Raw genomic sequence first — 55387 nt, forward strand, 5'->3', positions numbered from 1 at the left:
ACCCAGAGCACCCAGACGCGCGGCGTCGGCATCTGGCCGTCCGCCGGCCTCCTGCCGGTGGCCGGGCAGCCGGCGGCGTTCAAGCTGTGGGTGAAGTCCGAAGGCCACGACCAGCGGACCCGCCTGGAGGTCGTCGACCGCGACGGCACTCTGCACACGATCGAACCCGCCTTCATCACCGAACCGGGGTGGCAGCAGATCACGTACGACGTGCCGGACGGCATGGCGTACCCGGTGAGCCTGCACCGCGTTCGGATCGGTGTGCACCTTGAACTCGAGGTGCACACCGATCCGGCGTGGGATCCGTTGGCCCGCGGGCGGAGGGGTCACTTGGTGCTCGATGGCAAGGCGGCCCCGCCATGACCGCTGTGGCCGCCCTTCTCTTCGACCGTACCCCCGAGCTTTCCGCTCAGCTCCTGCATGAAGGCCAAGGACTTGGCTGACAGCGCCCATCGGTCACCGCTGAGATAAAGGCCGCCGTACATCCCGGCGTAGTCGAGCCACTCGCGCTGGCCTTCCCCGGTGGCGAAGTCGAGGAACACGTACGGGATCCCGTCGCTGGTGCACTCGCCCTGCCGGTAGTCCAGAGCCTTGAGAGTGATCGTGGGGGTGCAGCCGACGGCGGCGGCCAGTTGCTCGATGCTGTACGTGCGGGAAACCTTGGCCCCGGCGGCGGCACCCGCTGCCAGACCCGGACCTCCGCTCGCGTCACCGCTGCATCCGGTGAGCATGAGCGCCGAGGCAACGGCCAGTGACAGGACAGCGCCGGCGCGGCAACGCCTCCTGGCGATGCCGGTCGACCGCCCCGTGCCCGCCGGCACGGCATCTCGCACGTCTCGCGGGCGGGATGAGTCCAGCATGATCTTGCCCTTTCTCGCGCTGATGCGGCCCTGCGCGGAGCGACGAGGTGGGTGTGGCCCTTCGCCTGGCCACACCGCGCCCCGCTTCTGGCCGCCGATCGTTACCGAAGAGGATCAGCGGCAGCGTCTGCCGCTGTTGATGCAGTTGACGACCTGCCCCATCTGCTGCTCGTTCATGAGGTTGATGAAGTCGCTGTGGTCGGTGATCGGCTTGTGCAGCTCTTCCGGGAAGCCGTCGACGGCGAAGTTGGGACCTCGCGGCACGTTGTAGACGAGCCGGTGCTGCAGGGCCGGGATCGGCTGGAAGCCCTGCGGGCAGCTCCCGTCGGCCTGGGGGAACGTGACGTGGGTACGGTGGTTGGCACTGTCGATGTTCTGGCCGTCCCAGCAGCTCTGGAAGTCGAAGACCCGGACGAGCCTGCTGCCGCGCGGGCAGAGCGGGTACTTGTCCGTCAGCTGGCGATTCTCGAACCCGGTGCAGGTCCATCCGGCGTTGGGATCGGCTCCGCCGACCCGGGCGTTACCGGTGATGATGCGCAGGAACTGCGGAGCCGGCACCACCTTGGCGGTCGGGTTGCCCTTGAACGTGATCTGCACCTGAGCCGGGGTGAGGATCTTGCCGACGTTCAGGTCGAGACCGCCACCGCGCTGATTGGCGTCGAACTCCTCCTGGCCCAGTGCCCGCACTACGGGCCAGTAGTGCGTGGACTTGTCGCCGTTGCGGCAAGTGGTGCCGGCGGCGAGCAGGCTCTCGTTGGTGGACTGGTTGTTGGTGGACTCGTTGCCCACGTAGTCGTGCGTGTGCTGGGCGCCGTTGGACACGCCGGGCGCCACGATCACGTTGTCGGAGTTGAAGATTCGCCCCTCGTTGCGGCCACAGTCCACGCTGAAGGTGCCTCGGGAGCCGTTGCGCTGGGTGCGGGGGACGTTCACGTTCGGCCGTACCGAACGGATGTCGACGAAGTCCTCAGGAACGGGCCCTCTGGCCTGCCCGCCATCACCTCCGTTGTCCCCGTTGTCTCCGTTGCCGCCACCTCCCGGGTTGCGCACCTCACAGGTCGCCAGAGTGCGCAGGGCGGCCGGCACCCGGGCACCGGCTCGCTGGAAGGCGAGCGCGATGCGCTGAAGGGTGGCCGTCCGCTTGGCCTTCAGCGGTCCGAGGACGGCGTTGCGGACGAAGTTGGTGCCGGCCTGACCGTCCGCGTTCTTCAGTCGCCGGTTCGCCTCGGCGATCTGGGTCTCCAGCTGCCGCAGGTTACGCTGCACTTCTGCGCGGGCACGGGCGGGAATCTGACCCAGCCGGTCCGCCACGGTGGGGCAGTTGATCCCGCCGGGAGCGCCGGTCTGACCGCCGTCGTCCTGGCCGCCTCTGTCCTGGTCGGCGTTGCCTTGACCCTCGGCCTGCTGGTCGCCATCACCTTGGCCGCCGGGGTCCTGGCCGCTGTTGTCCTGCCCGTCGCCCTGCTGGTCACCGGTGCCCTGCTCGTCGCCTTGCTGGTCACCGGGGTCCTGGCCGTCGCCTTGCTGGTCACCCGTGCCCTGGCTGTCGCCTTGCTGGTCACCGGTGCCCTGCCCGGCGTCGCCCTGCTGGTCACCGGTGCCCTGGCCGGCGTCGCCTTGCTGATCACCCGTGCCCTGGCCGCCGTCGTCGTTCCCGGAGCCGTCGTCCTGCACGGTGCAGGTGGCCAGATCGTCCAGACCTTGCGGGGCTCGGGCGCCGGCGCGCTGGAAGGCGATCTCGATCCGTCGCAGCGCGGCCGCTCGTTTGTCCTTCAGCGGGCTGAGAATCGCGTTCCGCACGAAGTTGGACCCACCCTGTCCCGCAGAGCTCGCCAGCCGCCGGTTGGCGTCGGCGATCTGGGTCTCCAGCTGCTGCAGGTTTCGCTGAACCTCCGCCTGAGCCCGAGCGGGAGCATCATCCACCCGGTCGGCCACGGCGGGGCAGGAGATGGCCGGCGCGAAGGCCGCGCCGGATCTCGGATTCGCCGCCGCGCCCGTGGCGCCGACCGTCAGGCTGCCGGCTACGACGGTCAAGGCCGTGAGCATGCCTGCGGTCCGGCGGCGTAGCCGGGACCTATGTCGAACTGTCATCACAATCCCTCTCCGCCTGTAGCTGCGGCCCGTCTGCGCACGCATCAGGCCGCAGAAACAGAAAGGCTTGCGGCCGTCATTTGTCACGAGATACGCAGGGACGGCAGCTTTGGTTCGACCTCGCGTGCTTATGCTCCTCACCACGTAGCACCGAGGCGGGAGAGGCTCGCAGATGACATTCCCCGCCACAGCATTCGAAGAGGTGGCCGAGTACGAGCGGTACAGCCTCGACGACCTCACATCGGCGTGCGCGACCGGCTCAACCCCATCACCACCCGACGCCACCTGACCTACCTGGCCCGCGCCTTCCCTGCGGCTACGACCCGCGACATCGCTTTTTGGCGCATCGCCGGGACGGTCTCTCAGCTCCGGCTCATTCGCGCGCTCGCACTCGGGCTGACCGCCAATTTGGCGAAGATCGGTCTCGTCCGCGTAATGGAGCGCGACCGCGCCACCGCAGACGGTGGTTGGTGAATGCCCCGGTTACGTCGCAGTCGTAGCCCGCTTCCTTGAGCCGGGCTATCGCTTCGGGCGCGGTCGTCGATGCCTGGGCACCGATGGCGCTGACCACGCGGAGGAGATTCCTGCTGGCCCCGCCGGAGTACCACGCTGATCGGCTACATCTCCCATGGGGAGACACATATTCGCGATGTCCTGGCCGGCGTGCGCATGGACCGGTTGTTCGTGCCTGTGGTCGAGCAGGTCTTCACCGAGATCGACCGTAAGAACGAGGAGTTGCTCGCCGCCCGTGCGTCCGATGACCCCGAGGTGCGGGCGTCGGTACGGGGCAGGCGGCCCACCGGGCCGGTGACCGAACAGCGGATCCGGGCGACGCTTCGCACGGTGCTGGCCTCGGCGCAACGGGAGCACGTGGTCACTTGCAACGCCGCCGAGCTGGCGAAGCTGGGCTCTGGGTCGATGAGAGGCTGGCAGCCGAGCGGTCGGCTGAGGGTCGGCGTGGATCGACAGTGGGCGGATCTTCACCGCAGTGGACGGTAGTGAGTTGACGCCCGACTGGGTCGGCGAGCATTTCGAACGGTTGACGTTCGCGGCCGGTCTGCCGCCGATCCGGTCCCACGACCTCCGGCATGGCGCGGCGACGCTCAGCCTGGCGGCGGGGACGGACATGAATTATGTGTCCGCGATGCTGCGGCATTTGTCGATCGGGATCACGAGCGACAGTCCGTACCCGGGCCGAGCGGGCTGACATCGCGGCGCTGTAATCCGTGTAGCGGCCGATCTGCATGCCGCATTCGCTCCTCACCCCGCAGGCGAGCACGTATGAGCCGGTTCGCGGATGACAGCCGAGTCGAAAGGACAGGACGTCATGACCAGGGGAACCAAGCCCTTCGCCGGGTCGTTCAGATGGGCGAGTGCTCGATTCCTGCAAGGCGGGAGCTCGCTGTGAACTTTGTCCGGCTGTCCGATGCCGGTGGGGCGAGCGCGCCCTCCGTCAGCACGTTCCTCGCCACACCGCGAACGCAGCCCGGTGGTGTGCTGTCCGGCGAAGTGCGTCTGAGGGGCGGTGACGCCGGCGTCACGATCGACCGGATCTGCCTCGGCCTGGTCACCTCGCCATACGCGGCGCACGAAGCCAGCAGTCCCTACACAATCGAGGAAATCTCGCAGGCTCAGGTCTCGGGCCATGCCGTTCTCCGGCCAGGTGAGGAAAAGGTGATCGCCTTTCAGGCCGCGATCCCATGGCGGACTCCCATCAGCGAGATCGGCGGCCGGCATCTGCCGGGCATGGTGCTGGGCGTAAGAACCGAAGTCGCGATCGCCACGATCATGGGCAGGAGCGATCTCGACCTGGTCGCCGTCAAGCCGGCGCCTTCACAGTCACGGGTACTGCAGGCATTCGCGCGACTCGGCTTCCCCTTCAAGTCCGCGGTCCTGCAGTCGAGCTCAGGCAAGGACCCGAATCACGGACCACAGTTCCTCCAGAAGATCAAATTCCATCCTCCGAGCCATCACGCCGGAGTGGTGCACGAGGTCGGCGTGACGTTCGTGCCGAGTTCGTGCGACTTGGTGGTGGAGTTGCAGGCGGAGCGCTCCAGATGCCAACGCCCTCATACCGAACGTTTCCAGATGAGTCATGAGGAAGCGCTGCGTACCGATTGGCCCAGTGAGATCGACCGCTGGCTCGTGACTCGCCCGGGACGGGCCGGCAGGTAGACGCATCGCTTGGCGCGGCGCGAGCACCAGTTCTACGTTGCCGCCGCTCACCCGTAGTTCGATGACCAGCTCGGGCGCGCTGTGCGCGGCGCTGGTCAGGTCCAGCAGCACCTCGCACCACGCGATGCGTAGCGCCAGCCGGGCACCGGGATCAAGTCGGTGACGAGCGGCGCCAGGGCATCGAGGGTGCGGGCGGTCAGCGCCGCGTCCAACCGCTCGTCGAACTCGACCGGGTCGAGCCGGCCGTCGGCGACGGCGGCGCGCAGCAGCTCGGTGACCCGGTCGCGGTCCGCGTCGGACGCGCGCAGCGCACGCGGGGAAGTCTTCTCCAGACCCCGCACGGGGAACGCTTGCGTCATCAGGTTCTCCTTCCGCCGGCCCGGAGCGGTACCTCGGGCCGGCTATGCCCGATCTCGACCGGGGTGCCGGGCCGCCGTCAGCCGAGGCAGGCGCGGACGGCCGTGGCCAGGTTTGCCGCGCGCGGGTCGTCCGGCCGGTAATTCCAGAGGTTCGTGACGTAGGCGAAGCCGACACCGGCGTTAGGATCGGCGAAGCCGATCGAGCCGCCGGAGCCCGGGTGCCCGAACGACGCAGGCCCGGTCATCGGCATCGGCTGGCAGGCCCGCCAGAAGCCGAGCGACATCCAGAACGAGCGGTCGGCCGGAACGTTCAGGCCGGGCGGCAGCCCATGCATCCGCGTCGTGTCGGTCTGGACGTCCGTCATCCGCTCGACGGTCGCTGGGTTGAGCAGCCGTAGCCCATTCACGTTGCTGACCGTGGCGGCGTACATGCGCGCCACCGAACGGGCGTCGGCGAGCATGTTCGCGGCCGGGAACTCGGCCGCGCGCCAGGCACGCGTGAGGTGATAGCCGGGAGTGGTCAGGGCACCACCGAGCTCGCCGGCGCGGGCCTGCACCGAGCCCGGCGCCCACACGGCGTTCACCCAGGCGGTGACCGTGTCCGCGTCGAGGCCGGTGGTCGCGATCAGCCCGGCCAGCAGTTCCTCGTAGCTGAACGGGGCTGCCTCGTGCAGCCGGGCCACCCGCTTCTCCTGCTTCTCCGGCAGCCCGATCCAGGCGCTCAGCCCGAGCGGGGCGGCCACCTCCTCGGCGAAGAAGGTGCCAAGCGACTTGCCGGTGATCCGGCGAACGACCTCGCCGACCAGGAACCCGTAAGTGACGCTGTGGTAGACGTGCTCGGTGCCCGGCTGCCACAACGGCTTCTGCGCCTCGAGCTCGCGGATGACCGGGTGCCAGGCGCACGCCTGCTCGAACGTCAGCGGTCCGTCCACGATCGGCAGGCCGGCCTGGTGCGACAGTAACCAGCGCACCGGGATCTGCTCCTTGCCGGCGGCGGCGAACTCCGGCCAGTAGCGCGCCACCGGGGCGTCCAGGTCCAGCAGGCCGCGCTGGACCAGCAGGTGGGCGCAGATGGCGGTGGCGCCCTTCGTGGTGGAGGCGACCTGGACGATGGTGTTCCTGCGCCATGGCCGCCGCGCCTCGCGATCGGCCAGGCCGCCCCACAGGTTGACGACGGGGCGGCCGCCGACGTAGACGCTGCACGCCGCGCCGACCTCACCAGGATTCTGGAAGTTCTTGCGGAACGCGTCGGCGACCTTTCCCCAGCCGTGCTCGACGCCGCGCTCGCCGTCGTCCACGGAGGCGCTGGCGGGGCCGGTGAGGGCGGCGTGCGTGCCGACGAGCGCGCCGGCGCCCAGCACGCCCTTCAGCACGGTCCGGCGGCCGATGTTCCCCTGCTCGGGTGTTCCGCTGGGCATGATGTCATTCCTCTCGGTTGGTCCGAGATTTCGGGATCATTTGGTGTGACGGTGCAAGCGCCGGCTTCGCGGCTCTGGCGACTGAGCCGGCCACGTCCGGTTCGTGGTTACGCGTCCCAGGTGACCGGGAGGCTCTTGACGCCGTAGATGTCGGCGATCTCCGGGCGCAGGGCGACCTGTTCAGCCGGTACGGCCAGGCGAAGAGTCGGGAAGCGGTTGAGCAGGGCCGGGAAGGCCACGCGCATCTCGACGCGGGCGAGCTGCTGGCCCAGGCACTGGTGGATGCCGTGGCTGAAGGCCAGGTGGCCGCCGTCCTGCCGGTGGATGTCGAGGGTGTGGGGATCGGTGAAGCGGGCGGGGTCGCGGTTGGCGGTGTTGAGGGCCAGGACGACCGTCGAACCGGCGGTGATGGCATGGCCGCCCAGCTCGACGTCCTCCAGCGCGACCCGGAAGAACTGCTTGGCGACCGTCAGGTAACGCAGCAGTTCCTCCACCGCCTGGTCGGTGAGCGACAGGTCGGCGCGCAGCGCGGCCAGCTGGTCGGGGTTCTGCAGCAGGGCGAAGGTGCCCAGGGCGAGCATGTTGGCGGTGGTGTCGAAGCCGGCCGACAGCAGGATCAGGGCCATGCCCTGCAGCTCCTCGTCGGTGAGGTCGCTGTCGAGCAGGTCGCTGAGCACGTCGTCGGTGGGGTTGGCGCGCTTGGCGGCGACCAGCTCGGCGAGGTACTGCTGGACTGCGACGTAGGCGATGCCCACCTCCTCGTCGCTGGCCTCGCCGCCGAGGAACTTGTCGATGTTGTCCTGGAAGAAACCCCGGTCCTCGTACGGCACGCCGAGCAGCTCGCAGATCACGATGGCCGGGACCGGCTTGGCGAACGCCGTCACCAGGTCCACGGTCGGCCCGGCCTTCTCCATGGCGTCCAGGTGCTCGGCGGTGATCTGCTCGACCCGTTCGGTGAGTAGCCGCATCCGGCGGACGGTGAACTTGCCGACCAGCGGTTTGCGGTAGCGGCCGTGTTGCGGCTCGTCCATCAGCAGGAACTCGCCGGGCGGCGCCGGGGGCACCTCGATGTCGCCGTAGTCGATGACCGGGTGGTGGCGCATGAGCTCCCGGCGGGAGCTGAAGCGGGGGTCGGCCAGGATCGAGCGGGTCAGGTCGTAGCCGGTGACCACCCAGCCATGGTGGCCGTCGGGGAAGACGAAACGGCTGATCGGGCTCTGCTCGCGGGCGTCGACCAGCTCCTTGGGCGGGTCGAAGGGGCAGCCGGAGGGGCGGCTGGTGGGCATCGAGGGGAGGATGTGGGTCATGGTCTGTCCCTTTCAGGAGATCTTGCGGCGGTAGGTGCTCATAGCGAAGGCGTAGGCGACGACGAGGATGCCGACGCACCAGGCCAGCGCGACCCAGATGTCGTTGCCGACCGGCTGCCCGGCGAACAGGGCGCGGATGGCGTTGACGATGGAGGTGACCGGCTGGTTGTCGGCGAAGACGCGCAGGACCGTGGGCATGGTGTCGGTGGGCACGAAGGCCGAGCTGAGGAAGGGCAGGAAGATGAGCGGGTAGGAGAACGCGCTCGCGCCCTCCATGGTCTTGGCCGACAGGCCGGGGATGACGGCGATCCAGGTCAGCGCCAGGGTGAACAGGACCAGGATGCCGGCCACCGACAGCCAGGCCAGCACTCCGGCGCTGGAGCGGAAGCCCATCAGCAGGGCCACCAGCATGACGACCACGAGCGAGACCAGGTTGGCGACCAGTGAGGTCAGCACGTGCGCCCACAACACCGACGAGCGGGCGGTCGGCATCGACTGGAAGCGCTCGAAGATGCCGCCCTGCATGTCCATGAACAGCCGGTAGGCGGTGTAGGCGATGCCCGAGGCGACGGTGATGAGCAGGATGCCGGGCAGCATGTAGTTCACGTACGACGTGCCGGGCCCGATGCTGATGGCGCCCCCGAAGACGTAGACGAACATGAGCATCATGGCGACCGGCATGATGGCGGTGGTGATGATGGTGTCGGGGCTGCGGGTGATGTGGCGCAGGGACCGTCCGAGCAGGACGGTGGTGTCGCCGAAGAAGTGCTTGCTCATGGCGGGATTCCTCAGGCTTTCGTGCCGACGAGGGACAGGAACACGTCTTCGAGGGTGGGCTGCTTCTCGACGTACTCGACCTTGGCGGGCGGCAGCATCCGCTTGAGCTCGTCCAGGGTGTCGTTGACGATGATCCGGCCTTCGTGCAAGATCGCGATCCGGTCGGCGAGCTGCTCGGCCTCGTCCAGATACTGGGTGGTGAGCAGCACCGTGGTGCCGCCCTCGGCGAGCTCCTTGACGGCCTGCCAGACCTCGATGCGGGCCTGGGGGTCGAGGCCGGTGGTGGGCTCGTCCAGGAAGATGACGGGCGGGTCGCCGATCAGGCTCATCGCGATGTCGAGGCGGCGGCGCATGCCGCCGGAGTAGGTGGCCACCTTGCGGGAGCCGGCGTCGGTGAGCGAGAAGCGGGCGAGCAGGTCGTCGGCGACCTGGCCGGGGTTCCTGAGGTGGCGCAGGCGGGCGACCAGCACGAGGTTCTCGCGCCCGCTGAGGATCTCGTCCACGGCGGCGAACTGGCCGGTGAGGCTGATGGACTCGCGGACGTCGGCCGCCTGCGTGACCACGTCGAAGCCGTTGACGCGGGCGGTGCCGGCGTCGGGCTTGAGCAGCGTGCAAAGGATCTTCACTGCCGTGGTCTTGCCGGCTCCGTTGGAGCCGAGCAGGGCGAAGATGCTGCCGCGCGCGACCTCGAAGTTCACGCCGCGCAGCACGTGCAGGTCCTTGTAGGACTTCTCCAGGCCGTGCACCTGGATCGCCGCAGCTTGCTGGGTCGTCATCACTGTTTCCTGTCTTCCTGTGCGGCGCGCTCGACGGCGCTGGTGAAGCGGTTGCGCTCGCGGGTCCGGTACTGTCCGAGGGGGTAGTTGGCCATGAACGCCTCGACGAACTCCACGGGGTCGTTGCCGAAGATGTCGCGGATCGGGGTGCCGTCCGCCGCGCTCCGCTCGAACAGCTCGATGAGGTCTTCGTACATCGTCATCGCGCCGGCGCCGTCGGCCGGCCCGAAGTGCATCAGGTACCGCTCCAGCGCTTCGACCGCCGTGCGGTAGTTGTCGGGGAGCCCCTTGACGCGGGCCTTGTACTGCCGCCAGCGCTTCTTCTCCTCCAGGGGCCCGGTGACGAGCTCCAGGTACTGCAGGTACCGGCTCTTGGATTCGTCAGCCATGTCTACTTGTCTCCTTTGCGAAGTCGTTGGAGCTTTTCGGCCAGGAAGGCCCAGGTCTTCCAGAACTCGTCGAGGTCCTTGCGTCCCTGGGGACTGAGCGAGTACACCTTGCGCGGCGGTCCCTTCTCCGACGGCACCTTCCGCACGTCGACCAGTCCCCGCCGCTCGACGCGGACCAGGAGGGCGTAGACGGTGCCCTCGGCGATGTCGGCGAAGCCGTGGGCGCGCAGCCACGCCGTGATCTCGTAGCCGTGAGCGGGCCGGCCGGACAGGATCGCCAGAACGATGCCCTCCAGCGTCCCCTTGAGCATCTCCGTCAGTTGCCTGCTCATCACCGTCCTCCTTCTGCCGCTATTCGGTGTCGCTGAGTACTGATACAAAGTAACACCGACTACTGGTACCTAGCAACACCGAATAGTTGCGCCGCTTTCTCGCCCGTGACGCGCTCCGGTGCACCGCGGGCTGCCCCTTCCAGAGCGTCAAGATCCCGACGGGATGCGCCTGGTTCGCGTAGGGGTTGCGTCAGAGCGGCACCGTCGGGACGACCTCGCGCGAAGCTGGAAAGAGCACCGTCCCCCGATCACGCTAGCTTGGGGCTCATGACAACAAGTCCCAGGATCGGCCAGACCGTTTCTCTTCAGGGAACAGCCCTTCCGTGAAGTGATCGCCGGCCACACGACGCCCGCCACACCTTCGCCTTCCAGCTCTCCCAGGCCTCCGGCCACAACCGCGCCGAACTCGAACGCCGGCTCTGCCACGCCGATGACCGCTACCTGCGCCTGTACACCAACCCGCCCGGCGCCCCCGTGACCGCAGGGAGTGCGCGGCCTGCTCGCCCGGCTGCAGGAGGTCGCCGACGCGGTGCGGCAGCCGGGCGACTTCGAAGGGCGCATGCGGTGGGCAGCCACGCAGGTGATCGTGCGGGAGGCGTACCACCAGGCAGTGGGCGAGCAGGGGGAGGAGCAGCGCAGGCCCCGCCACGTTCGCCGAAGCGTGGAAGAGTCACCTGGCCGCGCTGTCGGCCCGAGATGCCGTGGAGTTGCCGGGTCGACCGATCGCTGCCGCCGGTCGACGCCCGGTTCAGCCGGGCGGTTCCGCCAGCGGCTCCGGCCGGGTCCAACCGGACCAGCCACGCTCGCGCATCAGGTCCAGCAGTCGCGGGTTGGACTCGGCGACAAGGGCGTCGACAAGGTCGAACGCCAGATCGTGGTGTGTCATCTCGCCGGAGGTGTATGCCTGCTCGGCCAGGCCGGCCAGGATGTCGGCGGCCTCCTCCAGCCGCGGGTCGTCGCCTGTGTCGCTTTCCAAGGTCTCCGACAGGATCCGATAGAGGCGAACGAGTTGCGGGTCATCAAGCTGCGCGAGTTTCCCGGGCATGACTTCGTGGATGTGATCGGGCCAGCGTGCCGCAAACAGGATCCACCCGTCCCGCTCATGCTCAACGCCCCGCTCTGACACCCCGATCTCGCGAAGTCGATCGAGAAAGGCCACCACGCTCGGCGGGAGCGCCAGACTGTCCCCGGAAGCGAGCTGCGCGATCTGCTTGCGGCTGGCCTCCAGCCGTTCAATCTCCTCGCGCAGGTGGCTGTCGATTCTTTGGGTCGCTTCGGTAAAGGCCGATGCGTCGGCTTCGAGCATCTGACCGATCTGAGACAGCGGCACGCCCGCGCCGGCGAGGGCGCGGATCTTGATGAGGGACACGACCGCTGTTGCGCCATACCGCCGGTAACCCGAGGCATCCCGCTCAGGCTCGGGAAGGAGTCCGATCTGGTGATAGTGCCGCACCGCCCGCACCGTGACGCCGGCATAAGCCGCCAGTTGACCAATCGTCAGCATGCTCTGATCCTGCTCTCAAACTCGCCCACGGTGGAGACGGTGAGGTGTAGACCTCTGGCTTCGCGCCGACGGCTATCAGGATTCTTCCGTGCGGGATTCCCCGTGATGGCGGCGTCTTCAGTTCCCCTCGTGGTCGAGAGCGGCGACCTCGCGTACGGCCTCGGCGATGGCGCGATAGTCCTTACGCAGGATCGAACCGTGGTTGCCGGCGACTTTAGCGCTGATGTGGATGTTCGGATTGCGGGCGGTCACCGCAGGGAGGCTGGCGCGTGTCTGTTCGTGCCCGCCCTGGCTTCCGAAGGACTCCCCAGAAGCGACCACGTAGCGCGCCGGGACGGCGATGCTGTCCAGCACGGGGCCCAGGTCACGCTCGCGGGCGATCTTGCCGACCTCGATGTTGCTGTCTGCCAGCTGGTCGGCGGTCATCCGTGGAGCCATACCGAACGGGCGCAGCAGCTGCATGGGCCACCAGATCCGCTTCCATAGCTTGCGCATCCCCGGTTCCATGGACTCGTCGAACCAGTCGTAGGGCTGCGCGCCCTCCACCAAGACCGCGCCCACGGTACGGGCCGGATTCCGGCTGGCCCAGTGCGCCGCGACAAACGCTCCATAGGACCAGCCCACCACCACCGCCCGGGCCACACCCCGGGCTGCGAGGACAGCATCGACATCTCGGATGTTCGTCTCGAACGAACAATCCGCCGAACGCTGCGACTTACCACGCCCCCGCATGTCGTAGGTGATATGCCGCCACTGCGTCCCCAAATCGGCAAGGACCCGCCGCCATTGCCACTGAACGGCGGCATGGCCGTTGAGGTAGATCACGGGGACACCGTCGCCGGCGGCGTCGGTGACGGCTAAGGCCGTATCGTCCACTGGGACCATGCCGGTCCAGGGGGATCGCTTGATGGTCACGGTCTCCCTTTCTCAGAGGTGGATTCCGAACGGGTGGCTGGTGCCGGTGGCCAGGTGCCGGACGGCGCCCTCGAACGAACAGTCCGCCGAACGCTTCGACTTGCCGCGGGCGCGCTCGTCATAGGTGATGTGCAGGTAGTCGCTGCCGAGGTCAGCGATGAGGCTCAGAAGACACGCACGTGGCCATCTCGAAGCCCATGCCGCGCAACACGCGCGGTTCCTGGTACGACTTCCCCAGGGCTGCACGTGGATCGCCCGCCCCTGGCCCCGATTGCTTGTGCGAGGGCTGCTCATGACAGTCAGCATGGAGGGCTGACGCAGCGTCAAGGTCAAGCCCCAGGGCAGATTCGATTCGCCTGTGTACGCCGATCGTCCGGAACCCGGCGCCGTCCTGCCAGGGGCGCACCGCCCCTATTACGATCATGAAGCTAGTCCGGGTTGCCCGCCTCCGGAGCTTGCGCAGCGCCGCCGAGCGAAAGGCGCTTGGCCACATCCAGCCGTACCTCGCCGTGGGGTTGGACGTGCTGCCAGAACAGCGGGGTCAGCCCGCGCCGGTCGGCGGGTTTGAGCAGCTCAGCACATTCAGGGTCGGCCAGGACGTCCTGCAGCATCAAAGTATTGATGCACACGAGCGCGGCCGGGAAAATGCGCAGGCACAACACGCTCATCTCCAGCTCTCACGCCGGTTGGTGGCGATGTCACCGCCCTTGCCGTAGAAGATCACCGAATCCGCTCCGTTGGAGGACTCCACCACGTTGAGCCCTTTCTGGATCTCCCGTTGGAGCTCGCGCAGGCGCAGATAGCGGGCCACGAAGATGGTCTTCTGCGCGCGGCCGACCTCCAGCATGGCCTGGTGGTGGGGAGGCGGATTCGGTGAACCGGCGCAGGATGGCCTCGGTGGACGCAGTGTTCTGCTTGATCGCGGTTGCGTATTTGATCATCTGGTGATAGTTCTGCTCGATCAGGTCCCAGCGGATCGGCCGGGTCATCGCCGGCGAGGCGGTCCGGGTTCCGGTCCGCCCAGGCCTTCCCAGGACCCCGCCGTAGAACCAGCCCACCACGATGGGCCGGTCCACGCCCCTCGCCTTGAGGACCGCGTCGAGGTCACGGAGGCAGCCGCCGGTGTCGGTCATGGCCGGCGCCGTGTCATCTTCGGGGTATGCGCCGAAGTTCATCGATGCCCTCGCCAGCGCTCGCCGCGCGGACGGGGGACTGGCGACTGCTGGTGAAGACGTCCACCGGGACGCGGCGGTGACGGGGGTGAAATGGAGGGTTCATGAGGCCCCAGAACGGGCTGGAGGCGCCGATCGCGACGGCCGAGACCTCGTCGGCTCCGCGGTGCATCAGTCGACTACCGCACGGGCCGATTCAGATTATCGAGGCGCCGGTGTTCTGGTCGCCAACATGTGGAGTCGCCGATCAAGAAGGAGAGAGTGTCACTTCTCGGCCGTGCCGGGTTCCCCGCTGATGGACTCCTGGTAGACCTCAGCGAAGGTGCGCGAGTCCTTGATCAGCCCGTCTGCGAAGGCGGCGACGTCGTCACCGATGAGCTCCAGGGCTCCTGTGCCGGCTGCGACACCCTCCTCGAAGAACTCGAGGAGGCCTGTGAGCAGGGACCCGTCGGCCAGGCCGATCGGGCCGACCTTGAAGTAGTACCTCTGGATCTCCTTGTAGACGATCTCGTAGTCGGGCGGAAGCGCCTTGACCCGGGCCATGTGCGCCCGCCACTGCTTCTTGCCTTCGATGATGTCTTGGATGCCCATGTCAGCCTCCCAGCCGGCCCAGTTGCTTCGCGACGTTCCTGTTCAACTGTCGGCGCCACCGATCACGGAAGGTGCGGGCGCCTTCCGCGCCGGCCAGCGCCGCGCAGAACCCCGCGATGTCGTCACCCAGCACGTCCTCGATGCTTTGCCCGTCGGCCGCCGTCTCCTCCAGCAGCCCCAGAGCGCCGTCGAGGATCGGCATCAGGTTGCGGCCCGTGAAGTCCCCGTAGAGGAAGAGGTGGCCGATGATCTGCTCCCACGCCGCCCGGTAGTCGTCCGGCAGCGTCGCCGCCCGAGCCTCGAACGCCTTCCATTCCCTGTTGAGATCGTTGCCTGTGACGGTGTCCCAGAACTTCATCTCTCGCTCTCCCTGAGCTTGTCGAGCCGTGAGGTGATGTAGTTCCACTTCGCCCAGAACGTCGCGAGCTCCGCGCGCCCCGCGTCATTGAGCGCGTAGAACTTGCGCGGCGGACCCTGCTCGGACGGTCGTCTCGTCACCTGGACGAGGCTCTTCTTCTCCAGGCGCAGCAAGATGGTGTAGACCGTCCCCTCGACGACGTCGGCGAAGCCGAGCTCGTTCAGCCGGCGCGTGATGGCGTACCCGTAGGTCTCCTCGCTGCCAATGATTTCGAGCACGCAGCCTTCGAGCGTGCCCTTCAGCATCTCCGTCAGGTCGTCCATCACAGGTCCTTCTTGGTCCACCCGGTACTCTGTGCCCCCGAGTTCCACTACACAGTATCACAGAGTAGCGAAGCGCGTCCCCCCATGAATGATCCGGATCTGGGCGTCTGGGGCGGTTGAATCGCTGCTCGCCCGGCGCTACCACTTCACCCGCTGAAGAAGGCCGGCGGGCGAACACCGCGCCAGGCAAGGCGTCGGGCGGTTCCCACACGAGGGCGTCATGCGAAATAGCCGCTGACGGCAGGCAGGGCCGACGCGACGATGACCAGAAGCGAGCCAACCGTCGCCAGGATGAGGCGCGCGGCTATCACACCCCGGAGCCAGGAAGGGTACGCCCCCGCAGCGGCATCGACGAATGCTTCGACGTCCAGGGCCGCGCAGGCTTACGAAGATGACCGCCTGGAAGATCCAGGACAGGATCCGGCCGGTGCCACTTCCGCTCAGGTTGAGCAAGGCGAGCGCCGCCAGGCACACCCCAAGGGACATCGCGAGGACGACGCTGGCCCGGCTTGCTCCGAAGTTGATCCGGTGCCGGGCCGATAGGGCGGCCGGTAGCCCCTGTCTGGCAACTTCGGCCTCGGCCGCCCTTTCCTGGGCAGGTGCCCCGCGAGACGTTGACCCAGGACCAGATCGTCCGAACAGCCGTCGAGCTGCTGGACAACGAGGGCATCGAGGGCCTGAGGCGGTCTACCAGGCAGCCGGCTTCACCGGACGTGACGCGGAGCAGGCCATGAAGACCGTCTTCACCTTCGTCCTGGGTAATGCCCTCGGCGTGGCCTCCGAAGCGGCATGGAGGGCACGTCTGCGCCGCACGGGCGGCGACGAGCACGAACAGATCCGCACCATGGTGGCGCAGGCGACCGAGATCGCGATGCGGTTCCCGCGGCTACGCGCCCACAATGCCGCACAGGAGGATGACAGTGCCTCTCCGGCCCCCGACCATGAGCTCGAGTTCGGGCTACGCACCATCCTGACCGGCCTCCAAGCCGAGCTCGGCACTCGGCCGTCGTGAACCGGGCGAACAGTCCCTGCCACGTCACCCGGCGATGACCCGCCTTCCGAGCTGCGGTCCGAATGGAAGATCACCCCGTCCACGTCGCCGCCCCGGGTGGCCGCCGCCATCTGCAGCGAGGCGCGGGTCAATGCGCCATCGTGGTGCCCGGACATGGCGTAGCCGAGCGGCCGGCGCGAGAACACCAGGGACACCCGCATCGTGCTCGGCGACATCACGATCATGCAGGTCCAGCAGGGAGCCGCGTCCGCGCAGGGGCGTGAGTGGGCCTGGTTCGTGCACGAGCGCAACATCGAGGTGCGGTCGATCCTGGACGGCCAGGGCATCGCCTACGCACGAATCAGGTTCGTCGCGACCGCGACCTCGGCGACCTCGCAGGTATTCCTGTCCAAGTCGGACAACGTGGGGGACTGGGCCGCATCAGCCGGTACGTGCCCGCGCCCAACCGGGCTCCCCGGACGCCCGCGCCTGCACCGCCGGTGACAGCAGATCGCCGGCGAGTTCGAGGACGCCATTGCGGTTCCTCCCTACGGGCGGGTCCTCCTCGTCAGGAAGCTCGGCTGAGCGAGGAGGTCGGTCAGAATCCCGAGCATGACGTCGGCTGCGGGGGCGCGCAACGGCGGGACCGCCACCGCGACGTACAGGCCGCGGGTCGGCAGGGGCGGGATGGTGGCTCGCAGGACCACGCCGGGCCGGATGGCCGAGTGGGCCAGAGTGGGCACGAGCATCACGCCCGCGCCCGCCGTGACGAGCGCCTGCTTGCTGTTCCAGTCGTCGCACCAGAAACCGATCCGCGGAGCAGCGCCGAGCGCCTCGAACAGAGGCGCTGTGGGGCCGAGACAGTCGGGGTGGCCGCCGTCGATCCAGGTCTCCTCTTTGAGATCCGACAGGCGCACCCGGCGCTGACGAGCCAGCCGGTGCCCGGCGGGCAGGGCGGCCCACAGCTCCTCGGTGAGCAAGGGAATCAACTCGACGCCGTCGACAGCATGCTGAGGCACGCTCGCGTCAGTCGCGTCCCGGTCTCGACTCAAGTGCCAGTCCGTGACGAGCGCGAGATCGATCCGGCCGTCCCCCACCGCTGTGAGGAGCGCCTCCTGATCCGTCTGCAGCAGGCTGAGTGACACACCGGGGTACGCGCTGGCGAAACGGCGGAACGCCTCGGGCACGAGCACGATGTTGGCACTCGTGAAGGCGGACAACCGCAGCTCGCCCGTCGCCAGCTGGGCGAAGGACGCCAGTCTGGCCTCCAGCGTTCGCAGGCGGGCCAGACTGTCGCGCGCCAGGTCGACCGCGACCTCTCCGGCGGGGGTCGGCCGTACTCCACGCGGCACCCGGGTGAACAGCCGCACTCCCACTCGTCTCTCCAAGCTCGCGATCCGACGGGAGACCGCGGGTTGGGTCATCGAGAGCGCCTCGGCGGCGCCGGAGAACGACCCATGGTCGGCAACCGCGACGAGCACCTGCAACGCCCACGTGTCCAACATGCGTCGAGCGTATAGCTGCCCCAACCAACCTGCAGTTGTCCTTATGCCTGCTGCCAGCCGACCCTGAAACGGTGACCCCCACTACCAGCACAGCGGCCCGCGAGACCGTACCTGCCGTCGCAGACCGACTGGCCTACCTGACCGAGTGGCTGCCGCCCGCACCGGCGCGCGTCCTCGACGCGGGCTGCGGGCGCGGCCACCTCGCGCTCGCGCTCGCCCGCGCCGGCTACGCGGTGGCCGCAGTCGACATCGACCCCGAAGCCGTCGCCGCGACAACCGCTCTCGGCGTCGCCGCGATCGAGTCCGACATCGCCGACTACGACGACCGCGCGTTCGACGCGATCGTGTTCTCCCTGTCGCTGCACCACACCGCCCGGCTGGCGGAAGCAGTCGAGCGGGCACGAGCGCTGCTGGCTCCGGGCGGAGTCCTGATCGTCGACGAGTTCGCCTGGGAACGCGCCGACCGCGCCACCGCGTCGTGGTTCTACGACATCGGCGCAGTACTGGCCGGGACCGGCCTGACCGCGTTGCCGGAGCACGGCGCCGCCGTGGAAGACCCCCACGCGGAATGGGTGAACCAGCATCGCGACGAGCACCAACTGCACTCAGGCGACACCATGGTGGACGCGATCCGTGCGGCCTTCGAGATCCGCGAGCTCGTACGCGTCCCCTACCTGCACCACTACCTTGCCGACAAGCTCGACGACGACACCGCCGGCCGGCTCTTCACCTCACTCCAGCAGATCGAGCAGCTCCGGATCACCCGCGGCGACCTGGCCGCCGTCGGACTTCGCCTGCTCGCCCACCCCGCGAACCGAGAGGACCGAGCATGACGAACATCGTGAACACCGAGCAGGCCGCCGCGTGGAACGGCTCAGAAGGCGCCCACTGGGCCAAGGACAACACAGCGGACAGCAGCTTCAACGTCGAACTCACCACCCCGCTGCTCACCGCCGCGAACATCCAGCCGGACGACCACGTTCTCGACATCGGCTGCGGTACTGGCGAGACCACCCGGCTCGCCGCCCGGCAGGCGCGGCACGGCCATGCCATGGGCATCGACCTGTCGGCCATCATGCTCCAGCAGGCCCGAACCGCCGCCGAGGCGGCGGGCATAGGCAACGTCGCCTTCGAAGAGGGCGACGCGCAGGTGCACCCCTTCGCCGCCGGTCAGTACCAGGTGGCGATCAGCCGGTTCGGCATCATGTTCTTCGCCGACCCCATCGCGGCATTCGCCAACATCGGCCGCGCCCTGCGGCCCGGCGGCCGCCTCGTCTTCATCTGCCCCCGGAACATGGCCGACAACGACTGGTACGTCGTGCCGCTCTCGGCGCTGCACCGGAGGCTGGGCACCGCACCCCTCCCAGAGTCGGGGATGTTCTCCCTCGCCGACCCCGCGCACACCACGAACGTGCTGACGAGGGCCGGTTTCTCCGAGGTGACGCTGCGACCGCTGGACGCGCCGATGGACTTCGGCACGGACGCCCAGGCCGCGGCCGAGAACTACCTCGGCAGCGGTCCGGTCCTGGCCGTGCTGGAACAGCCCGGCGGTCTGACGCGCGCCACCGCCCACGACATCCTCATCGATGCCCTGCGCCCGTACGAGGGCTCGAACGGCGTGCGCATCCCCGGCGCCCACTGGCTCGTCACCGTCCGCCGCTGACCACCGGCGGCACGCACCTTCTTCATGTGGCGACCACGTCGATGGACACTGCGATCACGCATGGTGTCTGGATGAAAGAAACGGGTCCATGGTCGTCCACGATCCCCCGGGTGAACGCCGGCCGGCTGTGAGCGATTCGCGCGGTTCCGCTGAGCGGACCGGTGGAGCTATCTGCGGTTCGGTCACTGTACGTCGATTGTGAGGGGGCAGTACGGATCCGATCGTGGTGGCCGCGGGTACCGCGCTGGTGACAGCGATGGCCACCGACGCCTGGCAGCCGGCGCGCGAGGGCGTGGTCGCGTTCTGGCGAAAAGCCCGCCCCGAGCAGGCCGATGTCGTTGAGGCGGCGCTGGTTCGGGACCGTCGTCGGGATGGTGCTCGATCACGGCGACACGGATCACCTCACCGTCGTGATCGGCCCCGATGAGTGAGAGCGGCACGAGGCGCAGGGGAGCGCTGCCGTGCAGTCCGATGGCGCGGCTGATGTTCGGCCACTGCGTGACGAGCCGTTCCACCTGCGGCGCCGACCCGGTGACCGTGGAGAAATCGGCCCGCTCGCCGCCGAGGCGCGCCAGGTTCCTCGAATCCGGCACTGCGGGCACCCGCCCTGCGCGGGTGGCGGTCGAGGTCTCCGGGTTCGCGACGATGCGTGGATCCATGTCACCTCCAGGGAGGGAGGAAGAGGACAGTGACGTCTCAAGCTATCTGTGCCGAGTCAGGCGACTTTCTTCCCACTCTGTCGGGTCTGTGCCCCGCACTGCCATGACGCGTGCGACTACCCCCTGCGGGGAGAGGTGGCTCAAGGAGCCGTGCCCGCGACGGCCAGAGGGACCCTGCCGGCGACGCTCCGCGAGTCCGTCAGATGCAACTGCCTGGACACACATGAACGGCCCAGCGGCATCAGGTGGGGATGTGGCCGCTGGTGGGTGGCCCGACTGACCCTCCAGGAGGATGGCACGTACAAATAGGCGGTGGAGCGCGATCAACGATTGCGCCTGGCCGCTTCCGCGCTCGAGGAAGCCCTGGCGGCGCAGAACAGCTGGGTCGAGAGCACGGCGGAGAAATGGCTGGGAGCGAACACGGCGATCTTCGGTCTTTTCTCGCTCGCCGGCATCGCGACCGCCAAGGACGCGCTGAACGGGCTCGGCAAAGCACAGAAGTGGCTGGTGGCGATCGCGTTGCTGACCGCCGTCGGAGCCGCCGCCGGCGCGGTGACGCTTGGCTACCGGGCCGCCTACGGATGGCCGCGCATGGTCTCCGTCGAGGGCGAAGACCTGCTGAAGTGGTACGCCGAGACTCGCAGCTACGCCCCCCGCGCCATACCGTTCCTGCACCGGGCGCTGTTTCTCTCGTTCGCCTCATTAGGGGCGTTGACCGTCGTCATGCTTCTGGTGTGGCTCCTTCCCCGAGGGTGAACGCCTCTCCAGGCGGCGACCCTTCTCGATCGCGACGGTGACCCTGATGCCGGTGAAGTTCGGAGCAGCGTAGGCGGCCCCTCCTTGCCAGGGCCCCGGTTGGTATTTGTCTTCCAGCGCCTGTGCCACCAGGAGTGCGTCCTCTTGCGCCTCGCTCGACGCGAGCCTGCCGTCGCCGAGCATCGCGGACAGCTCGGCGACCAGCGGCAGGATGGGATGCCCTTCCGCGAGCATGCTCTTGACCGCTCCCAATTGCATGGTGAAGTACTGTTCGATGGCAACGGGCCGGTCCGAGGGGGTCAGTTTCCCGGTGCGGATGTTCTCCGCCATCTTCCGCAGCGCCCTCAGCCCGCCTACGAGAATCAGCGCCGCAGCATGTTCCGCGAGGACGCCCTCCGACAGTCTCGCGTATCCCCGGACGACGGCTCGCACGGGTTCACGTATCGGCTCCTCGACCGTGGGGTCGTGGACCGGGTCGTAGATCTCCGCGAGCTGCCCGAAGAAGTGGTCTGTCATCCTGGCGGTCGCCGCCGGCCACGACAATCCGTGCAGCAGCGACACCGCGACGACTCCCAAACGTTCTACTGAAGGTGGACGCCGTTCGGCGCGACTCCGTGCCGGGGTCGAGGGGATGGCCCTGTCACCGGTGCCGACCCCGGAGGTCCTGTGGCACAAGCCGCCGGCGCTCGCAATCGCCGCGGTCCAGTGGACGGCGCTCGGCCGGTGCGGAGCTGCTGGTGGTGGGCTCGAACGGGCTCTCGACGCTGTGGGGCTCAAGAACACGATTCGTCGCCAGCGCCGGGGTTCATCGCCTGGCCGGGGCGGGCGTTCCTGGGACAGTGGGCGACTGGTGTTCGGATTGCCTGGGATCATCGTTCGTGCTCTTGACCACGGTGTACGCCGTCACTCGACGTCTGCTGTCTCTGCCCGCGCTGTTGTTTCGCAGTGACGTCTCCAAAGAGGCGGAATTGCTGGTGCTCAGGCACGAGAACGCGGTTCCGCGCCGTCAATCCCACGGGTGCGCTGTGAGCCGGCCGATCGCCTGTGGCTGGCGGCGCCGTCCCGGGAGGCCGCCCACCGCGGCTGCGGTCAGGGCCCCGGCGCTGCGCATGGCCGCCGACAACCCCACTTGGGGCCACAGGCGGATCCACGGCGAACTGACCCGCCTCGGTCACAAGATTGCCGCTTCGTGGAACATCCTGAACCAGACCGGGATCGACCCCGCCCCGCGCCGCAGCGGGCCAACCTGGAAGCAGTTCCTGGCCGCCCAGGCCGAGCACATCGTCGCCGTCGACTTCCTCCACGTCGACGCCATCAACCTCAAACGCATCTACGCCCTGGTCCTGTTCAAACACCGCAGCCGCCGCGCCCACCTGCTCGGTGTCACCGCCAACCCCACGGGCGAATGGACGACCCAGGCCGCCCGCAACTTCCTTATGGACACCGACACGACGAACATCAAGTTCCTGATCCGCGACCGTGCTGGCCAGTTCACCGATGCCTTCAACACGGTCTTCGCCGACGCGGGCCTGCACGTCCTCAAGAGCCCGCCACAAGCCCCGAAAGCCAACGCGCACTGCGAGAGAATGATCGGCACCCTACGCCGCGAACTCCTCGACCGCACGCTCATCCTCAACGAGCAACGCCTACGCCGGACTCTCACCAGATACCTGGAGCGTTACAACAGTGCCCGGCCCCACCGCGGTATCGGGCAGTTGAGCCCATCCCAAGCTGAAGCCGGACCGCCATCGCCAGTCGACCTGGCCAGCCATCGCGTCCACCGCAGAACCATTCTCGGTGGCCTCATCAACGAGTACCGGATCGCCATCTGACACCACCAAGAACCAGTAGGCCAGACGTCGAATCCTATTATTGAGCCCCACAGGTCGGCACGGCCTGCGCGGTGAACAGGTCGAGTTGATCGCAGCGATAGGCAGGGGATCTTTTATCTGCTGCTCACAAAAGGCCTGGTCGGAGAGGTGAGCCGACTCGGACGAGGCTGACCGGGCATGAGGTCCCATTGACCAAGGATGCTGGGCGGATCTTCCGGCTTGATCTTCGCATGGTGATCTTCAGAGTCTGAGCTGACGGTCTAAATGATCTATCGCGCTACACAGTCCGTACACAAGAGCAACCACCGAGCAACCAGCCATGATCAACAACGCGATCCGAGGCCGGCAAAAACCGAGAAACGCCAGGTCGAACGCGGTATTGAAGAGTAGGGCGGGTGGGACTTGAACCCACGACCCACGGATTATGAGAATCCTCGGTCGATGTCGCTCAGTGCCACCGAGTGTTGTTTTGTATTGCCGTGGCCGCAATTATCCCTGTCGTCGTGTCGGTCTGTGCCAACGCGTGCCGTGCTGTATCGCGTACACGCGAGCAACCATCGAGCAACCATGCGTTCTTGACTGTCGGCACTATGTGCCATTTGTTCCCATCTCGGCGCGGCTGTATGGGGCCAGGCTTTGCGTGGTGAGCTCGAACTTTGCGGCGGACCGAACGTGTGCGAGCAACCACCGAGCAGCCATCACCTGGTCATTTGCGTCCACAGGCAGGATGGCTCGCAGCGGACCTCGGATGTGATGCATGGTCTGCCTGACGTGCATGGACGTAATTTTCGGGAGGCGCACGCTCACGGAACGCCGTCGACTGAAGAATCGAGGTGAAAGCTACGCGTGATTCTTGAGCGCTACATTATCCGATAGAATCAAGGGCGCGGAGATTTGGCACCACAGCTCCAGATGACCCAAAGCTCAGGCCGTACTCCAGGCATCTCGAGGGATCTGGTAAAGATCCCGATTTGAGGAGAACCACTCTCGATCGAGAAAACGTCCGGTGATCCGCCCGGCCATGCAGAGAAGGGAGTGGAGTTCCTGTGTGCTGGACATGTCGAGGTCCAGTTCAAGTCCTTCCGCATATATTTCATACTCGGGTACGCTGACCGATGCGCCACCGGTGTAGGGCGGATCGATTTCATTGACGAGCGCACCGTCCTGATAGAGGTACAGATGGTCGAGCTCACCCAGCCCTCCGTTGTAGAACACGGTGAGCAGCCGTCGTCCTCCAGAGCTGAGCGCTTTCGCCTCCGCAGTCGTATGAAAGGCGCTGAGCCAGAGGACATGTGTCCAACCGGGCGCATGGGGACCCATCCAGATGATCTGGTCGTCCATGGAGAGCATGTGTCTGGTCATCGCTTCGGCGAAGCCGCACTCCAAGCGCGAACGAGGGTCCACCCGCAGCAGCCGTGCCAACTCCTCTTTGTCGTCGCCCTCGATCCACATCCCGACGAACCAACTGCTCAGCCCAAATTCCTGCAGGAGATTCCATTGATTCTCCGTGGGCAGCAGCCCGGTCATGTCGCCATCGCATTCTCCGCCAACTTGGCAGGTATTTGAGGAAGGGAACGTGTGGTTGCCGGACCCGTAGCCCGGCAACCACACATCAATATACAGTGCACAGCGGCGGATTACATCCGGCTAATCCACGACCATCATCCAGAACGGACTGTCCTCCGCATTGTCGCCGACCTCGTCAGGCGTGAGGCGATACTGGGCGTAGAAGCTTGTTAGATGGCCGCCGTGGCTGCGGTTCTGGTGGAGGTCGATGCCCCGCACTGAGTAATTCAACCTGTCCTTCGCCGCTCCTTGCTTGGTGGTCGCGTACGGATACTCGTCGCAGTCGTAGACGCCGGTGTAGTTGTCCTTGAACTTCTCATCGTATTCATAGTATTTGCAGTAGTTGGTCGTCCTTGATGCGCGCCAGAACTTCTGCTTGTCGGGGTCGCCGTAGTCGGACCAGAACTGATGCTTGGAGAAAATTGCGCGGTTGTCTTCTTCGTCCTTCGCAGTGCCTCGGTGCAGTGGCTTGCCTGCCGGCGTGTTCGGCGCCGCCTCCCAGTTGCCGGGAATTGCCTTCGACAGCAGGGTGCCTGCCTTTTCTTTCGCCGGCGGATATTCGGGGTCTCGCGATGCCGTGGTGTCACCCTGCCGCAAGGGCGGGTAGGTCTTGATGTTCTCGGAGGGGTCCATCGCGTCTTCGATGTGCTCGATGACGTCGACGAAATTGGGACTCGCCTTCTTGGACATGGTCCAGACCCGATTGGCTCGGGTGTTGATACATCCTCCGGTGTGGTCAGGGACACCGTCGTTGGCGTTGTCGGACTTCCCCAGCGTCTGCCAGTCACAGCGGAAGTTAGGAGCCCACACGGTGCTGACCGCGGGGGGCGGGTCCCCGTTCCGATAGACGCCGACGCGCTTTCCCTCCCGATCGAGAACATCCTGTGACCATAGACGTCCTATGTAGCCGACGCCCCCGATCGATGTGATGAGCGGCTTGATGGTGCACACCGCGTTCTTCTTGTCCGCCCCGGCATAGCCCCGGACCATGACGGTGACATGACTCGTCGACTCCCAGCTCGAGATCGACTTGAGGTGATCGCTGTTCCCGTCGACCTCGCACCGGGAAGAAGTCGATGACGACACAGTGAGGTCGAAGCCGATGTTCATCTGCTGGAGCCCTCGGTCGAATCGGGTCTGCCTCACACCGTCTTGGAAGACCCCGAACTCCTGGAGCCGTACGAAGGCTTTGACATGCTGGGGCTTCGTGGTGCTGTCGCCGCCGACAACCCCATCGCCGGCAGCGTTGCCCAGGTAACTGTGTAGGACCCAAGTGGCGCGGAACGAGAAGATCATGTCATCGGTCAGAGAATCGACCGCTATGTCCGCCAGTTCTGCCGCGATGCGGACCACCGGGATCTTCGCGCCCCTCTTGAGCTTCTTGGTGCTGTCGTCATCATCCGCGTACGCGCCGATCGCGTAGTAGGCCGACCAGCAGGACGCGTACGGGTGCTCCTGGATACGGGCCATCTCAGGCTTGCCGTAAGCAGGAGGTGTTTTGTAGCAGTTCTCCAGTGATATGTGGTCATTGTCGAAGTTGGAGACGGCGGTGCCGGCCTTCGGTGTGGCTGTATTGGGCGGTGCGAGTTGCGCTGAAGAGCTCTCATTCACAGCGTCCATGCGGGCGAAGAGAGCAGCCACATCGTCGGCCGTCAGTGACCTCTGATAAAGGTGCACCTCGTCGAGGTCGCCCTGCATCCGGGTGCCCACGGTCATCGCAGAGTCGGCATGCCACGGGGACGCCGAGAGTGACTCCGACTTGACCAGGACTCCATTCAGGTACAGCGCGGCGGTCTTGGTCGTCGCGTCGTATACGCCGGTCAGATGGAACCAGTCGTTGACCGGTGCTTCGACTCCGGACAGCACACCCTCGACCGGCGCGTCGACGGCGTCTGTGCCGGTGAAGGTGAACACCAGTCCCTGGTCAGCGGTGTTGCCCAGCCGGAACGGCGCCTGGTGGGCCCCCCGCTGCTCAAGGACGGTGAAATCGCCGTCCTTGTCGCTCCAGCGCAGCCAGGCGGCGGCGGTAAAGCTCTCGTCGGTGCGAATCACCGGTCCGTCGGTCTGTGCCAGGGGCTCCTCGCCGGGCTGGGTGACATCCACAGTGATCGGCTGCCAGTCCGACCAGGCTGAGGAGACGTCGCCGGCGGTCACGCGCAGCCGCCAGCGCACCTTCCACCCGTCGGTGAGCGAGTTCCCTGGGACGGTGATGCTCGCCTCAGTGCCCGAGGCGACGTCGTCCACAGCGCCCGCCCAGATCTGACCGCTACCCTGGCCGTCGGGAGCGGCCGGGTCGTGCTCGATCTCGGCCTCGGCCCGCAGCGCCTGGCCGGTCGGATGGGTGAGGGTGGCCCGCAGCGTGGGGGTCAGCTTGGTGGTCACCGTCACCCCGTCGACCACCTTGGACGGAGTGACGGCCAAGCCAGTGGCGGTGGGCTTGGGCAGGCTGATGGTGAAGGACTGCCAATCCGACCAGGCCGAGGCGGCTGAGGTGGAGACAGCGCGGGCACGCCAGCGTACCTTCCACCCGTCGGCCAGTTCATCCGCCGGGACGGTTATGCTCGCCTGCGTGCCGGCCGGGACATTGTCGGCGCCGCCTGCCCAGATCTGGCCGCTGCCCTGGCCGTCGGGGGCGGCCGGGTCGTGCTCGATCTCGGCCTCGGCCCGCAGCGGCTTGCCTGCTGGGTCATTTACCTGGGCCAGCAGCGACGGGGTGCGGGTGGAGCTGACGGTGGTGCCGTTCACCTGCTCGGACGGGGTGACCTGCAACGCGCCGACGGCCGGTTCGGAGACTGGGTCCGGCACGTCCACCGTCAGGTTCTGCCAGTCTGACCATGGCGAGCCGACTGTAGTTGTGGTGTTGAGGGCGCGGGCTCGCCAGCGCACTTTCCACCCATCGATCAGCTTCCCGGTAGGGACGATCGCCGACGCTTGGCTGCCGGAGGCGACGTTGTCCACAGCGCCGGTCCAGATCTGGCCGACGCCCTGCCCGGTTGCGGCCGGATCGTGTTCAAACTCGAACTCGGCCCGCAGCGGCTGTGCGGCCGGGTCGGTGACTGTGGCGTGCACAGCCGGGGTCAGGCTCGTGGCCACCGTGATGCCGTCCACCACCTGGGAGGGGATGACCTGGAAAGCGCCCAGAGTCGGGTTCGGCACGTCCACGGTGGCCGTCTGCCAGTTCGACCATCCTGAGACGGACGATGCGGCGGCGTTGGCCGCGCGAACCCGCCAGCGGATCTTCCAACCGTCGGTCAGCATGGCCGCGGGCACGCCCACGGTGACTTGCTCGCCAGACGCGACCTCTGCTGAGGCGCCCGCCCAGATCTGGCCGCTGCCCTGGCCGGTGGCGGCCGGGTCGTGCTCGACCTCGAACTCGCCGGTGAGGTTGCCACCGATGGTGTCGGTGACAATGGCGGCCAGTTGCGGAGTGAGTGAGGTGGTCACCGTGACGCCGTCCACTGTGTGCGCCGGGGTGATGGCCGGGGCGGAGACAGCGGGCTCGGAGGCGGGTCCGCTGGTGGTGATGGTCAGCATGGGCGGGTAGCCGTCGGTGTCGAGGTATTCCGAGGAGGTGAACATCCGGTAGTTCTCGACGTTCGCCTCGCCGGGCGACTTGAGCACCAGGCCGTGGTTGGTGGCGCCGGCGGCCCAGTCCTGAGCGATGCCGGTGACGTTCCACTCCATGCTGTCCGGCCAGACGTCGCAGTCGGCGTTGACGCCCTTGAAGTTGGTGGAGGCATCCTCCGTGGTAAGCGTGGGCTTGGTGTCCCAGTACATGTCGTCCTGGTCCCAGCCGCTGGTCAGGCGGGCGACCTGGATACCGCGGGCCAGCGCGGCACCGCAGTTGTGGGCGTCGACGGTGTTCATCGACAGGGTGGCGTCGGTGACCGTGCCGCCCTGCAGGCCAATAGTGTCGAATTGCAGGTGTGTACGGTACTTCGACCCGTCCGACATGGTGCCGGCCATCAGGTACTCGTTGTCGGAGTAGGCGGGATAGTCCGTGTCGAAGGTGTTGACCTCCACGTCGGCACCGACCGGCAGCGCCACCACTGAGGCCACTCGCACCGGGTAGGTGGTGGTGTCGTCGGCCAGGAACTTCTGGTCCGGCTTGACCACCAGTTCAGTGCGGCCGTCCTTGGTGACCACGTCGCCGCCGACCTTGCCGCGCTTGGCCATCGCAGGGCGGTTCTCACCGCTGCCGTCCACCACGGTCGGCCGCGTCCCCGCGGCGACCAGCTTCTTGTCTTTGCCCTTCAGCAGCAGTCGGCCGCCCTTGCCCTCGGTCAGGGTCAGGCCCTCGTCTTCGACGCCGATCCGCAGCTCCACCTGCTTGGCGGGCCGCTGGCGGAGCACCACCTCGTGCCGGAACCCGGTCGGCAGCGCCGTCACCACCAGGTCCGCCCCCACACCGGCGGCGTCGGTGTAGGTGGCGACACTGCCCTTCACAGTCGGCTTGGGCAGCGGTGTCGGCCAGCGCAGCGCGTACGACTTCCCGTCGGCGGCCATCTTCACGAACGGATCCGTGCCGCCGACGGAGATCTCCACGATCGCGCCCTCCACGAGGGCCTTGGGCCGCAGCTTGCCGCCCTGCTCGGCCAGGGTGGTGTCGATCGGCGTCCATCCGCTGCCCTGCTTGGTCCGTACCGGACCGGCCGTGACCTCGGTCTTGAACGTCTTCCCGTCGGGCTGGGCGTACGTGATGCTGGTAGCGGTTGTCTCGTCGGTGATCTCGACAGCCTTGCCTTGCTTGGCGGCCGTCCGGGAGGCGGCGATGCGCGCCTGCGACGGCACGTTGGAGATCGCGCTCCCACTCTTGCCAGCGATCCACGCCGCCGTGTCGTTCAGACTCGCGTCGTGATCATTCCCGGAAGAGTCGGCAGCCGTACGGCCGTCTCCCTCGTCGAACGTCCATTGAGCCGCCGATTGCTTGAGCGTGGTGAAGGACCACGTGTACGGGGCCATGATGTTTTCCCACGAGTCCATCGCGCCCGAAAGCTCGACGGTGTACGCGGTTCCCGCTTTCAGCGCCTGCTCAGGCTCGAAGGTCAGCACCGTTTCCGTACTGTCGTACGCCAGCGTTCCTGTCACCTGCGTGCCTGAGGCGTCCTTGACGATCACCTGGGCCTCGCCGACAGGCTCCGAGAAGGTGACCTTCACCAAGGGGTCCAACGGCACGTCGACCGCACCGTCTTCCGGCTCGACCGCGATCACCCGCGGGGCGCCGGTATCCTCGCCGTCGCCTGTACCTCCGATGCCGCTCTCGTCGAAGTCGAGTTTGCTCGCATCGACCTGGTATCCCTGACCATCACGCTGCGCGGCGATACGGGAGGCCACCTCATTAGAGATGGTGATGTCCTCGTTGCTCGTGAGTGGCTGATACATCGACATGGCGATGGCGTCTTCGTACTCGGGAAGATTCGTCAGCTGCGTGCCGGTCAGCATGACGACTTCTTCGACGGGGCCTTCCATCTCGAAGTCCACGGTGAGGATGGGCGGGTGGAGTTGCCCCTTACAGTCTTCCAGCGGTGGTGTCATGCAGCCGCCGGCGTCCTCTGAGGTGTAGCGTCGCCAGTTGCGCAGTTCGGATTCGTTGCCGGCGGTGAGCTGAATGCCGTAGTTGGTGGCACCGTCGACCCATGCCTGCACGATGTCGTTGAGGGTGTGGGTCAGGTCCCAGGCGTAGTTCATGGAGCCGGTGCAGTCTTCGCTGTAGGCGCCGAACTCGGTGTCCGCACCCGTGCTGATGACGGATGGCTGACTGTTCCAGAGCAGCCTCGTGTCCTCCCAGTAGGAGGTGATCTGCCGCGCGGTGATGCCGGAGCCGACCGATACGCCGCACTCGTTGGACTGGTAGTTCCACAGCTGCAAGTCGGCGTTTTCGACCTTGCTGCCTGCGAATTCGGCGGGAATATCCGGGAACTTCAGGTAGCCGCGCCAGCGCTTCGCGATGCTGCTGGCGTAGGACTTTCCGACCACAATTTGGGTCTGGTAGAAGGTGTCCCAACTATCCTGGTAGTCATAGTCGTTGATCCAGGTGTCCATGCCGCCGGCCTTGCCGGTGTGGCCCTCGTACCAGTCTGACACCGCGGCGGTCACCGTCACCGGATATGCCGTCGCCGGGTCAGCCAGGAAAGCGGCGTCCGGCGTGAACACCAGGGTCTTGCCGTCATCGGCAAGCGTGACGGCCGCCTTACCGACCCTGCCTGCGTCGAGCGGTGCGCCCGTGTCGGCAGCCTTGGCGTCCTGCAACAGAGTCGGCCGCACTTCGGTGAGTGTCTTGCCGTCCTTGCCCACGATCTCAGGTCTGCCGGCGGCGTTCGTCTTGAACGACAGCCCTTCGGGCAGATCCACCGGAACTCGGAAGGAGACCGGACCGGTCGGTCGTTCGGCGATGGTGATCTGCTGCTGGAACCCGCTTACGTTCGCAGTTACCAGCAGATCGCGGCCCTCGCCGTAGGCGTCGGGATAGGTGGCGGTGTTGCCCTCCAGTCGGGGCTCGGGCAGCACCGATGGCGTAGTGATCTTCGCCGTGGCGTTGGCCGCCTGGCTCTTGAGCAGGGTCTTGTTCTGGCCAGCGGACAGGACCAGACCACCGTGCGCGGCCTTGGGCTTGATGACGCCGTCCGCTTCGACGAGGGTGGTGTCAACCGGTGTGAAGCCCTTGCCATTGGCGTTCTTGACACGGGTCGGCTGAGTGCTGAGCTCCATCCGGACCGTCTTGCCGTCCGGGTTGGCGTAGAAGGTGGCGCTCTCTGAGCGCATTGATTCAATTTCGACGCGCCGATTGTCCTTCTTGGCCTGCTCCAGCGCCTTACTGGTGGGCGTGATGGGGGCGCTCGGCGACGTCGTTCGGGTAGTGGGGGGTGACGTGATGCTGTGGGCGATCGCGGGTGCGCTCATCAGCGAGAGCGGCAGCATCATTGCCGTGATCAGCGCAGCGCGGCGGCGCGTCCGGGCGGATAAGCCGGACGACGTTGACGAAGTCTTCACTCGCACCTTTCGTAACAAATTGGACAAAACGCAGTGATCATGACATGCGCCCCAGCTTGTGTAAAGATCCTTTTCGATAACGGGACGGTGGCATTCGGCCGAGGGAGGTGCGACCAACGCTGAGTTCCTCACGGGCATGATCGAGGCCACTCTGTTGCCCGAGGAAAGCGTGGATGTGGTCCTCGCCGGCTTGGCCATCTACCCCGGCTGTTCGGCCGGGATTTGCGCCTGAAGATCTATAACTGAAGCAGGGGCTTCCAACCTGCGATGAGTGAATTGCTAGATCACGAGATCGTAGAGAGCGGACTCGCCTTCCGGATGAATGCCCCGGCGTGGGAATAGTGCTTGTCTGTACGCGGGGATGGCATGAGGACTTATCGCACGCGAGGGGGCTGCGCGGGTGCGCTGATCGGACCAGGTCTGCCGGGGCCGGTTCGCCCAGCCGGGCGGATCGTGGGCGCGGGACCGCGGTGTGGTGCTGGTCCAGCTCGCGGTGGAGACCGCCGTCGCTGGCACTGCCCAGCCTATCGCGGGCAAGGTTCGGCGACGCGGCGTGCCTCGAATACCGCCGTGTGGGTGCCGGATATTGTGTCGCCTCACGCGACCTGGGCGTACTCATGCAGGAGGCCACCGAGCCGGTCTCGTCGAGTGACCTTGATATCGGCGTCGACCGGATCGGGTAGCGCTCGCAGCGGGCTGGCCTGCTGCAGGGCCCGGTGCGGACGATGCCTATTGAAGTAGGTCTCGTACTCGGCAAGGACCTTACGCAGGTGGCGTTCGTTCATGACGAGGATCCGGTCGAGTAACTCGCGCCGTACGCTGCCGACCCAGCGCTCCATGATCGCGTTCATCCGAGGAGCCTGAGGTGCAGTGAGCACCACGCGGATGCCCTCGGCCCTGACCACCTCATCGAACAGAGCGGTGAACTTCCCGTCCCGATCCCTGATCAAGAATCGGAAGTCACCGATCCGATCGCCCAGGTCGAGTATCAGGTTGCGGGCTTGCTGGGCGACCCAGCCAGCGGTCGGGTGCGCCGTGACCCCCAGCACGTGCACCCGCCGGTTGGCGTGCTCGACCACAGCGAAGCAGTACAGCCGCGCGAGCATGACCGTCTCCACGCTGAAGAAGTCGCAGGCAAGGATCCCGGACGCCTGCGCTTTGAGGAACTGCGCCCAGGTCGGACCGCTGCGCCGGGGCGCTGGATCGACGCCGGCCCTCTTCAAGATTGCCCACACGGTGGCCGGGGACACCTTCCGACCCAGGCCGGCGATCTGCCCGGCGATGCGCCGATAACCTCAGCCCGGATTCTCGGCGGCCAAGCGCAGCACCAGGGCATGGATGGTAGGGCGGATCCGTGGCCGTCCCGGCCCATGCCTGGGGTAGGTCCAGCGTCGCTTCACCAGATCGGCGTGCCAGCGCAGGAGCGTCCGCGGTGTCACGAACAGATGACATCGGCGGCGTCGGGGAAGGAGTCGCGCCAGCGCAGAAAGGATCGCCCGGTCCGCCCACGACGGCCGGGGAACGGCCATCTGGCGGCGGAGCACACCCAGCTGATGCCGCAATACCAAAATTTCTGCGTCCTTGGACGCCTGCGATCGGGCGAGCAGTGCGATCCACCCGAATACCCGTAACACGATCAAGTACAACAGCCGCAGAGCCATCCTGCGATCCTGCCGGAGCCGAGCCATCGAGCACAGCAAAACCCCAGATCAGCCCCTGTGACGCAATATTCGGCACCCACAGGGCGTGGGTTGGTGCCGTGCAGAGTGGCGGTTGGGGGAACATCCGAAACTGGCGGTCCCCCCTCGGTCTCCCAAACGGTCTCGCGCTGCGGTGGTACGCCGAGCAGATCAAGGAAACCGCAGGTAGGAGCCGGAAAAGAGAGTAGGGCGGGTGGGACTTGAACCCACGACCCACGGATTATGAGTCCGATGCTCTGACCGGCTGAGCTACCGCCCCTGGATTGAGTTGTACGACGACGAGAGGATCATGCCACCCCGCGCAAGCTAAGGCTAGAGCATCGGATGCGATAGCGGTGCCCGCTGGATGGGAGAAGGGTCTCCGCCGACATCATTCCACGTCTGCCGCCGTCGGTGGAGCGGGAGGCGATCTCAGGCGGGGGAGGGGCGGCGAGTACGGGGGCGCGGCTCGCACTCGCCGCGGTTCAGGGGGCGGTGCCGTAGCCGGGGTTGCGGACCAGCCAGTCCGAGTAGACCGGGCTGCGGCGTACGGCGTCCATGTGGGCCTGTTTGGCCTGGGCCACGACCCAGGCGGCTTCGGGGGCGGTGGGGTGGCGGCCGAGGAGCTGGCGCCAGCGGAGCGGGGCGCCGGCGAGGGGGATCATGGTGAGGCCCTGGGCCGCCTGGTGGGTGGCCTGGCAGAGGACGACGGCGCGGCCGACCTGGGCGAGGTGGACGCAGGTGGGTACGTCCGTTTCGTAGATGGTGCCGGGGGTGAAGCCGGACCGTGCGCAGGCCATCGCGAAGCAGTCGGCGAAGCAGCCGTCGCCCGGCGTCACCGCCCACTGTTCGTCGGCGAGGTCCGCCAGTTCGACCTCCTTCTCCTTGGCCACCGGATGGGCGTCCCGGACCAGGCAGAAGACCGGGTCGAGGCTGATCGTCTCCCACAGCAGGGTGCCGGTGGGGGTGCCGGAGTCGCCGCAGGCCCCGGTCAGTACGTAGTCGAGCCGGCCGAGTTCGACCATGCCGTTCAGTTCGCGGGCCGACCAGGAGGTGTACGTGCTGACCTTGCGTTCCGTGGCGAGCCGGTCGACGAGGCCGCCGAGTATCGGCCCGTTGGTGGCGCCTATGCGGAATCCGGGCGAGGGGGTGTGTGCGAAGCGTACGGCTTCGTCCTGCAGCTCCTTGGCCGCGGGAAGGAGCACACGTGCCCTGGCGAGCACGAGTTCGCCGAGGCGGGTGGGCCTGGCGCCGTGGCGGTCGCGTTCGAAGAGGGTGCCGCCGAGCAGCCTCTCGATGCGCTTGAGCTGCGCGGTCAGGGCCGGTTGTGCCAGCCCGAGCAGGGACGCGGCCTTGCTCACACTTCCCGCGTCCGCGACCGCGCGGACGATCCTGAGGTGCCTGAGCTCGAGGTCCATAACGGGAAGGTAAGGCGGCGTTGTCTTACAGACAATGCCTCTATGTCAGGAAATGTGACAGATATTGTTTGGAGCTTCCTGGGGTAGGGGGAGCCCATGACGACGATGGGAATAGATCCGGCCCAGCTCAGCGACGATGATCTGCTGCGCGAGCTGCGCCAGTTGCACGCCACGCGGAGCGACACCTTTTTCCACGGCTCGGACGACGCGCTCGCCCACCACACGTCGCGGACGAACGAGCTCGAAGCCGAATACCTGCGCCGCGTACCGGATCGCGAGGTCGACCCCGCGCGGCTGAGGGAGGGAGCGAGGCAGCGATGATGGCCGAGGGTCACGACGTGCAGGCGCTGTCGGACGTGGACATCCACGTCTACGAGGCCGTGGCGTCGCAGACGGTGGAGTCCGGCGGCACGGGGCTCGGCGCGGTGGTCCGGGCCTGCGGGCTGACGGAGGAGGAGGTCAGGGAGAGTCTCGAACGACTGGTCGGGCATGGGTACGTGGTGCCGCGGGGCGACGGGTACGCGCTCGGGCAGCACACGTTCGAGGTCGACTACTAGGGCCTACGCGGAAGGACCGCGTCAAGACGGGCGTGCGACCCGCTGCCGGGTGGTGGACCGGCGCACGCTGTGCTCTTAATGTCAGAAGGTGGACGTCGCCGAACTGAGCCCGGCGCAGGCGCGGGAGCGCTTCCGCGGTGGTGAGCGGGTGCCCACCGCCGGCTGGTGCCGGGGCTACGCGCAGGCCAACCTCATCGCCGTGCCGAAGCGGCTGCGGTACGAGCTGCTGCTGTTCGCCCATCGCAACCCCCAGGCGTGCCCAGTGCTCGACGTGGGGGAGCCGGGGGCCTGGTCCACCGGCCTGTTCTCCGGCGACCTGCGTACCGACCTGCCCGGCTACCGCCTCTACCGGGACGGCGCGGCGGTGGCCGACCTCGGCGACGTGGTGGCGGAGTGGCGCGAGGACCTGGTGCCGTTCCTCATCGGCTGCAGCTTCACCTTCGAGCGGGCGCTGCTCGCGGCGGGGGTGCCGGTGCGGCATCTGGAGGCGGGGACGAACGTGCCGATGTACGTCACCAGCCTGCCCTGCGAGGCGACCGGCAGCCTGTCGGGGCCGCTGGTCGTGTCGATGCGGCCGGTGCCCGAGGCGCTGGTGCCGACCGCGGTCGAGGTGAGCGGGCGCTATCCGATGGTGCACGGCGCGCCCGTCCACGCGGGTGATCCGGCCGCGATCGGGATCCGCGATCTGAGCAAGCCGGACTACGGCGATCCGGTGGAGGTACGGGCGGGGGAGGTGCCGCTGTTCTGGGCGTGCGGGGTGACGCCGCAGGCTGCGGTGCTGGCCAGCGGGGTCGAGTACGCGATCGGGCATCTGCCGGGGCACATGGCGATCACCGATGCTCGTAACGATGACTTTCTGGTGATTTAGTCGGCTATTCGGCTGTTCGAGGTGCTCGTAAGCGGTATGCCCGCCGCCGTGAGCTGGCGGGCGATCGCCGGTGCGCCTGGCCGGTTGTCGATCTCCAGGTGCGGTACGACCGGCGGTTCGTCCACCCGGATGGCGCGCAGATAGTCCTCGAACGCGGCCAGTTTGCCCGCGTCCCTGCTCAGCCCCCTGGCCGTCAGGCGTTCGCGCAGCGTCGGGCCGTCCGAGCGGACCCACAGCAGCCGGACCGGCGGCCCGCCCAGCTCCGCCACCCACCGCGCCCACCGGGCCGCGTCGTGCACCTGCGTGGTGAACGGGCCGTCCAGCGCGACCGGGCAGCCGTGGCCGCGGATCTGACGGGCGATCGCGGTCAGCCCGTCGTATTCGTGCTGTTTGACGTGCTCGTCGTACCAGGGGCCCTCGCGTTCGCCGTCCGGACGGCCGTGCGCGCGCAGCACCTCCGCCACCAGGCCGCCGTAGACGGTGTCCTTGTCGAGCAGGGCCGGTACGGGGGACAGGCGGGCGAGCAGCTCGGCCGCGACCGTGGACTTGCCCGCGCCCGGCGGCCCGCTGATCACCCACACAGTGCTCACGCGATCACCGTAGCTTGGGCCGCGCGGATCGGGGTACGCGGCGCCGCCTCCTGCGGGGTACGCGGATCTGCGTACGCCGGTGCCTCGTTCCGGCGGACGACCCCCGGCGTCGCGGCGGCCAGACTCCTTGCTCATGCTGACCGTCTTGACCAGGGCGTTCCGGGTGCCGGAACTGCGCGGGAAACTGCTGTTCACGCTCGCACTCATCGGGCTGTTCCGGCTGGGGCAGGTGATGCCCGCGCCGGGCGTCGACGTGGTGGCCGTGCGTGAGTGCGCGGGGTCGGCCTCCGGCGGCCTGTTCGACATGGTGCAGCTGCTCAGCGGGGGCGCCATGCTGCACCTGTCGGTGTTCGCGCTGGGCGTCATGCCGTACATCACGGCCAGCATCGTCATGCAGCTCCTCGCCGTCGTGGTGCCCCGCCTGGACGCGCTCAGGAAGGAGGGCTCGCGCGGGCAGGCCAAGATCACCGAGTACACCCGCTACCTGACCGTCGGCCTGGCCCTGCTCAACGCCGGCACGGTCGTCACGCTGGCCCGCGCGGGGCAGCTCCTGCCCGGCTGCTCCCGGCCGCTGCTGCGCGACGACGGGCTGCTCGCCGTGGCGGTAATCGTGGTGACCATGGTGGCCGGGACCTGCGCGGTCATGTGGCTGGGCGAGCTGATCACCGAGCGCGGGATCGGGAACGGCATGTCCCTGCTGATGTTCACCCAGGTCGTGGCCGTCTTTCCGGCGTACATGTCGAAGATCTTCGTGCTCAGCCCGTTCAGCTTCGTGGTCATGATGCTGTCCGGGCTGGTCCTGGTGGCGGCCGTGGTCTTCGTCGAGCAGGCGCAGCGGCGGGTCCCGGTCAGTTACGCCAAGCGGATGGTGGGGCGGCGGATGTACGGGGGGCGGGGCACGTACATCCCGATGAAGGTGAACCAGGCGGGGATCGTGCCGGTCATCTTCACCTCGTCCCTGCTGTACCTGCCGACGCTCGCCGCGCCGCTGCTCGGGCCCGAGGCGCGGGCGTGGGTGGAGCTCAACCTGACCGCGGGGTCGCATCCGCTCTACATGACGGTGTACGTGCTGCTCATCGCGGCGTTCGCCTACTTCTACGTCGCGATCACGTTCAACCCGGTGGAGGTGGCCGACAACATCCGCCGGTACGGGGGATTCGTGCCGGGGATCCGGCCCGGGCGGCCGACGGCCGAGTACCTGGCGTACGTGCTGTCGCGGTTGACCGCGCCCGGGGCGGTGTATCTGGGGGTGCTGGCGCTGCTGCCGCTGGTGGCGTTCGCGATCCTGCGGGATCCGGGGACGCAGCAGAACTTTCCGTTCGGCGGGACGAGTGTGCTGATCATGGTGGGGGTGGGGCTGGACACGGTGAAGCAGATCGAATCCCAGCTTCAGCAGCGCAACTACGAGGGTTTCCTGAAATAGCCACCCGTGGGTCGAGTGGTGTCGGGGGCGGGGGTCAGGTGGGGAGGGCGAGGCCGGCTCGGATGGCGAACACCACGAGCTGGGCGCGGTCCCTGGCGTGCAGTTTCACCTGGGCGCGGCTGACGTGGGTGCGTACGGTGTCGGGGCTGATCGTCAGCTCGGCGGCGATCTCGTCGTTCGAACGGCCGGTGGCCACCCACGCCACCATCTCCCGCTCCCGGGGCGTCAGCGTCTCCAGCCCTTCGACCGGCTCCGCGCCGGCCCGGCCGAACAGGCCGATCACCTTCCGCGTGATCGCCGGTGACAGCAGCGCCTCGCCGGCGGCCACCACGCGTACGGCGTTGACCAGCTCCGCGGGGTCGCTGTCCTTCAGCAGGAAGCCGCTGGCTCCGGCCTGGAGGGCGGCGAAGACGTACTCGTCCACGGCGAACGTCGTCACCACGACGATCCTGGTGCTGCGCAGATCGGGGTCGGCGGCGATGGCCCGCAGGGCGGCCAGGCCGTCCATGCCCGGCATGCGGATGTCGAGCAGCAGGACGTCGGGCCTGGCCCGGCGCAGCAGCGTGAGCGCCGCCTGCCCGTCGCCGGCCTCCCCGGCGTACTCCATGCCCGGCTCCCGCTCCAGCAGCGCTCGCAGCCCCATCCGCACGACCGCCTGATCGTCGGCGACGGCGACCCTGATCACGCCCTCACCCGCCTGCCGGGCGTCGCCGGTGCCGGTCGCGCCCTCCCTCGTCTGCTGGGTGGTGTCGTCGGCGTAGGTCATGTCCTCACCTGCGGGAACCTGGCTATGACCTGGAAGCCGCCGCCTTCCCTGGCGCCGGTCGTGAGGTGGCCGCCTGCTTCGGTGACGCGGGCGCGCATGCCCGCCAGCCCGCGCCCTTCGGTGGCGTCCGTGTGTCCGGCGCCCCGGTCGGCCACCTCCAGTACGAACTCCTGCCCGTCCCCGGTCGCGCGGACGAGGGCTCTGGTCGGGCCGGCGTGGCGCAGCACGTTGGTGAGCGACTCGCGTACCACCCGGTAGACGGTCTCCCGGAGGTGGTCGGGCACGGTACGGGCGGTGGGTTCGGTGAGGGTGGCGGGTTCGACGTCCACCGGTAGCCCCGCCGCGCGGACGCCGTCGATGAGTGCGGTCAGGTCGCCGTCCGGCGGGTCGATGCCGTCGAGGGCGGCTCGCAACTGGGCGAGTGCCGTCGTGCTGGTCTGTCTGATCGCCTGGAGCGAGGCTCTGGCCTGTTCGGGGTCCTCGTCGAGGACGACGAGCGCGATTCCGGCCTGCATGGCGATGGCGGCCAGACCGTGTCCGGCCACGTCATGCACCTCGCCGGCGATCCTGGCCCGCTCCAGCGCCACCATGTCCGCCTGGGTCGACGCATCATCCGGCCGGGACGGGAGCAGCCTCGCGTTGTCGTCGCGCGGGACGGCGCTGGGCTGCCCCGGGCGAATGGTTCCAAAGGGGGATTTGTGGACGGCCGGGACACCCCATGCCGCCCGTGACGGCTCAGCGAGCGCCGGGTGGTGCGCGGTCGCCGCCGCCGGGGGATGGAGGCGCGGTGACTCGGCGTCCGTGGCGGTGGCGCGGGGGCGGAGGTGGGACGGCTCGGCGTCCGTGGCGGCGGAGTGGAGGCGTGGCGGGTCCGCGTCAGTGGTGGCGGTTGACGCGTGGAGGCGGGGTGGTTCGGTGTTCGCGGCGGCGGCCGCGGCGGCCGCGCGGGCCTGGGCGAGGCCGCTGAACGACCACGGCACCGCCAGCCATCCGGCCCACGCCAGCATCACCACGACCGGAACGTCGCCCAGCCGGCTCAGGCCCAGCGCGGCGGATGACCGGCGCGGGCGCGGAGCCGGCGGGTCGTTGGGGGGTCGGTGTGAGCTCACGGCGGGCGAGGCCGTGGATGAGTCGGTGGATGACCGGCGTGGGCGCAGGCCCGGGAGGGTGGTGGAGCGGCGGAGGCGGAGCCGGGCGGTGAGGGGCCGGCGCGGGTGCGCGTCTTCTCGCGTCTCCTCGGTCGCCATCCCCCACCCGCTCAGGCTCCTGCGGCCCCGACTCAGGCTCGTGTAGTCCCGATCCTAGCGAGCTTTCACACCGTGCGGCTCTCCCGAGGCCCGTCCAGCCCCCAGGAGATGATCTTGGTCGGGGTGATGCGGATGATCTCCCGGGAGAAGAACGGGACCGGCGGCTCGGCGTCCGTCAGCGCCACCGCCGTCCCGCGGATCTCGATGCCCCGCGCCACCCACGGGTCGACGGAGGCCAGGTCGTCCACCACGAGCGCGACCGTGCTGCCCTGCTGGACGTTCCTGAACTTCCTCGACTTCCCCATGGCGTGCCCGCCGATGACGATCGTGCCGCTCCCGGCGTCCAGGAAGAAGCCCACCGGGTTGTTCTGCGTCTGACCGCCGGGCGTCACCGTGGCCAGGCGGCCGAGCCGCTGGGTGGCGAGGTAGTCGAGTTCTGTGGCTGTGAAGGTCATGCGGCTCAGTCTGCAACCTTGACCTAAGTGGAGGTCAAGGAGAGAGGCGCGCGGATCAGGCGAGGCCCTCGGTCAGCCAGCGGATCGGATTGGTGTGGGTGATCAGGCGGAGGACGTCCTCGCCGGTCCCGGCCTCGCGCAGGCGCGGCAGCAGGGTGTCGAAGAGGTGGGCGTAGCCGGGGCCGCCGTACTTGCCGACCTGCGCCACCCGGTTCACCCCCGTGCTGACCAGAAGACGCTCGGCGTGGCCGTCCTCGATGAGCCCGAGCGCGATCCTGGCCACCTGCTCGTGGCCGAGGCCCAGAGACCCGAGGCTCACGTACGCGCCCGCCTCGGCGATCTTCCTGGCCGCGCCCAGGTCGCCGCCCGCGTAGCCGACGGCCACCCGCGCCCCGGGCAGGCCCTGGCCGAGCAGGATCTCCAGCAGGGCGAGGGCGTTCCTGCCGTGCGTGGCGACCGGCAGGCGCGTGCGCAGCGCGGCGCGGGCGGCGGCGATCAGGCAGCGTTCCTCGCGCGGCGTCGGCTCGGCGCCCCACGAGCCGACCTCGCCGATGACGCCGGGGAACACGCCGGTCCCGTCCACGCCGCTGACGATCTCCTCCATCAGCAGGCCGGTGAGGGTGTCCACGTCCTGTTCGCCCACGTTCGTGAACGGCTCCGCGAACAGGCCCGTCGAGGCGATCACCGGCACCCGGCTGCCGGCCGCGATCCTGGCCAGGGCGGCGGCGTCGCGGCCCATGCCCAGGCAGGTCAGCTCCACCACCAGGCCGAGCTCGTGATCCGACTGGCGCAGCTCCCTGAGTTCGGCGGTGACGGTGCTCTCCTCGTCGAGCCAGCGGTGCGGGTCGGAGTCGATGCCGACCGCCCAGCGCATGTCGGTGCGCAGGTGCTCATGGGGGAGTACGGCGCCCTCGATGGCGGCGGCGCGTACAGGACCGGTGACGGTGCGGAGCAGAACGTCGGGCATAACAGACATTAACCGATGTTTGCCGGGCAAAGCCGGGGCTGGCAGGAAATTTTACTTCCTGTGGCGTTTGACGCGTTGCTACTCAGCTGCAAGTGGTCACGAAGCCGGAGCCGTATCCTGGGGAGCACACCAAGTGCCGGGGGGAACCGTGCCGTTTCAGAACTCAGAAACCGGCGGCGCCGACGTGATCAAGGACGAGGCCGCCGATCGTTCCAGCATGCCCGAGCGCCGCACCGGCTTGCAGGGATGGCTGGACGGCATCCGCTCCACCCGCACCGGAGCGCTCACCCTGAAGATCGTGATCGGCCTGATCGGGACCGTCATGGTGGCGGGCGGGCTGATCATGGTGCCGTTCCCCGGGCCCGGGTGGCTGGTCGTGTTCGCCGGGCTGGCGGTGCTGGCCACGGAGTTCCAGTGGGCGCACAAGCTGCTGGAGTTCGGCAAGCGGACCCTGCGCGCCTGGACCGAGTGGTACAAGCGGCAGGGCTGGACCGTCCGCATCCTCGTGCTCATCGTGACGGTCGTCGCCGCGGGCGTGATCGTCTACTTCGGGCTGCGGACGCTCGGTATCGACGTCATCGCCATCGCCGCGCGCTTCGTCTAGCCGAAGGGCAGGTCATAGGTAGAGGCCCGTGCCGTGGTCGGTCTCCTGGGTGGCGACGGCGTGCAGGTCGCGTTCGCGCATGACGAGGTAGACCTTCGCGTGCACCTCGACCTCGAACTGCTCCTCCGGGTTGAACAGCACCTTGTCGCCGACCTTGACCGAGCGCACGTTCGTGCCGACGCCGCAGACCTCGCCCCACGCCAGGCGGTTGGCCATCTTGACCGTCGCGGGGATGACGATCCCGGAGCCGCTGCGCCGCTCCTGGGCCTCCTGCTCCAACCTGATCATGACTCGGTCGTGCAGCATCTGAATCTCGAACTTGGGCTCTACCACGGGCACAAGTCTAAGAGCAGGGCAAGCAGGAGAACTCCACAACGACAGGTGGAGGGGCCGCCCGGGAGCCCGAGCCCGGGGCGAAAGCGCACGGAGGCGCCGCGCGGGAGCCTGAGTCCGGGCGACAGCGCACGGAGGGTCAGCGCGGGAGCTGGAGTTCGGCGAAGACGGGACGGTGGTCGGTGTGTTTGAGTGACAGCACCTCGTACGCCCGCACCGCCATCCGCGAGTCCGCCAGCACGTGGTCGATCGTCACCCCGGGCAGGTGCGCCGGCGGGTCGCCCTGCGGCCAGGTGGCCCGCAGCCCGCGTCCCATCACGTCGGCCGCGTCCCGGTATCCGGCCGCCAGCAGGTCGCGCATCGGCAGGTGGTCGAGCGTGGCGTTGAAGTCTCCCGCCAGCACCCGCAGCTTGCCGTCGCCGCGCGGCAGCGCCTCCAGGCCGGCCTGCCAGCACGGCGTGCTGCGGGTCCGCTTGGGCGCGCACGGGTGCACGGAGACGATCTCCACCCGGGTGCCGCCGGAGTGCTTCAGCCAGGCCCTGGCCTGCCCGAACCCGCCGATCTTGATCATCGGGACGGCGTCGAGCGGGTGCCGGGCGTAGATCGCGGACCCGCCCACCCCGTTCACGGGCCGGGTGACGGCGTGGGGGAGCGCGCGCCGCAGCCCTGCCGCCTCCAGCCGGCGCATCGCGGCCGGGGTGAACTCCTGCAGCGTCAGGACGTCCGGCTTCAGCCTGGTCACCAGGGCCGTCAGCTCGTCCGTGTCCGCGCCGCCCACCAGCAGGTTGGCCGCCAGCACGCGCAGCGCGGGACCCTTCGCCCCCGGGTTGCCGTCGGCGAACGCGCGGGGCAGCACGACGGGCGTCATGGCCAGCACCGACACGAGCGCGACCGTGCCCGCCGCCCACCGCCGCAGCACGCAGGCCAGCACCAGCCCGAGCAGGGCCGCGCCCAGCGCGTACGGCGTGTACGACACCACCGGCACCCAGGGAAAGTCCGGCTCGAACCCGCTCAATCTGACCACGGCCCAGAGGCCGAAGGGCGCCACCACGATCCAGCTCATCCATGTCCGCACGCCCTGTATCGCCACGAACGCCGATAAAGGTTCATCTAGGTCCCCCGGAAGTGAGAAGGTGTGCCCCATGCACGACGTGGAAGCCCGGGTCCTCAACGCCATAGACGAACCCGAGACCGTGAACCTGCTGGCCGAGACCGTCAGGGTCCCCAGCGTGACCGGCACCGACGCCGAGTCCGATCTGCAGCACCGTCTGGCCCGCCTGCTCACCGAGGCGGGCATGGACGTCGACGTCTGGAAGCTGGATCTGGCCGGCCTGACCGCCCGCCCCGGCTTCCCCGGTACGGAGGCGCCCAGGACCGAGGGGTACGGCGTGGCGGCCGTCACCCCGGGCGGCGAGGGCCCGCCCGCGCTCGCGTTGCAGGGCCACGTGGACGTGGTCCCGACCGGTGACCTGGCCAAGTGGGCGGGCAGCGACCCGTTCGCCGCCCGGATCGAGGGCGGGGCGCTGCACGGCAGGGGCGCCTGCGACATGAAGGCGGGCCTGGTCGCGAACCTGGCCGTGGCGCGGGCCATCGCCAGGTCGGGCGTCCGGCTGGCCAGGCCGCTGGCCGTGCAGTGCGTGATCAGCGAGGAGGACGGCGGGCTCGGCGCGTTCGCCACCCTGGCCAGGGGGCACACGGCCGAGGCCGCGGTGATCAGCGAGCCCACCAGCGGCGCGGTGATCACGGCGAACGCGGGCGCGCTGACGTTCCGGCTGGAGATCGCCGGACGGGCGGCGCACGGCGCCACGCGGCACGAGGGGGTCAACGCCGTCGAGGTGTTCTGGCCGGTGTTCGAGGCGATCAGGCGCCTGGAGGCCGAGCGGAACCGGGACGTGCCCGAGCACTTCGCGGGCACCGCGACGCCGTACCCGATCGAGGTCGGGACCGTGCGGGCGGGCGACTGGGCCAGCACCGTGCCGGACCTGCTGGTGGCCGAGGGCCGGCTCGGGGTGCGGCTGGACGAGGACCCCGCCGCGGCCAGGGCCGCGTTCGAGCGGGCCGTCGCGGAGGTGGCGCACCCCTGGCTGCGGGAGAACCCGCCGGTGGTGACGTGGCCGGGCGGCCAGTTCGCCAGCGGTCGGCTGCCCGCGGGGCACGAGCTGCTCGACCAGGTCAGCGGCGCGGTGGCGGACACGACCGGGGTGCGGCCGGTCGAGTCGGCGGCGCCGTACGGGAGCGATCTGCGCCTGTACGCGGCGGGCGGCATCCCCACGCTGCACTACGGCCCCGGCGACGTGCGGTTCGCGCACGCGCCCAGGGAGCAGGTGCGGCTGCAGGAGCTGCACGAGGTCACGCGGGCACTGGCACTGCTCGCTGTCCGCCGCTGCGCAGCACTCTGAGCAGCGCGGCGGGGCTCATCAGCGCGGGTGGCGGATCGTAGAGGTTCGTCACCCGCAGGAAGCGCCGGGTCAGCTCGGGGTCGTGCGCGGCGGCGGCGTGGAAGCGGTCGAGGTAGGCGTGCACGAGCCGCATCTTCGGCGTCAGGTCGCCCTGGACGCCGGGCAGCCGCAGGTCGCCGCCGACCGTGATCTCCCAGGGCGTGTCCACGATCCCGGCGATCCGCCGGAAGAACGGACGCGAGCTCAGGTCCGGGTCGAGCAGCGCGCCCGCCTCCATGGCCGCGACCGTCATGCCCTGGCCGTACAGGGGGTTGAAGGCGCAGACGGCGTCGCCGGTGACCAGCAGGCCCTCGGGGAAGCGGGACAGCCGCTCGTAGCGACGCCGGACGGCCGTCGGCGTCCGGTACGCGCGGGGCGGCCCGATCGGCTCGGCCGTCGTGATCAGCTCGTGCATGTCCGGGACGGTCAGGGTGGCGGCGTAGGCGGCGAAGCCGGGCAGGTCGAGTGGCGCGCCCTCCCCGTACCCGACCAGGGTGACGATCCACCGGTCGTCCTCCAGGGCCAGCGCCACACCCGCGCGCGGCGTCTCCGGCGTGGGCCCGATGATCACGACCTGGTCGCCGCCGAGGTGGTCGTGGCGGCGCAGGAACTCCCACGTCGCGTACCGTACGTCGATCTCCACCCGCTCCTCGAGCGGCGGCTCGTAGCCCAGCTCGCCCAGCCAGGACGGCGTGCGCGAGCCCCGGCCGGAGGCGTCCATGACGAGGTCGGCCGGGATCGCCTCCCCGTCGGCCAGCCGCACCCCCGTGACCCGGCCCTGCTCGGTCAGCAGGCCGGTGACGGTCCGCTCGGACAGCACCCGCACCCCCGGCAGCGCGCTCGTCCTGCGGCGTACCTGGCCCTCCAGCAGCGGCCGGCCGACCAGCAGCCCGGCCAGGCCGCAGGTCCCCCTGGCCAGCCGGAACCCGGCGTGCACGTGGCGGGCCCGTTCCTGCATGTCGCCGTGCAGCGCGCCCCGGGCGACGAGTTCGGCGGTGATGCCGGGCAGCAGTTCTTCCATCACCTCCCTGCCCCTGGCGAGCAGGCCGTGCGCGTGGCGGCTCTGCCCGACGCCCTTGCGGTGCGCGTCCGCGTCCGGCAGGGTGTCGCGGTCGAGCACCGTGACCCGGGCGAAGCGCCGGTGCAGTGCCGCCGCGGACAGTAATCCCGACATGCTGGCGCCGATGACGACGGCGTGGTCCATGTGATCCCCTTGGGAGAGTTCTCTGCGTTGTCGCGCAGAGGGTCTCCCGCGGACGGCTCACCGTTCCACGTCTTTTGCCGCGTTCCAGAGGAAACGCTCGGCACAGCGCCGCCGCCCGCGCCGGGGGTGTCAGGCCGGTACGCGGCGGCGGGCCTCGGGGACGATGAGCGGGGTGCCCGACTGCGGGTCCGGGATGATCTCGCAGCGCAGGTCGAACACCTGGCGCACCAGGTCGGGCGTGACGATCTCCGCCGGCTCGCCCTCGGCCACGATGCGCCCGTCGCGCATCACGATCAGGTGCGTGGCGTACCGGCACGCCTGGTTCAGGTCGTGCAGCACGGCCACCATCGTCCGCCCCTCCTCGTGCAGGTCCGCGCAGAGGTCGAGCACCTCGATCTGGTGCGAGATGTCGAGGAACGTGGTCGGCTCGTCCAGCAGCAGGATCGGCGTCTCCTGCGCCAGCGCCATGGCCAGCCACACCCGTTGCCGCTGCCCGCCGGAGAGCTCGTCCACGATCCGGTTCGCGAGGTCGGTCACGTCGGTGGCGCGCATGGCCTGCGCCACCGCCGTCTCGTCGGCCCTGGACCACTGCCGCATCAGCCGCTGGTGCGGGTAGCGGCCCCTGGCCACCAGGTCGGTCACCGTGATGCCGTCGGGCACGAGCGAGCTCTGCGGCAGCAGCCCGAGCCGCCGCGCCACCTCCTTCGACGGCAGCGACGTGATCACGCTGCCGTCCAGGTGCACCGCGCCCGTCCTCGGCTTCAGCATCCTGGCCAGCGCCCGCAGCAGTGTGGACTTGCCGCAGGCGTTCGGCCCGATGATCACGGTGAAGGACTCGTCGGGGATCGTCACGTCCAGGCCGGCGGCCACGATCCGCTGGTCGTAGGCGAGGGTGAGCCCGGTGCCGGACAGGCGCGCGGGGGTGGCCATCAGTGGCGGTCCTTTCGCAGGAGCAGGACGAGGTACGTGCCGCCGATCGCGGCGGTCAGCACGCCGACGGGCAGCTGGGTGGGGGCGAGCAGTCGCTGCGCGGCCAGGTCGGCGCCGGTCAGCAGCACGGCGCCCATGAGCGCGGAGGCCCCCATGGTCACCCCGGGCGAGCGGGTGAGCCGCCGGGCGAGCTGCGGCGCGGCCAGGGCGACGAAGACGACGGGCCCGGCGCCGGCCGTGGCCACCCCGGACAGCAGCACGCCGGCCGTCAGCGCCGCCCCGCGGACGACCTCGACCCTGATGCCCATGGCCCTGGCCGCGTCGTCGCCCATCTCGATCATGCGCATCGGCCGGGAGACGTACGCGCACACCGGCAGCAGCACCAGCAGCGCCAGCGCGACCGGGAGGGCGTGGTCCCAGCCGCGCCCGCTGAGGCTGCCGGTGAGCCAGGCTCCCGCCGTGGCGGCGTCGTTGATGTTGGCCCTGGTCAGCAGGTACGAGTTGAGCGCCACCAGCAGCGCGTTCGCCCCGATGCCGACCAGGACCAGCCGGTAACCCTGCACGCCGCCCCGGTAGGCCAGCGCGTACACCAGCACCGCCGTGACCACGCAGCCCGTCAGCGCGCCGCCCGCGATCGTCGCGGCCGAGCCGCCCGAGACCACGGCGATGATGCCGCCGGTGGAGGCCCCGGCGGTGAAGCCGATGAAGTCGGGGCTGCCCAGCGGGTTCCTGGTCAGGCTCTGGAAGATGGCGCCGCTGATCCCGAACGCGGCCCCGACCAGCAGGCCCGTCACCACGCGCGGGGCGCGCAGCTTGCCGACGATCAGCTCGGCGACCGGGGTGCCCTGGCTGAAGAGCGCGTCGAGGATGTCGGGGACGGGCACGGTGAACTCGCCGGTGGACAGCGCCGCCACGGTGACGCAGAAGCCGGCCACGACGAGCAGCGCGGTGACGAGCAGGGCGCGGGGAGCCAGCCGTACGGACCAGGGTCCGACGCGGACGTTCACAGCCCCGCCACCCGCCTCGGCCGTACGGGCCGGGAGCCGACACGGTCGTTCACAGCGCCGCCACCCGCTTCCGCCTGGCCAGCATGATGAAGATCGGCGCGCCGATCACCGCCCACACGATCCCCACCTGCACCTCTCCCGGCCGGGCGATGAGCCGCCCCACCACGTCGGCCCCCAGCAGCAGCACCGGCGCGGCCAGCGCCGAGTACGGCAGCACCCACCGCTGGTCGGGCCCCACCACGGCGCGCACGGCGTGCGGCACGATCAGCCCGACGAACCACAGCGGCCCGGCCGCGGCGGTGGCCGCGCCGCACAGCAGCGTGACGGCCACGCCGGTGAGGAGCCTGGTCCGGTTCACCGCCACGCCCAGCGCCTTGCCCGCGTCGTCGCCGAGCGCCAGCAGGTTGAGCGGCCGGGCCAGCAGCAGGCCCAGCACCAGCCCCGCGATCATGAACGGCGCCAGCCGCACCAGCGTGTCCGCCGTCTGCCCGGCCAGCGAGCCGGTCAGCCAGAACCGCATCCGGTCGAAGGTCTGCGGGTCCATGCGCAGGATGGCCGAGGCGACCGCCGTGCACACCATGCCGAAGGCGACCCCGGCCAGCGCCAGGCGTACCGGACTCGAACCCGAGCGGCCCGAGGAGGCCAGCGCGTAGACAGCGGCCGAGGCCAGCGCGGCGCCGCCGAAGGCGAACCACACGTAGACGGCCGGGTCGCTGAGCCCGAACAGGCCGAGTGCCAGCGTGACGCCCAGCGCCGCGCCCTCGTTGATGCCGAGCAGCCCCGGGTCGGCCAGCGGATTGCGGGTCAGGCTCTGCATGAGCGCCCCGGCCAGGCCCAGCGTGGCGCCCACGCCCAGGCCGAGCAGCGTACGCGGGACCCGCAGCTCGCGGATGACCGTGTGGTCGCTGGAGCCGTCGGGGGCCACGAAGGCGTCGATGACGGTGCCGAACGACACCGACCGCGCGCCCAGCGCCACGCTGGCCAGGGCGACCAGGACGAGCACGGCGAGCGTGACGAGCAGGCCGGCCACCAGCGCAGGAGGGCGGCCCTTCGCCGTTCGCTCACCGCCCGCCCCGGAAGCGCTCACGGAAGCGCTCACAGCGGCCGTGTCCTCAGCCGGGCGCACCCGACCCCCTCTCGTCGCAGGTCAAACTTAGGCAAGGCTAATCTAATGGGCGGATAACAAGGCAACCCTAACCAAGGAGATCCACATGTCAGGACCGGTACTGGCTCGCCGGGGCTTCCTGTCGGGCGCGGCAGGCCTCGCGGTGGCCCTGACACTCGCGGCGTGCGGCGACGGCGGCGCCGGGACGGCGGATCCGGCGGGCGGCGCGTCCCCGGCCGCGCGGAGCTGGACCTTCACCGACGACCGCGGCAAGAAGCTGGAGCAGCCCAAGGTCCCCGGCAGGATCGTGGCGCAGGTCGGCTCGGCCGCCGCCCTCTGGGACTTCGGCGTGCGCCCCATCGCCGTCTTCGGCCCGCACAAGCTCAAGGACGGCAGCAAGGACCCGCAGGTCGGCAACGTCGACATCACCAAGGTCACCGGCCTCGGCAACGTCTGGGACGAGTTCAACGTCGAGCAGTACATCGGACTCCAGCCCGACCTCCTGGTCAGCAGCATGTACGTCAAGGACACCCTCTGGTACGTGCCCGAGAAGTCCAAGGAGACCATCGAGCAGGTCGCCCCCAGCGTCGGCGTCATGCTGACCGGCAAGAGCGCCACCGAGGTGATCGGCACCTACGAGGCCCTGGCCAAGTCCCTCGGCGCGGACATGCGGGGGGTGCCCGAGGCCAAGGCCCGCATGGAGGCGGCCACCAAGGAGCTCGCCGCGTTCGGCAACCTCAAGATCCTCATGGTCTCGGGCGGCGCGGACGCGTTCTGGATCGTCAACCCGCCGGAGTACCCGGACATCGTGCACCTCAAGGACGCCGGCCTGAACGTGGTCACGCCGGCCAAGGTGGACGAGGGCGGCTTCTTCCAGACGCTCAGCTGGGAGAACGCCGACACCTACGAGGCCGACGTGATCCTGTACGACACCCGTACGCAGGCGCTCAAGCCCGAGGAGATGATGAAGAAGCCCACCTTCGCCAAACTCCCCGCGGTCGAGGCGGGCCAGCTCTACCCGTGGAACGCCGAGGCGCCCTACAGCTACCAGGGCTACGCGGCCTTCCTGGAGGGCCTGGTCGCGAACCTGAAGAAGGCGAAGCCGCTCACGTAACCCCCGGGTCAGTAGGCGCCGCGGACCTCGACGATCTCGGCGAGGGGGAACTCCAGGTAGTCGCCCGCCTCCTCGCACCACGCGTCCAGCGCGGCGCCCTTGAGCTCGCCGTGACTGATCGTGGCGGTCAGCCCGTCGGTGAGCGTGATGCCCGCGCGGACGCCCCGGTCGACCACGAACCCGAGCAGCGACTGCTGCGCCGTCGGCAGCCTGGTCGCCATCCGGCCGATGATGGCCCAGGTGCGCCCGTTCTTGGCGTCCTCGCTCCGGCCGGCGGCGACGAGGCGGCGGGCGTGCTCGTAGGGGTCGGGCGCCGGCTCGGCGAGCATGTACGCGGGCGCCTCCAGCTCGGCCAGGCCGGGGAACTCCGCCAGCTCGGCCACCTGCCCGCCGGGCAGCAGGATGAGCTTGCCGTTGGCCGGCTCCTCCGACCTGACCCGGTGGATGGTGATCTCGCCGGTGTCGGAGACGGGCACGGGGGAGTAGCCGACCTCGCGCAGCGCCGCCAGCGTGCGATCGGCCGGCGCCCCGCTGACCAGCACCGTGGGCGCCAGCAGGCGCAGGCCGAGCCGCCCGAGCCGCCGGTGGGCGGCGATCTCGGCCAGCAACGCCGGGTCGGGGGCCTGCACGACGCAGCCGACCGTGCTGACCGTGACCTCGCCGTGCCTGCGGGCGGTGTCGCGGACCAGGTATTCGAGCGGCTGCGGGATGGTGCCGACCGTGGCCAGCTCGTCGAGCAGGTCGCCGGCCTCGTAGCCGCGGTCGAGCGCCCGTCGCACGCTCTCGGTGGTGAAGCGCCACACCGAGGCCGCGCCCCTGGACTCGCGCTCGGCGGTCCGGTCGAGCAGCGCCGCCAGCTCCGCCGACGGCGGGCCGGTGACCACCGCGGTCAGGTCGGGCCCGAACAGGGCGCTCCTGCGTACGCTGGCCAGCGCCCGGGTGGCGGCCTCGGCCAGGACCGGATCGTGCTCGACCACGGGGACGGCGTCGTCGTTCTCGTCGCCGGCCTTCGCGCCCAGGCCGGCCAGCGCGCGGCCGAGGTCGGTGAGCGCGTTGTTGGCCAGCAGGCCGAGCAGCCTGGCCTCGTCGAGCACCGCGGGCGCGCACTCGCGCAGCAGCGGCACGTCGATCAGCGGCGCGTGCCAGTGGACGCTGCTCATGAGGCTGTCGCGGTCGGCGAAGGCCGTGCCGGCGGGCAGGTGGGCCAGCACCGACAGCACCGCTCTGCGGATGCGGGCGAGCGCGCCGCCGGCCGGGTCGTCGCCGAGCACGGTGCCGTACTTGCCGTCGATCCTGCGCAGAGAAGATCGTTCCATTCGCCACCAGGCCGCGAGCAGCACCCGCAGCCGGGCCGAGCCCTCGTCGAGCCGCCACCGGTCGAAGCGCTCGGTGGGGATCATGCCGCCGGACGGCTCGTCCCAGGCCAGCAGCCTGGCCACCGTGCACACTTCGAGCAGCAGCCGGGTCTCGTCCTCGTCGCAGCCGGTCTCCTTGGCCACCCTGCGGACCTCGCGCACGCCCACGCCGCCGGTCTTGAGCAGCGGCAGCGGCGTCTTGGAGGTGTTGTCGAGCAGGGCGGCGCACCGCTCGACCACATGCGGCGCGGCCAGCGTCATCAGGTGGTCGACCTCTTCGGGATCGACCGGGATGGTGGCCACCTCGGGCGCCTCAGGACGGTAGGCCGGGTGGTAGGCGGGGCCGCGCAGGCAGATCGCCACCTCGCGGGGGATCTCCGCGACGTGCCAGCTCGGCCGGAAGAGCAGCCCGTGGTCGGCGCACCACTTCTCGGGCGTGCCGGGCACGACGAACCTGCCGCCGTCGACGTCGAGCGCGGGCCCCTCCCAGGCGAACCGGTCGAGCAGCGCCACGGTGCCCTCGGGCGCGTTGCCCATCAGCGCCTTGATCCGGCCGTGGTCACCGAGCGTGTCGATGACGCGGGCGATCATGCGGCGCTTGTTGCCGTGGGCGGGCAGGCCGAGCGCGCGGGCGAGCGCGTGCAGCGCGTCGTTGCTGATGGACCAGGAGTTGAGGTAGTGATCGAGCGGCTCGCCCAGGCTCAGAGGCGCGGACCAGTAGCGGGTGACGCCCTCGGCGAGGTGGATCACCCCGTCGTCGCCCGGCCAGGCCAGGGCGTGGTCGTAGAGGTGCTCCAGCCAGGGGGCGACGTCCTCGGGGCGCGCGTCGACGAAGCGCGCCAGCGTCTCCAGGGTGGGCCGCGTCATGGCCAGCGCGGCCTCGGCGAGCTGCAGGCAGGGCAGCGGCAGCCCGCGCAGGGTCTCCATCACGGCGAAGCCGTTGCCGAGCCGCTGGGCCAGGGTGTCGAGCCGCCTGGGCCAGGGCGCGGCGATGGCGTCGGGCCTGTTCGCCAGGATGCGGCCAAGCCGGTCTTCGTCTAGTTGTCGCAGCCAGCCGAGCAGGTGATCTTCCATCTGTCAGCACTCTCATGGGGTCGCGCGCCGGACTCACCGTGAGCCATGACCATCCACGGTAATGCAGATCACCCCCGGTCAGGAGAGGACTGCCCAGACGATCTTTCCGTGAGGCGCGAGTGCGGACCAGCCCCAGCGGAGGCTGAGTGATTCGACGATGTGGAGTCCGAGGCCGCCGGTGTCGAGAGGCCCAGGGTAGCGCAGCACCGGCACCGAGGAGCCTGGATCGGTGAAGGCGCAGGTGATGAGCGGCCCGCGGCGGACGAGTGACATGTGGACCGTGCGCTCGCGGCGCGGGTCGTCGAGGCACAGGCCGTGACGCAGCGCGTTGGTGGCGAGCTCGGAGACCACCAGTTCGAGGTTGTCGGCCAGCTCCGCGCCGAGGCCCCAGCCCGTCAGGGTGCCGGCGGTGAAGCTCCGGGCGGCGTGGACCGAGGAGGCGGTGGGCGGGAGCACGAACGTGGCGCTCGCGGAGGGTCCGGGCACCAGCAGATCGCCGGCGGCCTCCGGCCACCAGCCGATCGGGGGCCACCAATCGAACGTGGTCCACTGGCCGTGCGCGGAGATTTGATGCACGTAGATCATTCTGCGCCAAACTCTCGTGCAGGTGCAAGAGCGAATGCACGTGCAGACAACTCGTGCACACGCTACGGTTGCCCTCAAATGGTCAATATGGGGGAAAGGGGATCTTGTCCGCGGCCCATGATCTTTCGGCCGTGAAGTGACAGACTGTGTCGCAAGGAAACGACCAAGGAGCAGCACGTGTCGATTGATCCGCCCGGTTCCGGTTCGACCGTAAGGCGCATCATGCTGGGGGCGAGCCTCAGGCGTCTCCGCGAGGCCAGCGGGCTCGACCGGGCACAGGCCGGATTCCACATCCGGGCGTCCGAGTCCAAGATCAGCCGGATGGAGCTCGGCCGCGTCGGGTTCAAGACACGTGACGTAGAAGACCTTCTCACCCTGTACGGCGTCGTCGACGATGCCGAACGCCGTGCTCTGCTGGAGATGGTGCGCGAGGCCAACACCCCCGGGTGGTGGCACAAATACTCCGCCGAACTGCCGTCGTGGTTCACCACGTACATCGGCCTGGAGGAGGCCGCGAGCGTGATTCGCACCTATGAGGTGCAGTTCGTGCCCGGCCTGCTGCAGACGGCCTCGTACGCGCGGTCGGTCTTCCAGCTGGGCAATCCCGATGCGAGTCCGGAGAGAATCGAGCGGCGCGTGCACATGCGCATGCAGCGCCAGGAGCGCTTCACCCAGAAGGACGGCCCCCGTCTGTGGGCCGTCATCGACGAGGCGGCGCTCAAGCGGACCATCGGCGGGCGGGAAGTCATGGCCGAGCAGCTCCAGCATCTGCTTGAAGTCGCCGCCCTTCCCAACATCACCCTCCAGGTGATGCCCTTCAGGTTCGGCAAACATGCCGCCGAAGGGGGCGCGTTCAGCATCTTGCGGTTTCCCGAGTCCGACTTGTCGGACGTTGTCTATGTCGAGCAGCTCTGGGGTGCCCTGTACCTGGACAAGCGTGAGGACATCGACCCGTACCTCACGGCCATGGAGCAGCTGTGCGTGGAGAGCACCACGCCAGGGGGCACCGTCGAGCTCATCGGCGGTCTTCTCAGAAAGATGTAGATGAACCAGACCTACAACGGCATGCCCGCGGCGGACCTGACCCAGGTCGCCTGGCGCAAGAGTCGCTACAGCAACTCGCAGGGCAACTGCGTGGAACTCGCGGAGCTGCCCGACGGCGGCATCGCGGTGCGCAACTCGCGCTTCCCCGACGGCCCCGCCCTCATCTATACCCGCGACGAGATCCGGGCCCTGGTGCTCGGGGTGAAGGACGGAGAGTTCGACGGCCTTCTCGTTTAACAGCGTTGTAACCTCCGGCGCGCCCGCTTAACGGCGGCGCGCCGGAGGCGTAACCGCCCGGCCTCCTCCTGCGGTCAGGATCAGGTCATGCTCGACCAGATGACCCTGTATCCGATCGCCGACGACGTGCTGTTCGCGCCGGGCGGCAAGGTCGTGATCCGCACCTACGGCGTGGCGCCGGCCACCGCGGGGGCGACCGTCTCCTACCGGACCTGGGTGACCGGCCTGCGCGACCAGCCCCGCTACTGGCACTGGGGCCACTTCGAGGACGCCGCCTCCGGGCACCGCAGGGTGCTGGAGTGGCTGACCGGCCGGGGACCGCAACCTTCCCAGACGCCCGCCTGATCGCTATCCTCAGGCCAAGCAACCGCTTGGTAGAGGAGGCGTGGTGCGGCGCGCGATCCACCTGATCGAGGAGGTCGACTTCCGGCCGATGAACTCCAGGCGTCCCCTGGAGTACCTCACCTGGCTGACCCGCTACAAGCGCGAGGACGAGACGCGCACCGCGCCGTCGCTCACCTCCGGCATGTCCATCAGGTCCCGCGAGATCGACCTCGTCGGCGCCTTCTACGCGGTCGGCATCACCGGCCATCCGCAGTTCAAGGCCGTCACCCTCTGGGACTGCCACGGCGGCTGGGACGGCGGCTGGCGGCAGATGATGGAGATCTACCAGGGCGTGGACCAGCGCCTGTTCCTGTCCGACATCGACGACCTGCGCTTCTCCGCCTTCTCCCGGCCGCTCGGCGCCGCACCCGGCTGCCCGCCGCTGTCCGCGGCTCCCGCCGCCGAGCTCTACCTCTTCGAGAGCGCCCGGGTACGCCCCGGCGCCGCCCTCGACTACCTGCACGCCGTACGCACCGAGCGCGCGCCCGTCCTCGCCGAGCACGGCCACACCCTCGCCGGCCTGTACGAGGTGCTCTTCTGCGACACCGAGGTGGTCACCCTGTGGGCCGTCTCCCTGGACGACCACCTGGCCACCCAGCGCGCCAGGGACGCGGCGCTCGGCCTCGACGACGAGGTGGCGCCCGACTCCCGGCTGCTGGACTGGGGAAAACGGGCTCGCGACTATCTGGAAGGC

At 68.9% G+C, this 55387-nt stretch carries 57 protein-coding genes, 1 tRNA gene and 1 pseudogene (2 of these 59 cut by a window edge); 22 read left to right on the forward strand and 37 right to left on the reverse strand.

The genetic code is table 11. The annotated features are described in order from the left end of the window. Positions 1 to 363, forward strand: the 3' portion of a protein-coding gene (locus B0I32_RS21825) for a hypothetical protein (protein WP_106242286.1). Its footprint begins 117 nt before the window's first position; 363 of the gene's 480 nt are visible here — the last part of the coding sequence; its start codon lies off the left edge, out of view; its stop codon occupies positions 361 to 363. On the opposite strand, the gene B0I32_RS21830 is transcribed toward B0I32_RS21825, so the two are convergent. Further along, on the reverse strand, positions 327 to 731 hold the full coding sequence (locus B0I32_RS21830; RefSeq protein WP_146178262.1) for a hypothetical protein: 405 nt from the start codon (positions 729 to 731) through the stop codon (positions 327 to 329). The two genes, B0I32_RS21825 and B0I32_RS21830, sit on opposite strands and share 37 nt — an antisense overlap. Positions 732 to 974: 243 nt before the next feature. Further along, positions 975 to 2894, reverse strand: a complete 1920-nt coding sequence (locus tag B0I32_RS58905; RefSeq protein WP_219911944.1) for a DUF1996 domain-containing protein — start codon at positions 2892 to 2894, stop codon at positions 975 to 977. A 303-nt stretch (positions 2895 to 3197) separates the two neighbouring features. On the opposite strand from B0I32_RS58905, the gene B0I32_RS21840 reads away from it, so the two are divergent. The 4 genes from B0I32_RS21840 (at position 3198) to B0I32_RS21855 (ending at position 5126) form a co-directional block, all read left to right on the forward strand. Continuing rightward, positions 3198 to 3425, forward strand: a complete 228-nt coding sequence (locus tag B0I32_RS21840) for a hypothetical protein (RefSeq protein WP_106242290.1) — start codon at positions 3198 to 3200, stop codon at positions 3423 to 3425. A 189-nt stretch (positions 3426 to 3614) separates the two neighbouring features. Continuing rightward, positions 3615 to 3950 (forward strand): hypothetical protein, encoded by a 336-nt coding sequence (locus B0I32_RS21845; protein WP_146178263.1) that lies wholly within the window; start codon positions 3615 to 3617, stop codon positions 3948 to 3950. A gap of 4 nt (positions 3951 to 3954) precedes the next feature. Further along, complete coding sequence (locus B0I32_RS21850) at positions 3955 to 4158, forward strand: tyrosine-type recombinase/integrase (protein WP_219911945.1); 204 nt, start codon at positions 3955 to 3957, stop codon at positions 4156 to 4158. A gap of 197 nt (positions 4159 to 4355) precedes the next feature. Next, complete coding sequence (locus tag B0I32_RS21855) at positions 4356 to 5126, forward strand: sporulation protein (RefSeq protein ID WP_181307648.1); 771 nt, start codon at positions 4356 to 4358, stop codon at positions 5124 to 5126. Between the two features lie 95 nt (positions 5127 to 5221). Here B0I32_RS21855 and B0I32_RS21860 read toward each other — a convergent pair whose 3' ends face one another. The 13 genes and pseudogenes from B0I32_RS21860 to B0I32_RS21930 all read right to left on the reverse strand — a co-directional run bounded on the left by B0I32_RS21860 (position 5222) and on the right by B0I32_RS21930 (position 15347). After that, entirely contained in the window at positions 5222 to 5485 is a 264-nt protein-coding gene (locus B0I32_RS21860) for a DUF1707 SHOCT-like domain-containing protein (protein ID WP_106242300.1), read from the reverse strand. 77 nt (positions 5486 to 5562) lie between these two features. Beyond that, the gene (locus tag B0I32_RS21865) at positions 5563 to 6903 is read right to left on the reverse strand and encodes a serine hydrolase domain-containing protein (RefSeq protein ID WP_106242303.1); all 1341 of its coding nucleotides are present in this window, start codon (positions 6901 to 6903) and stop codon (positions 5563 to 5565) included. A 107-nt stretch (positions 6904 to 7010) separates the two neighbouring features. Beyond that, a complete protein-coding gene (locus tag B0I32_RS21870) occupies positions 7011 to 8210 on the reverse strand; it encodes a cytochrome P450 (RefSeq protein WP_106242306.1) in 1200 nt (399 codons plus the stop codon). 12 nt (positions 8211 to 8222) lie between these two features. Beyond that, a complete protein-coding gene (locus tag B0I32_RS21875; protein WP_106242308.1) occupies positions 8223 to 8987 on the reverse strand; it encodes an ABC transporter permease in 765 nt (254 codons plus the stop codon). Positions 8988 to 8998: 11 nt separating this feature from the next. Further along, positions 8999 to 9763, reverse strand: a complete 765-nt coding sequence (locus B0I32_RS21880; protein WP_106242310.1) for an ABC transporter ATP-binding protein — start codon at positions 9761 to 9763, stop codon at positions 8999 to 9001. Further along, complete coding sequence (locus tag B0I32_RS21885; protein WP_106242312.1) at positions 9763 to 10152, reverse strand: DUF1048 domain-containing protein; 390 nt, start codon at positions 10150 to 10152, stop codon at positions 9763 to 9765. The genes B0I32_RS21880 and B0I32_RS21885 overlap by 1 nt, the downstream gene beginning before the upstream one ends. A 2-nt stretch (positions 10153 to 10154) precedes the next feature. Further along, positions 10155 to 10484 carry a PadR family transcriptional regulator gene (locus B0I32_RS21890; protein WP_106242315.1) on the reverse strand — a complete coding sequence of 110 codons (330 nt, stop codon included), beginning with the start codon at positions 10482 to 10484 and terminating at the stop codon, positions 10155 to 10157. A 748-nt stretch (positions 10485 to 11232) separates the two neighbouring features. Continuing rightward, complete coding sequence (locus B0I32_RS21895) at positions 11233 to 11988, reverse strand: MerR family transcriptional regulator (RefSeq protein WP_106242318.1); 756 nt, start codon at positions 11986 to 11988, stop codon at positions 11233 to 11235. Between the two features lie 117 nt (positions 11989 to 12105). Then, positions 12106 to 12903 carry an alpha/beta fold hydrolase gene (locus B0I32_RS21900; RefSeq protein ID WP_245955951.1) on the reverse strand — a complete coding sequence of 266 codons (798 nt, stop codon included), beginning with the start codon at positions 12901 to 12903 and terminating at the stop codon, positions 12106 to 12108. A gap of 428 nt (positions 12904 to 13331) precedes the next feature. Next, a pseudogene (locus B0I32_RS61710) lies at positions 13332 to 13898 on the reverse strand (Tn3 family transposase); the annotation flags it as partial. Between the two features lie 441 nt (positions 13899 to 14339). Beyond that, a complete protein-coding gene (locus tag B0I32_RS21920) occupies positions 14340 to 14666 on the reverse strand; it encodes a DUF1048 domain-containing protein (protein ID WP_106242324.1) in 327 nt (108 codons plus the stop codon). Between the two features lies 1 nt (position 14667). Continuing rightward, positions 14668 to 15024 carry a DUF1048 domain-containing protein gene (locus B0I32_RS21925; RefSeq protein WP_106242327.1) on the reverse strand — a complete coding sequence of 119 codons (357 nt, stop codon included), beginning with the start codon at positions 15022 to 15024 and terminating at the stop codon, positions 14668 to 14670. After that, a complete protein-coding gene (locus B0I32_RS21930; RefSeq protein WP_106242330.1) occupies positions 15021 to 15347 on the reverse strand; it encodes a PadR family transcriptional regulator in 327 nt (108 codons plus the stop codon). The genes B0I32_RS21925 and B0I32_RS21930 overlap by 4 nt, the downstream gene beginning before the upstream one ends. A 391-nt stretch (positions 15348 to 15738) precedes the next feature. Between B0I32_RS21930 and B0I32_RS61005 the strand changes: the two genes are divergently transcribed. Next, positions 15739 to 16359 carry a TetR/AcrR family transcriptional regulator C-terminal domain-containing protein gene (locus B0I32_RS61005; RefSeq protein ID WP_219911948.1) on the forward strand — a complete coding sequence of 207 codons (621 nt, stop codon included), beginning with the start codon at positions 15739 to 15741 and terminating at the stop codon, positions 16357 to 16359. Between the two features lie 201 nt (positions 16360 to 16560). After that, positions 16561 to 16842, forward strand: coding sequence for a hypothetical protein (locus tag B0I32_RS21940; protein ID WP_106242333.1), 282 nt, complete (start codon positions 16561 to 16563; stop codon positions 16840 to 16842). Between the two features lie 44 nt (positions 16843 to 16886). On the opposite strand, the gene B0I32_RS21945 is transcribed toward B0I32_RS21940, so the two are convergent. Beyond that, a complete protein-coding gene (locus B0I32_RS21945; protein ID WP_106242335.1) occupies positions 16887 to 17843 on the reverse strand; it encodes a LysR family transcriptional regulator in 957 nt (318 codons plus the stop codon). Positions 17844 to 17914: 71 nt separating this feature from the next. On the opposite strand from B0I32_RS21945, the gene B0I32_RS21950 reads away from it, so the two are divergent. Continuing rightward, on the forward strand, positions 17915 to 18676 hold the full coding sequence (locus tag B0I32_RS21950) for a class I SAM-dependent methyltransferase (protein WP_181307650.1): 762 nt from the start codon (positions 17915 to 17917) through the stop codon (positions 18674 to 18676). After that, a complete protein-coding gene (locus B0I32_RS21955; RefSeq protein ID WP_106242341.1) occupies positions 18673 to 19506 on the forward strand; it encodes a class I SAM-dependent methyltransferase in 834 nt (277 codons plus the stop codon). Before B0I32_RS21950 ends, B0I32_RS21955 begins: the two co-directional genes overlap by 4 nt. 182 nt (positions 19507 to 19688) lie before the next feature. Here the strand turns inward: B0I32_RS21955 and B0I32_RS56590 are convergent, their stop codons facing one another. After that, positions 19689 to 20165 (reverse strand): hypothetical protein, encoded by a 477-nt coding sequence (locus B0I32_RS56590; protein ID WP_146178264.1) that lies wholly within the window; start codon positions 20163 to 20165, stop codon positions 19689 to 19691. Positions 20166 to 20477: 312 nt separating this feature from the next. On the opposite strand from B0I32_RS56590, the gene B0I32_RS21965 reads away from it, so the two are divergent. Continuing rightward, positions 20478 to 20921 (forward strand): hypothetical protein, encoded by a 444-nt coding sequence (locus tag B0I32_RS21965; RefSeq protein WP_146178265.1) that lies wholly within the window; start codon positions 20478 to 20480, stop codon positions 20919 to 20921. Here B0I32_RS21965 and B0I32_RS21970 read toward each other — a convergent pair. Beyond that, positions 20868 to 21482 (reverse strand): hypothetical protein, encoded by a 615-nt coding sequence (locus B0I32_RS21970; RefSeq protein WP_106242350.1) that lies wholly within the window; start codon positions 21480 to 21482, stop codon positions 20868 to 20870. The genes B0I32_RS21965 and B0I32_RS21970 overlap by 54 nt on opposite strands. 332 nt (positions 21483 to 21814) lie before the next feature. On the opposite strand from B0I32_RS21970, the gene B0I32_RS21975 reads away from it, so the two are divergent. Beyond that, on the forward strand, positions 21815 to 22753 hold the full coding sequence (locus tag B0I32_RS21975; protein WP_245955969.1) for an integrase core domain-containing protein: 939 nt from the start codon (positions 21815 to 21817) through the stop codon (positions 22751 to 22753). Between the two features lie 924 nt (positions 22754 to 23677). Here B0I32_RS21975 and B0I32_RS21980 read toward each other — a convergent pair. The 6 genes from B0I32_RS21980 to B0I32_RS22000 all read right to left on the reverse strand — a co-directional run bounded on the left by B0I32_RS21980 (position 23678) and on the right by B0I32_RS22000 (position 34406). After that, positions 23678 to 24280 carry a hypothetical protein gene (locus B0I32_RS21980; protein ID WP_106242354.1) on the reverse strand — a complete coding sequence of 201 codons (603 nt, stop codon included), beginning with the start codon at positions 24278 to 24280 and terminating at the stop codon, positions 23678 to 23680. A 120-nt stretch (positions 24281 to 24400) separates the two neighbouring features. Next, positions 24401 to 31309 (reverse strand): DNRLRE domain-containing protein, encoded by a 6909-nt coding sequence (locus tag B0I32_RS21985; protein ID WP_181307652.1) that lies wholly within the window; start codon positions 31307 to 31309, stop codon positions 24401 to 24403. 596 nt (positions 31310 to 31905) lie between these two features. Then, positions 31906 to 32544: an integrase core domain-containing protein gene (locus B0I32_RS58920; protein ID WP_219911950.1), complete on the reverse strand. Its 639-nt coding sequence runs from the start codon at positions 32542 to 32544 to the stop codon at positions 31906 to 31908. A 60-nt stretch (positions 32545 to 32604) separates the two neighbouring features. Next, on the reverse strand, positions 32605 to 32970 hold the full coding sequence (locus B0I32_RS58925; RefSeq protein WP_219911951.1) for a hypothetical protein: 366 nt from the start codon (positions 32968 to 32970) through the stop codon (positions 32605 to 32607). Positions 32971 to 33194: 224 nt separating this feature from the next. Beyond that, a tRNA-Ile gene (locus tag B0I32_RS21995) sits at positions 33195 to 33268 on the reverse strand. A gap of 205 nt (positions 33269 to 33473) precedes the next feature. Then, positions 33474 to 34406 (reverse strand): LysR family transcriptional regulator, encoded by a 933-nt coding sequence (locus B0I32_RS22000; RefSeq protein WP_106242360.1) that lies wholly within the window; start codon positions 34404 to 34406, stop codon positions 33474 to 33476. Positions 34407 to 34502: 96 nt separating this feature from the next. On the opposite strand from B0I32_RS22000, the gene B0I32_RS22005 reads away from it, so the two are divergent. From B0I32_RS22005 to B0I32_RS22015, 3 genes are all read left to right on the forward strand, one after another. After that, positions 34503 to 34727 carry a DUF6158 family protein gene (locus B0I32_RS22005; RefSeq protein WP_106242362.1) on the forward strand — a complete coding sequence of 75 codons (225 nt, stop codon included), beginning with the start codon at positions 34503 to 34505 and terminating at the stop codon, positions 34725 to 34727. Continuing rightward, on the forward strand, positions 34724 to 34963 hold the full coding sequence (locus B0I32_RS22010) for a hypothetical protein (protein WP_106242364.1): 240 nt from the start codon (positions 34724 to 34726) through the stop codon (positions 34961 to 34963). The genes B0I32_RS22005 and B0I32_RS22010 overlap by 4 nt, the downstream gene beginning before the upstream one ends. A gap of 88 nt (positions 34964 to 35051) precedes the next feature. Further along, complete coding sequence (locus tag B0I32_RS22015; protein ID WP_219911952.1) at positions 35052 to 35831, forward strand: putative hydro-lyase; 780 nt, start codon at positions 35052 to 35054, stop codon at positions 35829 to 35831. Here B0I32_RS22015 and B0I32_RS22020 read toward each other — a convergent pair. Beyond that, complete coding sequence (locus B0I32_RS22020; RefSeq protein ID WP_245955953.1) at positions 35828 to 36421, reverse strand: P-loop nucleotide/nucleoside kinase family protein; 594 nt, start codon at positions 36419 to 36421, stop codon at positions 35828 to 35830. The genes B0I32_RS22015 and B0I32_RS22020 overlap by 4 nt on opposite strands. A gap of 133 nt (positions 36422 to 36554) precedes the next feature. Here B0I32_RS22020 and secY point away from each other — a divergent pair, with 133 nt between their 5' ends. Further along, positions 36555 to 37844, forward strand: coding sequence for a preprotein translocase subunit SecY (secY, locus tag B0I32_RS22025; protein ID WP_106242369.1), 1290 nt, complete (start codon positions 36555 to 36557; stop codon positions 37842 to 37844). 34 nt (positions 37845 to 37878) lie between these two features. On the opposite strand, the gene B0I32_RS22030 is transcribed toward secY, so the two are convergent. The 4 genes from B0I32_RS22030 to B0I32_RS22045 form a co-directional block, all read right to left on the reverse strand. After that, positions 37879 to 38529, reverse strand: coding sequence for a response regulator transcription factor (locus B0I32_RS22030; protein ID WP_106242781.1), 651 nt, complete (start codon positions 38527 to 38529; stop codon positions 37879 to 37881). Between the two features lie 77 nt (positions 38530 to 38606). Next, a complete protein-coding gene (locus B0I32_RS22035; RefSeq protein ID WP_219911954.1) occupies positions 38607 to 39719 on the reverse strand; it encodes a sensor histidine kinase in 1113 nt (370 codons plus the stop codon). Positions 39720 to 39922: 203 nt separating this feature from the next. Then, positions 39923 to 40312: a PPOX class F420-dependent oxidoreductase gene (locus tag B0I32_RS22040; protein ID WP_106242371.1), complete on the reverse strand. Its 390-nt coding sequence runs from the start codon at positions 40310 to 40312 to the stop codon at positions 39923 to 39925. A 55-nt stretch (positions 40313 to 40367) separates the two neighbouring features. Then, on the reverse strand, positions 40368 to 41279 hold the full coding sequence (locus tag B0I32_RS22045; RefSeq protein WP_106242373.1) for a phosphotriesterase family protein: 912 nt from the start codon (positions 41277 to 41279) through the stop codon (positions 40368 to 40370). A gap of 148 nt (positions 41280 to 41427) precedes the next feature. Here B0I32_RS22045 and B0I32_RS22050 point away from each other — a divergent pair, with 148 nt between their 5' ends. Beyond that, positions 41428 to 41883 (forward strand): TIGR02611 family protein, encoded by a 456-nt coding sequence (locus B0I32_RS22050; RefSeq protein ID WP_106242788.1) that lies wholly within the window; start codon positions 41428 to 41430, stop codon positions 41881 to 41883. Positions 41884 to 41895: 12 nt separating this feature from the next. On the opposite strand, the gene B0I32_RS22055 is transcribed toward B0I32_RS22050, so the two are convergent. Both B0I32_RS22055 and B0I32_RS22060 read right to left on the reverse strand, forming a co-directional pair. Then, positions 41896 to 42216 carry a GroES family chaperonin gene (locus B0I32_RS22055; protein WP_106242790.1) on the reverse strand — a complete coding sequence of 107 codons (321 nt, stop codon included), beginning with the start codon at positions 42214 to 42216 and terminating at the stop codon, positions 41896 to 41898. A gap of 139 nt (positions 42217 to 42355) precedes the next feature. Beyond that, positions 42356 to 43279, reverse strand: coding sequence for an endonuclease/exonuclease/phosphatase family protein (locus B0I32_RS22060; protein ID WP_106242375.1), 924 nt, complete (start codon positions 43277 to 43279; stop codon positions 42356 to 42358). 79 nt (positions 43280 to 43358) lie between these two features. Between B0I32_RS22060 and B0I32_RS22065 the strand changes: the two genes are divergently transcribed. Continuing rightward, complete coding sequence (locus B0I32_RS22065; protein ID WP_106242378.1) at positions 43359 to 44615, forward strand: ArgE/DapE family deacylase; 1257 nt, start codon at positions 43359 to 43361, stop codon at positions 44613 to 44615. On the opposite strand, the gene B0I32_RS22070 is transcribed toward B0I32_RS22065, so the two are convergent. From B0I32_RS22070 to B0I32_RS22085, 4 genes are all read right to left on the reverse strand, one after another. Further along, positions 44566 to 45858 (reverse strand): FAD-dependent oxidoreductase, encoded by a 1293-nt coding sequence (locus B0I32_RS22070; protein WP_106242381.1) that lies wholly within the window; start codon positions 45856 to 45858, stop codon positions 44566 to 44568. The two genes, B0I32_RS22065 and B0I32_RS22070, sit on opposite strands and share 50 nt — an antisense overlap. Before the next feature lie 129 nt (positions 45859 to 45987). Continuing rightward, positions 45988 to 46788, reverse strand: coding sequence for an ABC transporter ATP-binding protein (locus tag B0I32_RS22075; RefSeq protein WP_106242383.1), 801 nt, complete (start codon positions 46786 to 46788; stop codon positions 45988 to 45990). After that, complete coding sequence (locus B0I32_RS22080) at positions 46788 to 47795, reverse strand: FecCD family ABC transporter permease (RefSeq protein ID WP_106242386.1); 1008 nt, start codon at positions 47793 to 47795, stop codon at positions 46788 to 46790. Before B0I32_RS22080 ends, B0I32_RS22075 begins: the two co-directional genes overlap by 1 nt. 49 nt (positions 47796 to 47844) lie before the next feature. Further along, positions 47845 to 48882 carry a FecCD family ABC transporter permease gene (locus tag B0I32_RS22085; protein WP_245955954.1) on the reverse strand — a complete coding sequence of 346 codons (1038 nt, stop codon included), beginning with the start codon at positions 48880 to 48882 and terminating at the stop codon, positions 47845 to 47847. Between the two features lie 124 nt (positions 48883 to 49006). Here B0I32_RS22085 and B0I32_RS22090 point away from each other — a divergent pair, with 124 nt between their 5' ends. After that, on the forward strand, positions 49007 to 50014 hold the full coding sequence (locus tag B0I32_RS22090) for an ABC transporter substrate-binding protein (protein WP_106242391.1): 1008 nt from the start codon (positions 49007 to 49009) through the stop codon (positions 50012 to 50014). Between the two features lie 8 nt (positions 50015 to 50022). On the opposite strand, the gene B0I32_RS22095 is transcribed toward B0I32_RS22090, so the two are convergent. Both B0I32_RS22095 and B0I32_RS22100 read right to left on the reverse strand, forming a co-directional pair. Further along, positions 50023 to 52443 carry a helicase-associated domain-containing protein gene (locus B0I32_RS22095; protein ID WP_106242394.1) on the reverse strand — a complete coding sequence of 807 codons (2421 nt, stop codon included), beginning with the start codon at positions 52441 to 52443 and terminating at the stop codon, positions 50023 to 50025. Between the two features lie 78 nt (positions 52444 to 52521). Further along, positions 52522 to 53019 carry an ATP-binding protein gene (locus B0I32_RS22100; protein WP_245955955.1) on the reverse strand — a complete coding sequence of 166 codons (498 nt, stop codon included), beginning with the start codon at positions 53017 to 53019 and terminating at the stop codon, positions 52522 to 52524. 231 nt (positions 53020 to 53250) lie between these two features. Between B0I32_RS22100 and B0I32_RS22105 the strand changes: the two genes are divergently transcribed. The 4 genes from B0I32_RS22105 to B0I32_RS22120 all read left to right on the forward strand — a co-directional run. Next, complete coding sequence (locus tag B0I32_RS22105) at positions 53251 to 54072, forward strand: helix-turn-helix domain-containing protein (RefSeq protein WP_219911970.1); 822 nt, start codon at positions 53251 to 53253, stop codon at positions 54070 to 54072. Beyond that, positions 54073 to 54309 carry a DUF397 domain-containing protein gene (locus tag B0I32_RS22110; RefSeq protein WP_043632079.1) on the forward strand — a complete coding sequence of 79 codons (237 nt, stop codon included), beginning with the start codon at positions 54073 to 54075 and terminating at the stop codon, positions 54307 to 54309. A gap of 87 nt (positions 54310 to 54396) precedes the next feature. Beyond that, positions 54397 to 54654 (forward strand): hypothetical protein, encoded by a 258-nt coding sequence (locus tag B0I32_RS22115; RefSeq protein ID WP_106242400.1) that lies wholly within the window; start codon positions 54397 to 54399, stop codon positions 54652 to 54654. A gap of 43 nt (positions 54655 to 54697) precedes the next feature. Then, positions 54698 to 55387, forward strand: partial view of a hypothetical protein gene (locus B0I32_RS22120; RefSeq protein WP_181307654.1) — the 5' portion only. Its footprint extends 69 nt past the window's final position; only the first 690 of its 759 coding nucleotides appear in the window; it begins with the start codon at positions 54698 to 54700; its stop codon lies off the right edge, out of view.

The sequence above is a fragment of the Nonomuraea fuscirosea genome, from assembly GCF_003001935.1.
GTDB classification, from domain to species: Bacteria; Actinomycetota; Actinomycetes; order Streptosporangiales; family Streptosporangiaceae; genus Nonomuraea; species Nonomuraea fuscirosea.

Bases quoted from the DNA above. Each gene is read 5' to 3' on its own strand.
- B0I32_RS21830 (WP_146178262.1), bottom strand. From the start codon at position 731: ATGCTCACCGGATGCAGCGGTGACGCGAGCGGAGGTCCGGGTCTGGCA.
- B0I32_RS21860 (WP_106242300.1), bottom strand. From the start codon at position 5,485: ATGACGCAAGCGTTCCCCGTGCGGGGTCTGGAGAAGACTTCCCCGCGT.
- B0I32_RS21865 (WP_106242303.1), bottom strand. From the start codon at position 6,903: ATGCCCAGCGGAACACCCGAGCAGGGGAACATCGGCCGCCGGACCGTG.
- B0I32_RS21870 (WP_106242306.1), bottom strand. From the start codon at position 8,210: ATGACCCACATCCTCCCCTCGATGCCCACCAGCCGCCCCTCCGGCTGC.
- B0I32_RS21875 (WP_106242308.1), bottom strand. From the start codon at position 8,987: ATGAGCAAGCACTTCTTCGGCGACACCACCGTCCTGCTCGGACGGTCC.
- B0I32_RS21880 (WP_106242310.1), bottom strand. From the start codon at position 9,763: ATGACGACCCAGCAAGCTGCGGCGATCCAGGTGCACGGCCTGGAGAAG.
- B0I32_RS21885 (WP_106242312.1), bottom strand. From the start codon at position 10,152: ATGGCTGACGAATCCAAGAGCCGGTACCTGCAGTACCTGGAGCTCGTC.
- B0I32_RS21890 (WP_106242315.1), bottom strand. From the start codon at position 10,484: ATGAGCAGGCAACTGACGGAGATGCTCAAGGGGACGCTGGAGGGCATC.
- B0I32_RS21895 (WP_106242318.1), bottom strand. From the start codon at position 11,988: ATGCTGACGATTGGTCAACTGGCGGCTTATGCCGGCGTCACGGTGCGG.
- B0I32_RS21920 (WP_106242324.1), bottom strand. From the start codon at position 14,666: ATGGGCATCCAAGACATCATCGAAGGCAAGAAGCAGTGGCGGGCGCAC.
- B0I32_RS21925 (WP_106242327.1), bottom strand. From the start codon at position 15,024: ATGAAGTTCTGGGACACCGTCACAGGCAACGATCTCAACAGGGAATGG.
- B0I32_RS21930 (WP_106242330.1), bottom strand. From the start codon at position 15,347: ATGGACGACCTGACGGAGATGCTGAAGGGCACGCTCGAAGGCTGCGTG.
- B0I32_RS61005 (WP_219911948.1), top strand. From the start codon at position 15,739: ATGACCGCCTGGAAGATCCAGGACAGGATCCGGCCGGTGCCACTTCCG.
- B0I32_RS21945 (WP_106242335.1), bottom strand. From the start codon at position 17,843: ATGTTGGACACGTGGGCGTTGCAGGTGCTCGTCGCGGTTGCCGACCAT.
- B0I32_RS21955 (WP_106242341.1), top strand. From the start codon at position 18,673: ATGACGAACATCGTGAACACCGAGCAGGCCGCCGCGTGGAACGGCTCA.
- B0I32_RS56590 (WP_146178264.1), bottom strand. From the start codon at position 20,165: ATGGATCCACGCATCGTCGCGAACCCGGAGACCTCGACCGCCACCCGC.
- B0I32_RS21980 (WP_106242354.1), bottom strand. From the start codon at position 24,280: ATGACCGGGCTGCTGCCCACGGAGAATCAATGGAATCTCCTGCAGGAA.
- B0I32_RS58925 (WP_219911951.1), bottom strand. From the start codon at position 32,970: ATGGCTCTGCGGCTGTTGTACTTGATCGTGTTACGGGTATTCGGGTGG.
- B0I32_RS22000 (WP_106242360.1), bottom strand. From the start codon at position 34,406: ATGGACCTCGAGCTCAGGCACCTCAGGATCGTCCGCGCGGTCGCGGAC.
- B0I32_RS22005 (WP_106242362.1), top strand. From the start codon at position 34,503: ATGACGACGATGGGAATAGATCCGGCCCAGCTCAGCGACGATGATCTG.
- B0I32_RS22010 (WP_106242364.1), top strand. From the start codon at position 34,724: ATGATGGCCGAGGGTCACGACGTGCAGGCGCTGTCGGACGTGGACATC.
- secY (WP_106242369.1), top strand. From the start codon at position 36,555: ATGCTGACCGTCTTGACCAGGGCGTTCCGGGTGCCGGAACTGCGCGGG.
- B0I32_RS22040 (WP_106242371.1), bottom strand. From the start codon at position 40,312: ATGACCTTCACAGCCACAGAACTCGACTACCTCGCCACCCAGCGGCTC.
- B0I32_RS22045 (WP_106242373.1), bottom strand. From the start codon at position 41,279: ATGCCCGACGTTCTGCTCCGCACCGTCACCGGTCCTGTACGCGCCGCC.
- B0I32_RS22060 (WP_106242375.1), bottom strand. From the start codon at position 43,279: ATGAGCTGGATCGTGGTGGCGCCCTTCGGCCTCTGGGCCGTGGTCAGA.
- B0I32_RS22065 (WP_106242378.1), top strand. From the start codon at position 43,359: ATGCACGACGTGGAAGCCCGGGTCCTCAACGCCATAGACGAACCCGAG.
- B0I32_RS22070 (WP_106242381.1), bottom strand. From the start codon at position 45,858: ATGGACCACGCCGTCGTCATCGGCGCCAGCATGTCGGGATTACTGTCC.
- B0I32_RS22075 (WP_106242383.1), bottom strand. From the start codon at position 46,788: ATGGCCACCCCCGCGCGCCTGTCCGGCACCGGGCTCACCCTCGCCTAC.
- B0I32_RS22090 (WP_106242391.1), top strand. From the start codon at position 49,007: ATGTCAGGACCGGTACTGGCTCGCCGGGGCTTCCTGTCGGGCGCGGCA.
- B0I32_RS22095 (WP_106242394.1), bottom strand. From the start codon at position 52,443: ATGGAAGATCACCTGCTCGGCTGGCTGCGACAACTAGACGAAGACCGG.
- B0I32_RS22105 (WP_219911970.1), top strand. From the start codon at position 53,251: ATGCTGGGGGCGAGCCTCAGGCGTCTCCGCGAGGCCAGCGGGCTCGAC.
- B0I32_RS22110 (WP_043632079.1), top strand. From the start codon at position 54,073: ATGAACCAGACCTACAACGGCATGCCCGCGGCGGACCTGACCCAGGTC.
- B0I32_RS22115 (WP_106242400.1), top strand. From the start codon at position 54,397: ATGCTCGACCAGATGACCCTGTATCCGATCGCCGACGACGTGCTGTTC.